Below are 57,671 nucleotides of genomic sequence, written 5' to 3' on the forward strand. Positions count from 1 at the left end.
CTTGATGCGCCCGTTCCGCCGAAAGGCATTGGAGACTATGGTTGTTGGTTGCCTAACTTGACATTGAACTAAAGCTTGATGCGCCCGTTCCGCCGAAAGGCAGACCCTGCAGGTGGCCGTCGATACGCACCTTGGCCGTTTCTTGATGCACACGTTCCGCCGAAAGGCATTGGTGACAGCACCAGAAGGGACAGCATGTAGCCCAGAGCTACATGCTTGATGAGCACGTTCCGCCGAAAGGCATTGGAGACGAAACAGCAGAAGCGTTGTTCTGGAGTTGTGCAGGGTCTTGATGCGCACGTTCCGCCGAGAGGCATTGGTGACGAGATGGCTCGTCGCATCGCCGGACTGGCGAAGACGTGCTTGATGCGCAGGTTCCGCCGGGAGGCATTGGTGACAGGGGCATTGCGGGCAGGAGTGCCCGCATCACTTTTCTTGATGCGCAGGTTCCGCCGAAAGGCATTGGTGACAGGGCCCAGGCTTTACCGCGATGATGGACGCACGCGACTTGATGCGCCAGTTCCGCCGAAAGGCAGTGGAGACGCGGCTTCGATCGTGAGCATCGTCAGCGCCGTCTCTACTTGATGCGCACGGTCCGCCGAAAGGTATTGGAGACCCTGCCGGTCGTAAGGCTGAGCCAGGAACAGCTCCGCTTGATGCGCACGTTTCGCCGAGAGGCATTGGTGACGGATCTGCAATGAAGTCTGCGTAGTTCACGCAGTCGCCTTGATGCGCCCGTTCCGCCGAAAGGCATTGGAGACTAGCTTTTCAGGTTTCATAGCGTTATTCGTCTCGACTCTTGAGGCACGTTCCGCCGAAAGGCATTGGAGACTTAAGAATTGAGGCATGAACGTTCTGGAGATCGTTGCTTGATGCGCCGTTCCGCCGAAAGGCATTGGAGACCTCACGCTCCCGCTGTTCATGTTCAGCTTCCGCCCTTCTTGATGCGCACGTTCCGCCGAAAGGCATTGTGACTTAAGGCGCGCGTTTCTCGCTTGTTCCAGTAGGGACTTGATGAGTATGCAGGCAAACGTGCGGAGTGTTTGAATCAAGTCGCAGAGCGACGACAGAACCCGTGGCCGATCTCTGAAGTTTCTTCGGCAAACGATCGGTTCGGCCGTCGCTCTGCGACTCTTTTCCGAATCACCGAAACCCAAGGTTCGATACCCGGCCTTGAAAGGCCGGGCTAGGATACGTCCGTCGCTCTGCGACTTGGGGTCATGCCTGACGAGTGGCCTCAGACGGCTCGTTGTTTCCAGCCTTCACGGGTCCCTTTATTGGGCGAATGTCAGTCAAAGCGGAAACAGCACGATCCGGAATCCCGTTGGGGTTCGGTTTACCTTGGAGGTGAGTTTGAACCCGGAGGTTTGCGCTTCCTGGCCATCCATGATTTCGCGGGGCTTCGCCAGGGGGCGGGAGCTTTCGCATTCCCGACTTTGGCTTAAAGCTGGGTCGTCGTTGGATCTTGCTGGCTGATTTGATCGTCGCCGGTCCACATCTTTTTGTCGGGGCCTGCGGAGCGGACGGTCATTTCCCAAGCGCTCTCGGGATGGAAGCGGTAAGGGGTGCCGTAGCGGTCTAACAACTCGCCTTGCGGACTGATGGAGGGATGGCTTTTGGGGAGAACGGCAATGCCCAAGGGATTTTCACCCTGAAGGCGACGCACGATCTCGTCATTCAATTCGCCCGTGGGCATGGCCCCAAAAGCGCGGCGGAATTCGTCAAGGAGCGTGCTGACGGTCTGGACATCGTCATACACCGTTTCGTTCTTGGGGATTTCACTGGCCGCGCTGGTGATCACGGTCGCCGTTTTCGAGGAGTCGGGAGGAGCTGGCAGAGCCTGGGTGATCTCCATGACAGGTAAGGGATGGACCACGCCTTTAGGTGTCGTGGCATAGAGATGGATGCCATAGGGGCTATCCATGGGCGGCGGGGGGAGCGGGGCGCGCAGAGGGCCGCAAAAGGTGGACTCGACAGGGCCACGATCCCGGGGCAGGGCGTTGTCTTCACGGGGAGTCCCAGAGGTGTAGGGTTCGGTGTGGCCGGCCATCCACCAAGCCGTGCCCAATGTGGTCGCCAACAGAAAAGCGAAGCCGAGTTTGATGGGGGTATTCATAAGTGGAGGGGGAGCAAAGAGGCCCCCTGAACAACTGGGGATGGGTTCATGGAGGCCAAAGGGGATCGGTTCAACGGAGGGTCAGCTTGGAAATGGCCTTGCCGCCCCTCACCTAACCTCTCCCCAGGGGGGAGAGGGACGATCGTTGGGTCTTCGGGATGGAAGATCATAAGATGTCCTCCCTCTCCCCAGAAACTGGGGAGAGGGGTGGGGTGAGGGGCGGCTGGCGTTTCATGATCGGATCAGATCTTGAGGTGCAGTCGCATTCAATGTTAGGCGGTGAAGTCCACGAAGCCGAGATTGCTGGGGATGGTGCCGATGTTTTGGAAGCGGCCCAGATTCGGGAAGATCGTGTTGATGTCGGTGCCGGTGACTCCGGAGACATAGTTGGTGCCTTCACTCATGAACCACTTGGCTGCGACCGAGGCGTATTGATCCACCGCCGTGGTGGGAATCCAGCGTCCGCGGTTACTGTCCACATCTTGACCCGCAGCACGGGCCAGGTCGGGGAAGGTGCCATAGATGCGCTGACCGATCACAGGGCCACCCATGACGATCTGGTGACCGCCCCACCCGTGGTCTGTCCCAGAGCCGGTCTCGTTGCCATTGGGCTGGAGCGTGCGGGTGAAATCAGAGTGGGTGAAGAGCAGCACATCATCCCAGAGGGAGGGATCGACGGCGGCGATGGCATCTTTAAAGCCTTTGAGAGACTTGTCGAGATTGCCCATGAGGTTGCCATGATCGGTGGGCTGGTTTTGATGAGTATCAAAGCCGTTCATGCTCACAAAGAAGATCTGACGGTTGTTACCCAGCGAGGAACGTCCCTGAATGAGACGAGCGACCATTTTGAGTTGGTTGGCGACATCCGGCAGAGTGGTGACTCCGGGGAAGGCATTGGTGAAGGCGGTGTCAATGGAGGTGGTGGAGCCGCCCAGGGCGCTGCCAACGATGGCTTCGTTGTCTCGGGCGCGTTTCATCACTTCGTTGTAGCCTTCTTCCAGGTGGTGCTGGTAGTGGCTTTCGGTTTCACCTAACTGCATGCGTGTCAGCTTGGTGATGGTGTCCAGCGCTTTCAGGGTCTTCCCAGCATCGTTCGGTGAGTAGGCGACGGGTGACACATCGTAGTTAGCGGCGTGCCCATACGTGCCAGGACCGAAATAAGGACTGCTCGAGCTGTAGCCCGAGAGTCCCACCACACCGCTGGTGCTCACGGCGTATTGAACGACCGAGCTGCCCACCTGGAAGGAGTTTTGTCCGGAAATGGAAATGTTCATCGAGACATTGCTGGCCGGATTCACATTGGCTGCGGTGAGCAGATCGGCGGCGCGGCCACCCCAACCGTTTTGGAAGGGGCGATCCGGCAAGCTGCTCTGCCACTGAAGCTGCTGATCGCTGTGCGAAAAGAGCTGAGGTGGCACGGGCACGGAGCGAGGCACGGCGATGTATTGGGAGCGGGTGATGGGCTGGACCAAGGTGCCGACGTTGGCGACAAAGGCCAGGTCCCCGCTATTGAACATGCTTTGCACATTCCCCATGTTGGGGTGCACGCCGAACTGAGTCGCCGAGCTTTGACCAAAGCCTCCGGAGGGGGCGGTGAGAGGCAAAGCCGCGCCGGTCCCACTCACCGGAATGTGAATGGGGTGGCCGACGGGGCGTGCGCTTTCATAGTTGGTCCGTGCGGAGCCATCCAGAGGAACCAAGGTGTTGTTGGAGTCATTGCCCCCATAGAGGAAGAGGCAGATGATGGCCTTGTAATCCGAGGGAGCACTCTGGGCCATGGCGCTCTGGACGAGGCGTAGGTGAGCCAGGGTATTGACAATGCTGGTGACGCCGAGGGCGCCACAGGCGGAGCGGCAGAGGAAGTTCCGCCGAGTATCGAAGTGATCCTTATGCTTGCTGTTTTTCATAGAGGGCAAGTGGGTTGGTGTTTCTCTGGCGGTGACTTATTTCAGAACGATGTATTCAGGACTGCTGGTGATGAGGTAGATGGCGGCGCGGACGCGGTTGCCAGCATTCCCCAGAGACACAGGTGGTGCGTCCACAGAGACGGTGGCGAGCTGGTCAATGATGATGCTGCGCGGGTCTGTGCCGCCGGTGGTGTAGGTGTATTTGGCCTTCAACGAGCCTGCGCACAGCAGGTCGTCCAGGCGATCCACGAGGTAGGTGGCTGCGGAGAGCTCCGTCGCACCTGCGGTTTCACGCACGGTTTTGTATTCCGCCACCAGGGGGCTGAGGTCGGCACGGATGTTGTCCAGCAGCCCGGTGGTTTCACCCAGGAGGTTGCTGCCACCTTGTCCACTCGGCAGGGTGGCTGCCGGATCGACGATGGAGGAATACTCCAGAGTGCGGTGGTAGTTGATGGCTCGGACCACGAGGTTTTCCGTCATGATCTGGAGCTCGGGAGCCACGAGGCCTGCAGCGGCGACACGGCCACCGGGGGTGTAGTCCGGCAGATACCAGTTGAAGACACTCGGCATGTTGTTAGGCGTCTGGCCCAGGTCATTGACAGTGCTGACATAACGCAGGCGGGTCGGTGACGAGCCGAGGTTATCCAACTGGGTGGAAGGATAACCGTAGCTGCTGAGATCAGACACGTTGAGCTGAGACTTGGAGCCAAAGGCACGCAGCACCTGGATGTAGCGCAGGATCGGCTCCTTCACCTTGCCATGGCTGACGTTCACGGAGGTGACGCTGTTGACCGTTTGGGGGTCCACGTTTTTCAGGGTGCGGGCCTCATAGTCCAGAAGGATGGCATTGACGACCGCCTTCAGGTTGCCACGAACGCCGGAGCCATCGTTCTCAAACTTCTGCACGACACGATAGACATAACCACGGCTTGGATTGCTGGTGACGAAGCGCTGAATGAGCAGGCGGCACAAGAAGGGCGCCATGTTCGGGTGATCGAACAAGGTGTCCATGGTGGCATCCAGCTCGGCCTCGGCATAGGCTTCACGCTCAGCGGTGGTCGGTGTGGTGTCGGTGTAGGCGGGCAGTGCAGCGGTGAGGAAGTTCTTCGCGCTTTCGTCATGATAGGCCACGAAGTTCTTCATGGGGTTCTCATAACCCGGGTGGAAGTATTCCGCGCCGGAACTTCCGAAGAAGCTGCCTTGGGTCAGGGTGGGCACATAGCCGTTGGCGGCGCTGTTTTGCACATAAGCAAAGCTGTAACCGGTGAAGACTTTGGACAGTTCCTTGATGTCATCGTTATCATAAGTCGCGATGGGTTGGCCGTTGTTAGCCAGCTTCAAGGTGCCGTCTGGATGCAGTTCCAGGAGGCCGATGGAGAAGAGCTGCATGATCTCACGCGCATAGTTCTCATCCGGTGAGAGGATCTGGTTACCGCTGGTGTCATACTGAGCCTTCTGGTTCTGCAGATGGCTGAGGTAACGACCCATGATCGGGCTCTTGGTGACGTCTTCCAGAAGCTCACGCACCCGGAAGGCACTGCCATTGGCGGAGCTGTAGCTGCTGTTCGGGGGTTGGAGGCTACGCACGCCATCGGCGGCATCGGCCAGCATGTCGTAGTAGCGGCTGTGACCATAAGCCCGAGCGGCGATGGTGCCATCCCGGTCAGACACCACGAAGATCTGTTCCAGGGCAAAGGCGGTGCGCTGGCGCAATTGATCATGGGCATGATCGGCAATCATCCACCAGCCACGACGACGGTTTTGATTGTCCGGGTCATAGCTTTCTTTGTTCAGGCCGACGGGCACAGCACGATAGCCGGATCCTCCCCAACGCTGCCAATCTGTCGGATTGTTCGGAGGCGGCAGGCCATCGGGAAGATTGGGTTGAGCCCCCCACAGCGCCCATTCTTGAGCATCGGCGGCACGGTTGTATTCGAGCAGGCTGGTTTGATCTCGGCCCCACTGCGTGTTCAGCCACGAGGTGAAGGCGGCGATGCGATTGGAAGCCGTGGTTTTAGGGCTGGCGATGCTGTTGAACAGAGCCGTGATCTCAGCCTCGGTCGGGCCAAAGGTGGCCTGGGTGAGGAAGCGTGCGCATTCACGGCGCACTTCCGTATCATTGGCCAGGTTCTCCAGCGTCGGAGCTGCGGCGGGTGGGGTGAAGATCGGGCTGCCAGTTTGACGTGTCAGATCCGCACGGATTTCACCACTGGCGTAACGAGTGGTGTGAACGTTGATGTAGAGGTTCTCACCCGTGTTCTTGCGGAACAGTGCATCGATGATCTGCTGGCCCTTCAGACCTGCGGAGTCCACGATGGTCCAGGCGTAGTCCACCAGAGGGCCTGGAGGCAGGCCATCCGGATCACCATAAAGGATGGTGCCTGAAGAAACGGTGCCACCACCCACACTGTTGAAGTAGTGCACGTGGCTGCCATCGATCTCAGCCTGCGGTGTGGTCAGGCCGTGGAAGGTGGTGGAGATGCGAGCCTTGTTGTTAGGCCCGTTCAGAATCACGGTCGCGAAGCCGGAGGCGGAAGTCACTGCCGAGCCTTGGGCCATGAAAGGACCGACAAAGAGCTTCTCATTGGCGGGGATGTCTTGCGCATCATTGATGATGACCACGGCATTGGTGGGCGAGGCAATCGTGTAGGTGCTGCCATTGGCGGTGGCGGTCAGGCGCAGCCCTTCGGGATACTCATCCAGGCTATCCACCACAGGGCGGATATACACATCCACACTTTGAGCATTGGCCGGCAGGGCGATGCTGGTGGTCACCTGGGTGCCGCCGGTGGCGGCTGTCCAGGCCGAGTAGTCACCGCTGCTGGCAGGAGCCCGGGTGGTATCGGTGGAGGCCGTGCCCGCCAGGGTGAAGTTCAGCGTCAGAGGAGCGAAGCCGCCGTTACGATTCAACCGCAAGCGTGCATTGGTGGTGGCTGTGGGGCTGGCCGTGACGTCGTTCCGTTCGTAAGCGTTGGTGGTGACGGTGCTGACTGTGATGGTGCCGCCGGTGAAGGTGCTTGGGTTGGTGGAAGTGACCAAATCGATGCGGTTATGGAATTCCTGCTGGTTCGTCAGCAAGTCACCATCGGGATCGAGAGAGCCATCGGCACCGTTGTTGGGGTTAAGACCGACCGTGGTTTCCCAATCATCGGGCGCGCCGTCTTCATCGACATCCTCCGCACCTTGGATCACCAGGAAAGCGACGGTTTCAGCGCTGTGGGTGTTGTTAACGGTGCCTTCGCCAAACTGAGCCGGGTGGGCATCTTCCTGGGCGACGAGGTCCACACGATCGGCAAACAGGTAGCGCCAGCGGAGGGTGGCAGGGTCAGTGTCGTTCTTCGTCTGCATGGAGGCAAAGAGGTAAGGGTCCGCGTGCATGCGACCGAAGGTGCGGGTGCGGAAGGAGCTGTCATGGTTGGTGCCATTGCCTGCCTGGAAGCGCATGCCGCTGCTGAAGAAGTTGCTGGTGCCCTGAGTCATGGCGATCCAGTGGACGGTCTCCGCAGCGTGGGCGGTGGTGTCGATTTCCGACTCGTCCAGCTCGACGGTGAAGCCGCTGGTGCTGATGCCACTGACACGAGATTGCACGGCTTGGGTATCATTGGTGGTCACCACTTGAGAGAAGACCGCCGGGCTGTTGGGGAAGCCGGTCGCCAGGGTCTGAGTCGTGCCAGATTGTGTCACACCGGTGGTGACGCCCGCCTGCCAGCGTGTGCCGCCGACGGCGAAGCTGCCGGACTCCATGACAACGTAGCTGAGCTTTTCAGCGATGTTGTGGGTCTGCGTGCTGTGGTGGTCCCAGCGGTCCACTTGGAATTGGAAGCTGGTGGAGGTGACATTGCGCACGCGGATGGTGAGGGAGGTGCTGCTGCGGTAGGACAGCGGCCCCATGACGACGACGGGGGCGGTGTAGGTATTGCCCAGGGTGACGGTGGTCCACGTGGTCGCATTGGACTGAGTCACGGTGACATCGCCGACTTCGATCTTCGCGGCGACTTCACCGTTCATATCTCCGAGCACGAGATAACCGAGGTCTTCCGCGGCATGGGTCGTTTCGGTATCAGCGGAGGCTTCTTCCTGGAAGCGGAGTTGCACGCTGGTGCTGCTCAGGGAGGCCATCTTGATTTCACCGGGGTCGGCTTCATTGGCGGATTGGGCCTGGGCGAGGAGCACCGGGTTCGTCCGAGTCGCCGGGAAGGTGATGGTGGCAAAGCTGCTGGTGACCGCCGTGCTGGTGCGGACGGCACTGAGGATCTTGCCATCCAGATAACCGGTGCCGGTGGAGACGGCGATGTAGCCGATGCCTTCATTCGACAGGGTGGTGGTATCGGCCTCTTGGGTTTCGATTTTCACCTGGAAGCCGGTGCTGGTCACACTGCTGATGCGGGGTTTGATGGCTTTGACTCCTTTGCCTGTGATGCCGGAGGCATTGGCCGTGGTCTCCACCTGACCGAGCACGACGGGAGCCGCTGTGAAGCCGCTGAGAGTGACGGATGTATTGGTGCGATTCACGGCACTGAGGCGGCCGACCTGCCAGCGCTGAGCTCCGAAGACATGGGTGCCTTCCGTGAGGGCAAAGAAGTGAACGGTTTCGGCGGGATGATAACCGTTGGTGTATTCCCACTCATCGATCTGATATTGAAATCCGGTGGTGGTGACATTGCGGACCCGGATGACGGTGGGCTCGCCATTGGCTTGTGTGGCTGGACCCATGACCACGACGGGGGCGGTGGCAAAGGTGCGGGCGAAGGTGACTGAATTCCATTGATCACCGTTATTTTGAACCGGCGTGGTGAGGGTGCCGGATTCAAAGTTAGCCGGTGCAGCATGAGCGGCACTGACCGAGAGTGCGACAGCCATGACGGCATGACGCAGCAACGAAAGGGCGTTGCGCCCGGGTTTGGTTCTAGGTGGTTGAGTTCCCATAGCGCCGCCATTTCAGCGGGCGCTTACTTTTTTGAGAAGGTGCTCAGTGTCACCAATTTGGGTGACGTCCGTTCTTAGGGTGTGGAGCGATCAGTTGGCTCATGGACGTTTCAGAAGCCCGCGATCCAGCGCCACCATGACCGCTTGCACCCGATCCTCGGCATTCAGCTTATCGAGGATGCGTGCCACAAAGGTTTTGATGGTCTCCGTGGAGACGTTCATGTCCGCAGCGATTAATTTGTTAGGCCAGCCTTTCGCCATGCTTTGCAGCACTTCCAGCTCCCGGGTGGAGAGGGTGACGTGGTTGCGGCGCTCATTCAGCTTGCCCAGCACTTGCTGAGGAAAGAAGCGCTTGCCCGCAGCGACGGTGCGCACGGCATTGACCAGATCCGGCCGGGAGGAGCTCTTGGGCAGGTAACCGCGCACGCCGGCGGAGACGGCTCGGTGGATGTCTTCCTCGGTTTCTTCGACCGAGAAGATGAGGAGTCGGGCGAAATCGAAGCGCTTGACGATTTCACGCGCCACTTCGGTACCATGCATGTCCGGCAGACTGCCATCCAGCACGGCCACATCCGGCTGATGCTGCACGAAGAGATCGATGGCATCTTGACCACAAGCTGCCTCAGCCACCACCCCCATATCCGCTTCCAGGTTCAGGGCCGCACTGACGCCCATGCGGGTAAAAAAATGATCATCCACGACCATGACGCGGATGGTGGGTTCAGGCACAAGCTTCATGTCTTAAAGAGAAAAGGGAATAGCGAACACACACCCGAGTTCCTTTTCCCGGGCGGCTGGTGATGTAGAGCGAGGCACCGATTTTAGACGCCCGTTCTTGAATGCCACTGAGGCCATAGTGCCCTGGCTTGGGCTGGCGGAGCAGGCGGTCTTCAAAGCCGCAACCATCATCTTCAATGACCAATTCCAACTGACTGTGAGAGGTGCGTAAGCTCACGCGGATGTGATGCGCTTCCGCATGAGTGAGGGCATTGGTCACCGCTTCCTGAGCGATGCGCATCAGTTGAAACGGGGATCCTTCAGGCAGATGCGGTTCAGGTCCTTCGGTGTAAAATTCGATGCGCGTCTGGGCGGGCGGCGGCACCCGGTTTTCCACCCAGTCTTTCAGCGCCGTGCGCAGGCTTTCACGCACGGTGGTCTCACTGCGCAGATCCCAGATGCAGTGGCGGGCCTCCATCTGGCAATGGCGCAGCATGGCGGTGGTGTCATCGATGAGGCGCGGCAGCATCTCCGGCGCGGCATCGAGAGCGCCCTTCAGCGTCTCCAGATGCAGGGCTGCACCCGTGAGCTGCTGCTGGAGCGAGTCATGAAACTCTCGTGCAATCCGCAGCCGCTCCTCCTCCGCAGCCGCCTTGCTTTCCATGGCGTGAATGTGGCGGGCCTGCCTCCAGACCTGCCAGCGGAAAACCAAAGCGCCGGGGACGGCGAGGCCTGTGATGCCGAGCAGCCACCACACCGCCAGCGTGAGGCGCTCTTGATTCCACCACGAGGGGCCGGCCAAGACGCGCAGATCTTCCGGGGTCCTGGGCAGGATGCTGAGGCGCAAGCCGGTGCTATCCGTGCCGCCATGCTGGATGTGAAAGAGACCAGTGACCTGCACCTGACTGCCATCCTCCAGCGAGCTGACCTGCTCAGGCCGAAAGAACGGCTCCCAATGCAGGAGACAACTGACGCCACTGGGCAGTTCCAAACTCAGGCGAGGGATGCCGCCTGGGACGGAGTGATTCCGCAGGATGCCCGAGATGCTCACCAATTCGCGCTGACGGCTGGGATGGAAAAAGCCTTGTTCCAGGTGCACAGGCTCGGGCGGCGGGCCCATCCCCAGGCTGCGGCAGACCCCGTCCAGCAGCATCATCCGTCCATCTTCGAGCTGCGGCCAACAGGCGACCGCAAGCTTTTGCCCGGGGACGAAATCACTCATCTGCCGGGTGGAGACTTCGATGCTGCCATCATCGGTGCGCAGGCAGACCCAGGCATTCGGTTTGGCGGCGATGACGGTGCCCACGATGTGCATGCGCTGCTTCACATTGGCGCGTTGGGTGGCCTGGATGGCACTGGCCGCCGTCACCGGCGGACGTTGAAAGACTTCATCCAGAGCTTTGTCCTGGAGACTCCAGTGGGAGCGTGAGGGCACGAGCAGAAGCGCATCGGCATCCTCCGGGAGAAGGGGCGGCTCCGCCCGGCAGACCAGCACCGCCGTGAGCGAGACAGGCTCGTTGAGCCATTGCTGAAGGGTCTCGGGACTTTCACGCCAAGGCAGCCGGGCAATGGCATACCCACTCGGCGAGCTGATCTCCACCAGCATGGGGGAACCCTCGATAGGAGGCACGGAGACACGCCGGATGACGCCGGTGACGCGCGAGAGCAGGCCATCGATGCGCATTTGGGCGGCGAGGTCGAGATCGAAGCGCATCGGGGTCGTCTTCTTCTTCTCTTGAGAGACGATGGTCACCTCGGGGGGGCCAAACTGGATGCGGTCATGCAGCACCATGGCCAGTCCCTGCCGCCGACACAGCATGCCTTCCACCTCCACGGTTTGCCCCGGCTCCGGCAGCGGGTGAGACTGGATGCGTGGATCAAAGCCGATGCCGCCGGAGTCATCCTGCACATAGGCGAGGCCGAGGCGTTGATTGCTAAAGGTCACCACACCGCGCACGCGCACCGGGGTCTGCACTTCACGCCTGGCGAGGCGTGCCTTCGCTTCGGCAATGATCATGATGGGGCTGGCTCCATGCAACGCAGACAGCGCGGCGAGAGTGGCCCAGATCAGCAAGAGACGGGTGGTGGCAGATGGGTGGTGCATCTGAAGTGACAAGTTTGCCAAACTTCCGGGTTTGATGGCAAGACGGTTTTTAGTGGGCCGCGAAGTCTCTTGGCCGGATCGGGGCTATGGCTTGATGCGCGATGCTCGGGGCGATTCCTGCGCAAAGCCCTTTGGCAAACGGCCTGCTCGGGCCATGGTAGGCCCGTTTGGATGCTGATCTCCTTTCTCTAAAAGCCGCTCATGTCCCAGCTTTCTTATCTTCTCGTGGATGGTCATAGCGTCATGCACGCCTGGCCGGAACTGCGGCGTGACCAGCGCAGTGCCAGCCGTCGGCACCTCGCTCAACTCGCGCTGATGCAGCGACTGCGCACTTATCAGGACATGAGTGGCAAGCAGGTGGTGCTGGTCTTTGACGGCACCCACACCCAGCGCAACGAGCAGCGCGAGCCGGGCGGCCTCCAAGTGATCTATGCCGAGGCAACCACCACCGCCGATGCCATCCTGGAGCGTCTGGCCAACCGCTATGCCCGTGAGCATCCCATGCAGGTGGCCTCCGCCGATGGCATGGTGCGGGAGACCATCCTGGCCTGTGGCGCGGACTGGATCAGCCCAGAGATGCTGAAGTCTCTGTGCGAAGATGCAGAAAAACAGGTGCAAGAGTGGATCGGGAAACGACCTCGATAGGACAACGGCGAAGGCCGACCCTGGACCCCATGAAAACCGAAAAAGAAAAGATGCTGGCGGGTGAACTCTATGACCCGCTGGACCCACAGCTCGCTCTCGAACGTCAACGCTGCCGTGATCTCTGTCAGCTCATCAATGCCTCCCGAGAAGATCAGCCGGAGGAACGCCGCCTGCTTTTGGAGGAATTGTTCGGGCAGAAGACGGATGCCTGGATTCAGCCACCGTTTTACTGCGACTATGGAACGAACATTTCGTTAGGCAGAAAGGTGTTTTTCAATTTCAACTGCGTGGTCTTGGATGTGATGCCCGTGACGATTGGTGACTTCACTCTCTTTGGCCCTGCGGTGCAGATTTACACCGCCACCCATCCTCTGGATGCGGAGGAGCGTCGTCGGGGGCTTGAGGCCGCCAAGGCCATTCACATCGGGAGCGATGTGTGGGTCGGCGGTGGCGCGATCATCTGCCCCGGCGTGACCATTGGGGATCGCAGCATCATCGGGGCCGGCAGTGTGGTGACCAAAGACATCCCGGCCGATGTCATCGCCGCCGGAAACCCGTGTCGGGTGATCCGGCCGGTGAAAGAGTGAGTTCATCGGACACCTTGCCGCGCATCATCTGCATGGCATAAAGCTCGCCGCGTTTTTTGGCGGTGATGTAGAAGACCGTAGCCAGCCCATGCCAGGCCACGAAAATTTCAAATCCGCGTTGGTCGCATTCGTCAAGAACGGCCTGGCTCGCGGTGTCGTGAGGCATCCGCTGCTCGATGATGTTCACAGGATGTTGGTATCCAAAAAGACGCGCATTCAGCCTCAGTTTAAACGCCGTCTTTGTTCTTGTAATGAGCCATGCGCACATCTTCCGTTGGCTCGGCTCCTTGCGCTGCTCCTACATACTTACGTGCCCAATCACCCGCCCGTCCCTTTTTGGGTTTTGCGGGTTGGGTGGCAGCCTTCACAATCTGAATCAACAGGGTGGACCCCATTTCTGCCACGACACGTAGGCTGTCCCCCTGATGCAAATCAAGGTTCCGCATCTGTTCAGAGGGAATCTCTTTGGTGATGGTCATGACGTGGATTGTTTGACCGAACATACGTCCCTTTAGCAAGATTCCAACCGTCATTTCTCCGCTTCTGTTCCTACTTCCATACTGCGGCTCTATTCCGGAACGTGACTTGCCAAAGTCAGGGTTTGGGGAATGCCGCGTTCTTCCTGGACACCACATCCCACGGCACTTAGCAAGTGCCGCTCCTTGAGATTAGGCTGTCTGAAAAGTCCCACGCAAGGAGCGTGACTTGCCAAAGTCACGGTTTGGGGGATGCCGCGTTCTTCCTGGACACCACATCCCACGGCACTTGGCAAGTGCCGCTCCTTGAGATTAGGCTGTCTGAAAAGTCCCACGCAAGGAGCGTGACTTGCCAAAGTCACGGCTTGGGAAATGTCACGTTCTTCCTTTACACCGCGTCCCACGGCACTTGGCAAGTGCCGCTCCGACACCACATCCCACGGCACTTGGCAAGTGCCGCTCCTTGAGATTGGGCGTGCTGTTAGACTTTTTTCAGACAGCCTCTGGAGGCAGCCCCGCCAATGGAGCGGATCGAGTCCACCTATTTTAAACCCACCTCCAAGCCCTGACTATTTCCGCCAGAGCCACTTCATGGCTTCGGGGAACAGGGACGCGCCATGCTTGCTGTTATGCTGGCCGTCTCCGAACTCGAAGTGATGATCATACTTCATGAAGGTGAGGGCCTTGTCCATTTGCTGGTTGGCGAGGGGCCAGTTGCCATAGGGATTGTCCAGGTCATTGGCACCATCTTGAAGGTAAATGCGCAGTGGTTTGCGCTCGGTGATGCGGATGAGGGAAGGATAGACATTTCCTCCGGCCAAGTCCACGTAGCTGCCGATGGTGGAGAAGACCTTGCGGAATTTGTCGGGTCGCTCCCAGGCCACGGTGAAGGCGCAGATGGCGCCACTGCTGGCTCCGGCGATGGCCCATTGCTCGGGATTGTCAGAGAGCCGGTAGTCCTTCGTCACTTGCGGGATGATTTCCTCCAGCAGGAAGGTGGCGTAGGTGTTGCCTAACGTATTGTATTCCTTGCCTCGGTTGTTGTTTTTCCAGGCGCTGGCCGGTTTGGGGGCGGTGAGGGCATGCCCGGGATTGATGAAGATGGCGATGGTGGGCGGCATGTCCCCACTGGCGATGAGGTTATCAAAGACCGTGGGCACCCGCCAGGCTCCCTTCAGGCCGACATAGTCGTGACCGTCTTGGAAGACCATGAGGCTGGCGGGCTGCTCGGGCTGATACTGAGCCGGCACGTAGATCCACCAGTCACGCACGGTGCCGGGATAGATCTTGGACTCATGCGCCGACATCGCGATCACTTTGCCCTTGGGCACCTCGGGCTTCTCTTGGGAAAGCGGGCCGAGCTTGTAATCGTCAATCGCTTGAACGGAGGTGCCGATGAAAAGGACGAGAAGGGGAAGGAGCCGAGAGAGCATGAAGGCGCTGGAAAGTTGGAGAGCCTGATACGTTCCGCATCGCGGATAGTTTCACGCTCATGACTCGGCGGTGAACACTTTCGCTGCGAGTTGGAGGGTGTAGTCTCGGATATCCACGGGCCAATCCGCCAGGGCTTGTTCCAAAGCTGGGCGCTGGTGAGCGAAGAGGGCTCGGGATGCGGCTTCGAAGTGAGGCAGGTTCCCCCCCATCGCGGCCATGAAGCGGTAGGTGGCTTCCTCGGCTCGTCGCACCTGATCCCGAGTGTGTGAGGCCCGCTTGGCTTCTTCCACCAGCTTACGCAGGGTCACGGAGGCCCCACCGGGCTGTTCATTCAGCCAAGCCCAGTGCCGGGGCAGGAGGGTGACTTCCCGAGCGGTGACCCCCAGCTTGGGGCGGCCAGGGCCAGTTGGTGCCGTGTTTTCGGGAACCTCTTCATCGTCTGGCAGTGCGGCGAGCACGGGCAGGTGCTGGAGCAGCTGGGGCAATGCGCCTCGCAGATCCACATCCACTTGCTCTCCGGTGGCGTCTCGAAAGATGAGGATCTCCATCTCGCCATCATTCGACTGCGTTTCCAGATGAGCTTTAGCGCTCCGAACCACTTCATCGAGAGGACCGGAAGTCAGTCGGCGGTGATTGGTGAAGGCGGTGCAGAGAAAGGAGGAGGCGGGCGGTGGCTTCGAGGGCATGGTCTTATTTTACCCGGGTAAAAATGAAGTCAAATATTATCCGGGTAAAATAGGGGAAGCCGATTCTGGAATTCCACCGAGTCTTCAGGGGGATTCCCCAACGGCGAACTACTCTTGAGCGATCTCCTCGATGTATTCGACGCGATAGAGAGCGCCTTCCTGGGAGAGGATCACGGGCTCGCCGTCCACGTCAGCGGTCACCAGCGTGGGGTTGAGTTTACTGCCTTCATCGCGGCGATGCAGCACGTGCCTGCGCACGGCGCGTTCACCCTGGGTATCCAGCTCCAATGCCCAAAGGGTGCCGTAGCCCCAATCCGCAAACAGATACATGCCTTGCAACGCGGGCATCTGCTCGCCTCGATACAGGTGACCGCCGACGATGCAAAGGCCCTCCCCCCGCATGCGTGTGTAGGCATGCACCGGCTGGGTGGTGGCCGTATCGGGGATCAGCGGCGTGGGATGAAAAACGGCGGCGTCTGGGCCATCCCGATCACTCCAACCGTAGTTGGCCCCTTTTTTGACGAGGTTGATTTCTTCCCAGAGATCTTGCCCCACATCCGCCAGCCAGAGGTGGCCGGTCTGGGAGTCAAAGCTCAGGCCCCAGGGATTGCGAAAGCCGAGTGCATAGATTTCCGAGCGCACCATCTGGTCCTCGGCAAAAGGGTTATCCTTGGGGATGCCATAGGGCAGGTTCCCGGTGCGGGTATTCACATCCAGGCGCAGCACCTTGCCATGCAGCACCCAGGGGTTTTGGGCGAGGCGATAGGGGTCATTGCGCAGGCCACCATCTCCGAGGGCGAGGTAGAGGTAACCGTCGGGCCCGAAGAGGAGGTGGCCGCCCCAGTGATCCGCCAGAGGTTGGTGGATCTCCAGCAGGATGCGCTCCGTCTCCGGCAGGGCCACCGGCTTATCCCCATCGCTGGCACGCATCTCACTGATGACGGTGCGGCGGGGATCGTTCTGCGTGTAGCTCAGGTAAAAAAGGCGATTCTTTTCAAACTCGGGATGGAAAGCGATGCCATGCACACCTTCCTCAAAGAGGTAGATGCCTTCCATGCGTTTACGGAAGTCGAGAAAGCTGCGCCACTCGCCACTGCCATCCAGCTTCACCGCGCAGAACTCGCCGCGTTGCATGGCGATGACCTGCTCTCCATTTCCCTGCGGGAGGGTGGCCAGCATGACGGGGGAGTCGAACTCCCGGTCAAAGCGGATCCGTTGGAGGCCCACGCCCCCCATGGGACTTTCGGGGATATCGGCCGCAGGCACCGCCGGGATGACGGGGATCTCCACCGTGGGCTGCACTTCATCTGGCACCGCCAGAGCAGGACCGCAGAGGGAAAGAAGGCCAGCGATCACGGCCCGAGGCAGAGGTGAGTTCATGGAGAGATGGGCGGGGTTTCACCCCCGAGCCCATGCACATGTCATGCCACCGCCTTCAGATGCGACAGAAAAATTAATTTATTTTGAAAGAAAATCGCTGCAATGGCGGGGCTAACGAAGCGGCTTGGTCAGCACCTTGGAGTTTCGCCCGCTTTGATTGTATTTCTCCCGGCGTGGGGTGGGCAGGGCGTCGGGAGTGGTGACCAGAAAGCCCATTTTTTCCTCAAAGAAACGAAAAGCCTGGGTGCTCAGAGCCACCAGCACCTCACAGTCGCGCTGCCGGGCCGTCTCCTCGGCAAAAGCCACCAGCTTCTGGCCATGGCCGCGATTCTTATGACTGCGCCGGACAAAGAGGCAGGCCAGCTCACCGGTCTTTTTCCCGCCCTCATCGTAATCATGCACCGCCACGCAGCCGATGGGGTTGCCATCGAGTTCGAGGACGAAGAAGTCATGGATCTTCGACTGGATCTGCTCCCGGGTCCGTGGCACCAGGGCGGCATCATCCATGGACTGCTGCATCATGGACAGCAGGGCAGGGACATCGGAGGACTCCGCCGGGCGGATCTGCTGGTAGTCATCGGCATGGATCATGGTGCCGACCCCTTCATTGCTGAAGAGCTCAGACAGCAGCGCTTCATCCTGATTGCCATCCACGATGTGCACGCGCGGCACACCCTCCTGGCAGGCCAGGGCGGCATAACGCAGCTTGGAGAGCAGGTTGATGTCGTAGCGCGGATCTTTCCGCCGATACATCTCCCGCGCATCCCCCACCGAGATCTGGGCCAGACGTTCCCCTTCCGAGTTGGTCAGGCCGGCTTCGGAGACGAAGATGACCTTGGCGGCCCGAAGCGCGATGGCCACCTCCACGGCGACGGCATCCGAGTTCAGTCGCAGCGTGGTGCCCCGGCTGTCATAGCCCATCGGCGGCACCACGGGGATGATGTCCGCTTTCATCAAGACATTGAGCGTCTCCGTATCCACACGCTCGATGCGGCCGGTGAATTCCTGGTCCACACCGTTGATCACACCGGCGGGGTGCACGGCGAGGGCATTGGCCACGGCCACGGGCATCTCCAGGGCCGTGAGATCCGCCATCAGGGCACTCGTCTGCCGGGTGATGGCATCGATCGCCACCTCCATCGTCGCCGCATCCGTTTGGCCCATGCCGTCGTCATTGCTCAGGGTCACGCCCCTTTTGCCGGCGAGGTAACGCACCTGCGCCCGGGCCCCGAAGATCAGCACCACCTCGATGTTCAGCGATTGCAAAACGGCCACATCCTGGAGCAGACCTGGGAACCCCGGCTGATGCATCAAGGCCCCATCGATGGCGATCACAAAGACGCGCTGGCGAAACTGCGGTACATAGCGGAGCACGCCGCGAAGGTCTTCAAAGCGAGGGGCGGGTTTGGTGGGGTCGTTTTCTGGCACCCGTTAGTTTCGCGCAAAGCGTCCAGTGTGCAAGAGGAGGGAGGAGTCAACGCAAGGGGGGGCAAAGCAGGGTCAAGGCAGGGTCAAGGCAGGGTCAAGGCAGGGCAGGGCAGGGCAGGGGCAAGGCAGGGGAGGGGAGGCCTTTTGAGTTTAGCCGTTGTCGTCTGGCGCTCGTGACCCTTTGACCCTTTGACCCTTTGACCCTTTGACCCTTTGACCCTTTGACCCTTTGACCCTTTGACCCTTTGACCCTTTGACCCTTTGACCCTTTGACCCTTTGACCCCTTGACCCCTTGACCCCTTGACCCCTTGACCCCTTGACCCCTTGACCCCTTGACCCCTTGACCCCTTGACCCCTTCACCTCTACCCCCCTCCCTCAGCCCATCCTTGACTCAACCCCCGCCTGACTGCATTCGTAAGTCTGATCATGGCCTGTAAAATTGACCCCGCGCTGCACACGGAAAAAAAACCCGACTGGATTCGTGTGAAGTTGCCCCGTGACCCGGTTTTCTGGAGCACGAAATCCCTGATTTCCGACCTGAAACTGCACACGGTCTGTGAGGAAGCTCAGTGCCCGAACCGCTGGGAGTGCTGGAGCCAGGGCACCGCCACCTTCATGATCGCCGGGGACCGCTGCACCCGTGCCTGCGGCTTCTGCGCGGTGAAGACGGCCAAACCCTTCGCGCTGGAGGCCGATGAGCCTGAGCGTGTGGCGGCGGCTACCAAACGTCTCGGTTTGAACCATGTCGTCATCACCGCAGTGGCGCGTGACGATGTGAAAGATGGGGGTGCCGAGCACTTTGCCCGCACCATCGAGGCCGTGCGTGAGGCCGTGCCCCACATCACCATTGAGATCCTGGTGCCCGATTTCAATGAGAAGACCGAATCTCTGGCCGTGGTCATGCAGGCCCGCCCGCACATCTTCAATCACAATCTGGAAACCGTGGAGCGCCTGACGCCTCTGGTGCGCAGCCGTGCTCAATACCACCGCAGCCTGAAAGTGCTGAAGCAAGCCAAGCAGCTTTCCGTGGAGATGGGCTTCAAGTGCGCCACCAAGAGCGGCCTCATGCTCGGCCTCGGTGAAACGGAGCCCGAACTCTTTCAGGCCATGGACGATCTGCTGGAGCACGACGTCACCGTGCTGACTCTGGGGCAGTATCTGCGGCCTTCCGCTCAGCACCTGCCAGTGATCGAATACATCCACCCGGATACCTTTGAGAACTACAAGGAGATCGCCCGTAAAAAAGGCTTCCGCCATGTGGCCAGTGCACCGCTCGTGCGCAGCTCCTATCACGCAGCGGATTTCAAACCCGAGCTGGATGTGCAGTAACAGCATCCTTCAGAACCGACCCTGAATTTAGACGGCCCTTGTTTCAGCAAGGGCCGTTTTGTTGGAGGGATCCGCACACTTCGATCGGATGGGAGATCGGACGAGGGCGAGAGGAGCGCGGACACTTTGTCCGCCGTCTTTAAAGCGCGGCGAAGCTGCGAAGAAAAGGGTTGGGGCAGGAGGGAGGGCCCAGGCTCCTGCCGATACGCTCTCTTGATGGCTACCCAATCATTGCCTTGTTTCAGCAAGGGCCGTTTGGTTGGAGGGATCCGCACACTTCGATCGGATGGGGGGATCGGACGAGGGCGAGAGGAGCGCGGACACTTTGTCCGCCGTCTTTAAAGGGCGGCGAAGCTGCGAAGAAAAGGGTGAGGGCAGGAGGGAGGGCCCAGGCTCCTCTCGATACGCTCTCTTGATGGCTGCCCAATCATTGCCTTGTTTCAGCAAGGGCCGTTTGGTTGGAGGGATCCGCACGAGGGCGAGAGGAGCGCGGACACTCTTGTTATAAGGCTGTGCGTTGCAGCCTGTTGCAGCCTGCTGCAACAACTTGCTTATCAAGCGTTTGCAACGGCTGCGCATTTGCGGCCAGTTGCAACTTGTGGGGCTGATTTGCCTGTTTTTGGAGCCGCCTTGTATAAACACTTGTATAATTTTGGGCGGATTTCCGGGCGCGGCTATTGCTCAGTAAGCCTGTTACGGCTCACAGATTGCCGCTATTCTTTGGCCTTTGCCCAGCGCTTTCTCTGAGCTTCGGCGATCTTTTCGCGGGCCTCAGCTGACATGGTGCGCTTTTTCTTTTTCCGACCAGTGGCTGCGCTTTCACTTACCTCGTCATCACCAGCATCATTGGTTTTTGTTCCGGGCTTACGGCCTCTTCTGGCTCCTCCACCTCCAAGGATTGAATTAAGCTCTGCCTGAAGTCTTTCGATCTGCTCGCGGATCTTTACCGCCTGCTTAAGTTGCTCGAGTGAAGGAGTTGTGTTGATTGCCATAGTTCGGGATAGAATCTAATTTATAGAGGAACCTGGATGCCTTTGCCGCAAAAGTTTTCTTTTTGCGGCCCCAGAGCCACCAAGGCTGCCGGAGTAAACCGGAGTTTCCACGGGATACCGTGCAAGCGCCAAGCGTGACCAAATCAAGGGCGGGCCGGGCGGGCCTTCTAGCACTGAGCAAAGCGGGCGGAGCTAGCGGAGCGTCCAGGAATTGAAAACCGCCCCCGCTCAAGTGCGGGGGCGGTTCGCAAAGGCTTCACGGTAAGCGTCTGGAGATTATGCCGCGCACAATGGCCGCAACAGCTTCAAGGGGCTGGCGCATATGGTCACCATTCCTGCCAAGGCTTGGCTGCACGTACCAAAAGCTCACTTTCCGGCTCTTCAAGTTCAAGGCCCGTCAGTCTGGCGGACTCAAGCATTTCTACATCTGTTCCAGTTGAGGCTGCCGCGTTCATGCCTGCACCTCCGGTTGAATGTTCAAGATGTAGTTGGCTGCCTTCTGAGCCTGGGATGCAGCGCGGATGATCCAGGTTCTGGCATCCTTGGATTTGAGGGCATTGATCCAGCTTTGCAGGTAGGCGGCTGAGTTGGCCGCGTCTTCTTCAATGCCTGCATGGGCGCTGAGGAATGCCGCTCCCATTTCTGCAACAAGTTCTTCCTCCGCGTAAACCTGACGGGCGGTGTCTCCATCAGCATTGATACCCTTGTTCTCAATCAAGGACTTGCGGGAAAGTCTGGAGGCGTGGCCAGTGCTGTGGGCCAGCTCATGAAACAGGGTGGAATAGTAAACCGTTTCATTGTCAAAATACCGGCCTTCCGGCATGTTCACGCTATCTGTGCCGGGGCGGTAGCAAGGAACGGCGCTGCCTTCCCTGAAGGCTGGCGGGTTCGGCATGCCTGCAATGATCTCACGGGCGCGAGCGGTCTTTTCCGTCAGGGAAAGCTCCGGCAGGTTTTCAGGCGTTGGGAATTCGATCCCTTCGATCTGCGAGGCGTGAAACACGGTGTAGCCTTTGAGGTAACCGCGCCTTTCCGCCTCTTCCTCACTGCCTGCTGCCGCGCCTGCGTCCTCCTCGTGCTTGGTGTAGGTGCCATATTTGACCACCAAAGAACCTCGTTCTCCTTTGCGGACGTGGCCACCAAGCTCTTTGGCTTGAATGAAGGTCAGAAAATAAGGCGAAGTGAAGCGGCGGCTGGCAAGCAGAAAGACGTTGATCCCCTGATAAGCCTTGCCGCTGGAGAAGTTGCGGGGAAAGCCGACCTTTGAAAAGTAGGGTGATTTCCAGGGGACAATCCCCTGCTCAAGCTGGCTAATAATATTGGTTGTTACCTGTTCATAGATGTCTGTTGTCTTCATTGTTATTCCTCCTGTTTCGGTTTTGCGAAAAGCACGCACGCGCGCGCAAAACCTGCTGACCAACCGCCGGAGGTGAGGACGGGCAGTCATAGGAGGGTTCAAAGGAGGGTGCCCTTGAGGGACAGCCTTTGGATGCCTTGACGGCCAGGCCGCCCGTAGGCATCAAAGCCGCCAAGTGAAGGTATAAATGGGCGGCGGCTTAAACTGCCCTTTGGGCAGGAAGATAAACACGGAGGACCTGACAGCGAATCGAAGGCTTGGTGGAGTGCCGCAGTCGGGAGTTTTCTGTGTTGGTATTGGGCAGGAATGGCGTGGGCTGCATTCCTCGCGGTAGCAGCCTTGGAATGGCTGCCTACGTCATGGGGCGGGAGAGGGCGTTACGGGACCCCTCCCGTTCGAAGGGGTAGTGCCGCACATAGTAGGCACGAGGGGAAGCCTTCCCCGCCGCAATTCACATATATCTACACACGAAAGCTCCTTGGTTTTCTGGTAAGCTAAAAACTTCTCTTCGCATCTTACCTGATCAGTTGGGTATTCATTCAAAATTGATATGCCGACACCAGAAGAGTTGAAGATGTATCACAAGGAATTTTCCAAAACGCTCAGGATCAATGTTTTATAGTTGATTGGAGTTGCAAAGCGTCGCAGTTCAACGCTTCGCAGCACAAACTTTTTTGCAGAGTGTTGCGCCAAATAGTGTGGATTTACGTCTTTTTTAGGCTGACCGTATAACGCTCTATAAGAAAAATCGCCCAATTGATAAGGTCAAAGAAGACTCGAAGTTCAGCGGAGGCAAAAAACTCATGAACGTGGAGCCCGCTACTCCGGTTAGGTCATAGGCCTCTGCAAATCTCCAGCCACGAAAGGCACAATACACTTCTGCGTTAGCCTTGTGGTGGGACGGCCAGTCTTCCTTGGTCTACTTATCGCTTGATATCCGAATCCAGTTTCCTATGCGCCTGGAATGCGAATTATAAAAAGGCTGCGGATGTCATACATTTTGGCTTCTTCGCCGAGGGATTTGACGGCGGCTTCACGAGTGAGGTTGGGAGAGGTGGAGATGAGCTTGATCCGTGGCAGGGAGCCTTCTTTCCCGAGGGCGATCTTCACTTCACGGACGCCTTCCAGCTTGCTCAGCGCGGCTTTGACGTGGCTAGAACATGCACTGCAGACCACGCCTGCAACTTCACCTTCGTAATGGTAGGTTGGTTGAGGTTCACCAGCTCGCAAGGATGCTGTCATGAGGGCCACGATAGTGATGAGGTGTTTCATGGTGTCGTTGTGATGGGTTCGTCGAGGAGGGTGAGAGTGTCGGAGTGCAGGCGCTCGCGCATAAGGTTGGCGATCTCCTGCTGAGGATGAAAGACAGCGTAGTAACCGCGCACCCTCTGCTGGCGATCAACAAGGACGATGCGCAGGTCATGCTCGTAAACTTCCAGAGGGTTGAAGCGCTCGTCCGGCGGAATGGCCTTCGCGGCTTCGAGTTTGAGCACCCCGGTCATGAAAGCTTCCATGGCAGGGCGTTCCGCGCGGAGGAACCACCAGGGGTCGGTCGGCTTCACACCAATGGCCTCGGCATAGTTGCGAAAGAACTCCGGCTGATCGCGTTCCGGCAAGACAGAGACAGAAACGAGCTGAAAATCCGGGCGGCTGCCATGGGTTTCTTTAAGTCGGGACATCTCTCCGACGACGGCGGCGCATCCATGGGGGCAGACGGTATAGAGGTAGGCAAAGGCGCAGACGCTCCCTCGCAGAGAGGCGATGTGCACGGTCTGTCCGCTACGTTCCACGGCGATAAAGTCCTCCTCAATGGTAGTGAAAATGGGCAGAGATCGCTTCGGTACAGAACTGCTGAACCACAGGTTGACCAAGAAGGTGGAGCAAACGGCAACTGTGCCGATGAGCGAAATAAACGGCCAGGGACGCATGGCTTATGGTTTGGCGGCAACTCCTGTGGTGGCTTGCTTTTCCAGGTCGGTCCGCTTTTGCATGGGTTTACCATTGTATTTTTCACGCCAGGCCTTGACCTGGCTGACGGTGACGGGTGAGGCGGTGTTTCCGAAGTTGCTCCGCACATAGGTGAGCATGTCGGCGAGATCCTCATCCTTCATCACGGCACCAAGCGGCGCCATCATACCGAGAAACTTGGCATCTTCTTTGGCTATACCGGTGAAGACAATGGAGGCAAATAGTTCACCATCACCAGAAGCGACTAGTTTGGACCCGCCGAGTGCTGGTGCCATGGGCACAGGAGTGCCGGCACCGATACCCTTGCCATCTGGCCCATGGCACGCCGCACAGAGGGCGTAGGATGCGGCAGGCACCTGAGCGATGAGCGAGGGGGCGATGAATCCCATGATGATAGCGGAGAGAAATGCGGTCTTCATATTGTGCGGGATTATATGAAGATGTCGGCATGCCTTAGTCACTGCGGCAAATCGCCGCACTTGTTGGACAGTAGGGCGTGCTGGAGCACAGTGCAGACATGATTCACCGAGTCACACATTCAGTCCTGCCACCCCAGCCACGGTGGCAGCGCTGGCTGGGGCTCAGCGAGGTATGGGTAGGTGGGGCGCTTTCGGCGCGTGTGTTAATGCTGCTGCGCTGGCTGGCAGCAACTGGTCAAACCATCACTGTACTCTTCGTTTGGTGGATTGGTGTGGAAGTGCCATGGATTCAGTGTGGCATCGCTGTAGCGCTCACTTTGGTGGTCAATGTGCTGCTGGAGTGGTGGCTGCGTCAGATCCAGTGGGAGTTGCGAGAAGGTTTCTTTCACATCCTGCTATGGGATGTACTTACGCTGACATTTCTGTTGCACTGGACGGGTGGCCTACAAAATCCCTTCGCGTTGTTCTATTTGGTGCAGATCACCTTGGCAGCTGTGGCTCTGAGGAACTCGGCCGTGATTGGGTTGGGAGTGCTTGTGACGGTCGCGTTCTTATGGTTATGGCATCATGCGGTGCCGCTACGTTTGGCTAATGGCTCGCAGTTGCCAGACGAAATGCTTATCCAGGGCTTCCTCGTGGCGCTGGTCCTCGCCGGTGCTTTTGTGCTGACGCTGCTGCTGTCGCTGCGTCGACGTTCACATCGACTACAAATGGAGCGCGAACGGTTGCGCTCGGAACTCGAAGCTCGGGAGCGGTTCCTTTCCCTGGCGGTTTTGGCTACGGGCTTTGCGCATGAGCTGGGCACCCCGCTCGGCACCATCACACTCGCTGCTGCGGAGATGCATGCGCATCCTGACGCGGAGACTGCGGCTATCATCGTTCGAGAGGCGGAGCGCTGTCAGAAAGTGCTACAACGCCTTCGTGAACTGGGCCAGGAGGCAACTGGAAGCTCAGCGCAGCCTTTTGCTGTCGCAGGCATTGTGAACGAGGCTCTTGCGGAACTTCCTGAAATGCAACGGACGCGTGTGATGGTTGATTTGAAAGCGTGCTCGGCAGTTGTGGCCTGCGCGGGGCTGCGTGAGGCCTTGCTCGTCCTGTTGCGCAATGCGCTGATGGCCTCTGTGGATCAGTCGATCGTGCAGTTCCGCGTTCATGAGCAGGGTGGCTCTCTGCGCTTTGTGATCGAGGATCGAGGAGCGGGATTCGACGATGAGATACTACGTCATTGGGGCGAACCTTTCCGCACCACGCGTGACCCAGTCAACGGTATGGGGTTGGGGCTATTTTTCGTGCGTCGGCTTGCTGCTTCGATGAACGGTAGCGTGGAAGTCGAAAATCGGGCCGGAGGCGGTGCGCGAGTATCGCTCATCTTGCCTCAACACAACTCCGCTAAGACATGAATGTGCTCCTCATTGAAGATGATGAAGGCTTTCGTGCCACGCTAGCCCTCGCATTAAGGCGTCGCGGCTGTGATGTGTTGCAAGCCGCTGGCAAATATGAGGCACTAAGCCTTGTGGAAGCCGCAGACATCAATGGCATCGTGTTGGATATGCGGCTGGGAGGCGTGGATGGTATGAGCTTGATCTCTGCGCTGCGCCAAAGGCAACCAAGAGCACGTCTGATCGTTCTCACGGGATACGGCAGTATTCCTGGCGCTCTCAAAGCAGTCCGACTTGGTGCGGACGACTACTTGCTGAAGCCTGCGAGCGCCGATCAAGTGCTCGCCGCTCTGCAAGGTAGGGCTGCAACCTCGCCTCGTCCCGCTGCCAATGATACGCCAAGTCTGGCCCGTCTTGAGTGGGAGCACATCCAGCGCGTGCTACACGATTGCAGAGGAAACATCTCCCACGCTGCAGAGGCGCTGGGCATCGACCGCCGCACCCTCCAACGCAAGCTCGGGAAGATGCCACCTGTGGGGTGAGCGCGCTCTGATTGACAGACGAAGTAACTGGTGCGGCACTCTGCCACATTCCCAAACCCCCACGATATGCGAAGTCTTTTACGTCATGGACTTCCCCACGTTTTACATGGATCATCTCGCTGGTGGACGACTCATCATCGGTCTCATCGCAAGCGTACATGTGCTCATTAATCATCCGCTGGCCGTCGGCGCGTATCCGCTATTGGCGTGGATGGAATGGTGGGCACACAAGCACAACCGGCCAGACGTGGACCATCTGGCCTACCGCATTACCTTCATTGTCTTCATTGTGACGACCACCGTAGGCGCAATGACGGGTGTGGGCATCTGGCTTTCCACTTCGCTATTTGCGCCGTTTGCTATCGGCTCGCTGCTGCGTGTTTTCTTCTGGGGCTGGTTCATGGAGTGGCTGGTTTTCATCTCGGAAGTCGCGCTCATCATGTGGTGGTTCCTCACCTGGAAAAAAGCAGACACGCCTGAGAAGAAGCGCAAGCATATCAAAGTTGGTGTCGCGCTCAGCATCATGTCGTGGATCACAATGGCCCTCATCGTGGCCGTCCTGGGCTTCATGATGAAGCCGGGTGAGTGGAATCAGACACGAGCTTTTTGGGACGCCATGACGAACCCGCTCTATGCGCCACAACTCGGCTTCCGAACCTGCTTCGCATTCATGACAGGCGCGGTGTTCTTGTGGTTTGCGTCCTTCTTTTTTACCCGAAACAAAGGCCCCCATTGGGGGGAAGGCACGCGCCTGCGACATTGGATCGTCTATCGCCTGTCACATGTTGTGTTGGTGAGCCTGCTGGGCACTTTTCTCTTTGGCACTTGGTATTGGAACGCCGTCCCGGATACCATGAAGGCCAATAGCTCAGTGGCGCTGCTGACACAAGAGTTCATGAACTGGCATGGGCAGTTCCAGAGTTTGCTTGGATGGACTATCATCGCCTTCCTCGTGGTGGGTATTGGCGGCCTGGGCAATAGCTTCATGGTGCCGCGTTGGGCACTGCTCATCCCTAGTTTCCTGGGCATCTGGCTGCTCGGACACTTTGAGCGGGCGCGTGAGTTCATGCGCAAGCCGTGGGTGATCGGTGAATATATGTATTCCAACGGTGTTCACAAAGACGAGTTGGCTTTCCTGCAAAGCGAGGGCCTCCTCAAACACGCCACCTATGTGAGACATCATGACGTGACCGACGCGAATAAAGTCGAGGCAGGGCAGGACATCTTTATGCTAGCTTGCTCACGCTGCCACAGTACCACGGGGCTGAATGGCATGATCGAAAAGTTCACCGCCATGTATGGCGCGGGCAAGCCGTGGGACACCGCTGGCATGGTCCTCTTCATCAAAGGCATGCACCAAACTCGCACCTTCATGCCACCGTTCCCCGGCAACGACAGGGAGGCAGAAGCGCTCGTCGCCTACATCCAGCAACTGAAAGAGAATCCCGAGAGTCTCCAAGGTGCGCAAAGCGCCGGGATCGTCGTCGCTCCCACTGCTGGAGACCAGCAATGACTGCCAATGCCAACTCCACCCCCTGATTTGCCTGCTATGCCTACCTTTCTCGCCGCTACACCTATCCCGCGTGATCTCCCTCTGCCGCTGCCCGTGCCGGAGTGGGTGTTAGTGGCTTGCCTCGTGATCTTTTTTCTCGTTCATATCCTGTTTGTGAACCTCATGGTTGGCGGTTCGCTAATCGTGGTGGTGCTCGAGTGGCTGGGACTCAAAGACAAACGTTGGGATGCCCTCGCACATGAGATCGCTCAGACGATCACCGTGAACAAAAGCCTCGCCATCGTGATGGGTATCGGCCCGCTTCTATGCATCAATTTGCTTTACACTATGCAGTGGTATTCGGCGAATGCTCTCACTGGCCATGCCTGGCTGCTCATCGTACCTCTAGTCACTATCGCCTTTCTGCTCACCTACCTGCATAAATACAAGTGGGAGGCGTGGTCGGCGAACGGTTGGAAGATGCTACATCAGTTCACAGGTCTGGGCGCGGCCTTGCTGTTCCTTTTCATCCCGCTAATCTTTTTGGCGAATGTGAACCTCATGCTCTTCCCCAGCGAGTGGGACAAGGTGAGAGGCTTTTTCTCTAGTTTAAGCATCGGCAACGTATTGCCGCGTTACCTGCACTTCATGGCTGCGAGCCTTGCCATGACGGGCTTGTTCCTAGCGGGATGGTTCGGGCGAAAAAATGCTGATCTCACACACCTGTATGGCTTTACACGTCCCGAGCTGCGTCGCTTCTTTTATAAGCTGTGCGCCAGCGTCACACTCACTCAGTTCGTACTCGGGCCGCTGCTGCTCTTCACCTTGCCTTCTGTTGGCATCACGACTCAACTCTATGTCATCATTTTCAGTGGGGCCGCAATGGGTTTATTCACCCTGCTGCTGCTCTTTGCCGAGTTGAGACGCGATGATGCAAGCATCGGCTGCCATTACTGGCTCATCGGGGTGCTTTTTTCCATTGTCGTACTCGGTATGGGCAGTGGGCGACATGTGTATCGTGAGGCCGCGCTAGCGGGACACAAAGCGGACATCAAAGAGCGTACTGAGACCTACCATGCTGCGCTAGCAGCGTTCAATAAGACGCAAGCCACAATACCAAAATCTGTGGAGCCGAATGCAGAGCAGCTCTTCATGAACTGCGCCGCCTGCCATGCTCCGGACATCAAGCTCGTTGGCCCGCCGCTTACCGAGATCGCCCAAATCTATGCGGGTAACCCCGATGGCATCGTCACCTGGGCTAAATCTCCCGGCAAAAAACGTCCTGAATTACCACAGATGCCGCCCTTTGCTCACCTTGGAGACAACAGCCTGCGGAAGATCGCCGAGTTGATGCTGGAGAAAGGCAGGCGATAAGGCAAACCCAGACGAGATTACTGTATCAAGAGGGTGATGAAGTTGCTTCAGATATTGTGCCATTAATGCAGATATGGCCAAATTTACGATAGGTGAATTTTTCTGTAATCGCGTGCCTGGACTTCCTTATTTCCTTCGACGCCTTGACGTTAAACATGAAAGACACTCGTTTAGCCATCCCTCAAGCCTCCATGAAAAATGGCGGTGATGTCGTTCGCTCAGGCAAAAGCCTCATGACAATCTCCGTTGTTTGGTTCTTTCTCGGGCTGGCGTTTTTGCTCTCTGCGGCGGATGAAGAGTTGATTCAATTACGGCAGCGTTATCAGGATGCTGTGGAGAGGGCCACGAAACCGCTGGAAGCAACTTACACTGCGGAGCTTCGTAAGCTTCTCGACAAGCAGACGAAGGCAGGAAAACTGGACGAGGCTGTGGCGGTCAGAAAAGAACTGGAGACGCTTAATGTCTCTGTTGTTGAGCCGAAGTCATCTCCATTCCAAGGTGAAAATGCAGCCAAGGCCTTCACTCCAGGTGAGCCCGGAGGCAGGTTAAGCCGAGCACAACTTAAGATCATCGAATCGCGGATCATTGATCGCTATTGGACTTACAAGCAAGACAGGCAGGACGGTTATTACTTTTTCAAAGATGGCCTCGGCATCCGTTACCTGCCTGATAGTGAACGCCCCAGAGTCACCTGGAAAGTGTTGGTGAACGGTGAGGTTTTTATCCAGGGCTCAGGGACTGACAAGTGGATGGTGCCCACTTCAGACATTGAGGGATACATCATCGGCAATGCCATCACCCGAAATAAAGCCCCCATCATTACCGCCCTACCACCCGAGCCACCTGACCTCCACGATAAAGGAAAGAAGTGAGTTCACTTCACCTACTGTGAGAACAGCATCAACCGTCAAGCGACATGGTCGCAATGACCCGCATACGTCTTTTGCATAGCTGAGTTAAGAACGCCCAGCCCCCAAAGAACGGCAAGGCAGGCTAGACATCGACAAATTGCCGAAAAGTTCGAGGCAATGCATTTTTCTGTAATCGCGCTCTCCAATTTCCCTAGTCCCGTCTGACGCTCTCATGACGTCAGACAAAAATGAACTTCCTAGCCCCTCTCATCATACTCTTCATTGGATATTCATCAGCACTCTATGCTGCTGACGAACCCCGAAATGTGCCTGCGGTCACACAAGGAAAGAAGGCAACTCCCACTGAGAAATCTCAACTTAGGAAGACGATCAGCCGGACCTTGTGGGAAGTGAAAGGTGCTCGGGAGTTTTGGCAGTTTGATGCTGGTGGAAGGGGAACGCGGCAAAGTTCTCAAGGTCTCACCACCTTCGGCTGGGAAGTCAACGAACAGGGAAAAATTGCCACCAAGGGTGGCGGAGACCCTCGTCTCATCACCCTTCATAGCGAGACAGCAGGAGAAATGCTCATCCTCCAAACCGTGGGTGGCCATCGGAAGACCGAGATCACTCTTGTTCCAGACGGCAAGGTGCCCTCAGAAGCGCAAAACAGAATGGTGACCCCCGCCGAGAAATCTCAAATCAGGAAGACCATCACCCGGGCATTGTGGGAGGTAAAAGGTGGTAGTAATGGCAGTAGGGATGTTTGGTGGTTTGACGCTGGTGGAAAAGGGACGCGGCAATGCTGGAACGGTATCGTTACCTTCGATTGGGAGGTTAACGACCAAGGGGAAATTGCCACTAAAGGTGGTGGGGATCCTCGTCTCATTATCCTGCGTAGCGAGACAACAGCAGAAATACTGAGCCTGTCTCCAGGAGGTGCAGGAAAGGCTGCATTCACTTTCGTTCCAGATGGCAAGAAGCCCAGGTAACTCATTGTGTATTTTTGTCCCAAAGCAGTTGGTCGGATTGGCTGCAGTGAGACCTTCGGATTTGACCACCGAGTTGCTTGTGAGCTAACGGACGGGGCAATGGTTTCAAGAGATCTGGCCCTATCTAAAATTTACAAGATAAGGCATCGGATGGATTAACTAGATGTATTAAAATCCTTAGTGGCCCATGTCGTTTCTGAGGAGCTGTCATGATTTTCCCGCCCTCTTCAATCACCCAGCTCCCTGTGGGACTGACTCAGGGCTCCGCGCAAGTGCTTCATCTCTGCTCGCACATCTTCCTCAGTGTCCACAGTCTCTCGAACTTGGCTTTCCAGCGCTTTCCGGAAGCTATTGCGCAACCGGTGCAGCGCCACCTTAAGTGCTCCGGAAGACATTCCGAGGTCGCGACTCCACTCTTGGTAAATCTCTTCTGTGGGAATCTCAGTGAGCCCTCGTTGCAGCACGTTGAAGAGAGCGGCTTTCCCTTGCTCCAGAAAATTACCCGCAAGTTCATTGCGGGCATGTCGCACCATCTCCAAAGCCCATTCTCGGTCGAAGTAAGCGTCAGCGTTACTGTCGGCCAAATCGCAGGTATCCAGCCTCGACTCAACTTCGGACGTATCCATTGGCACAAAGAATACCTTCGCTCCCCGTTTTGCAGCATCGGCTTTCCCCCGCTCATTGGAAAGAAAGAACTTGAGATCATGAAGGAGGAATGCCCGGAAGCGGCCCTTTGTCGGGTTCGCGTGTCCCAAATATCGACGCTCAAAAAAACCTTCGAAATAAGCTTGTGTCAGATCCTCTGCGTCATGCAGACAATATCCGCGGCTGCGTACGAAGGTATAGATGGGGCGCCAGTATTTGCGGCCCAATTCGTTCAGTGCCACTTGTCCTGTAGTGCCGTCCCTACACGCCCGAACCACATGGCTCCACCTCGTCGTAGGGAAAAAATCGGCGTGTTCGGCATTAACCAAGCTCATCGTTTCTTTTTAGTCTAGAGTCCTTTGTAATACTGCCTGGAATAACGGCCAATTAAAAAAACGATCAACTCTCCCGCTCCCATGCCTGAAACATCATCCACTTTCGGTGAAAGTAATGACGAAAATCTCAGTGCCTTGGGACGTGCCTTCTTTGACAGCGACTCCGGATCTCACCCGACTGAACCAGTTGCCCAGCCTCCTAGCGCTGGGTGGGAGACGCCCTCTGTTGAGGAATTGCAAAAGCTCTTGCCGCAGTATGAGGTTACCCTGTTGTTAGGCCGCGGCGGCATGGGAGCCGTTTATATGGGCCGACAGATCAGCCTCGACCGGCTAGTGGCCATCAAGATTCTCTCGGCAGATCTTGGAGATACGGACCAAGGGTTCATCGAACGATTCAAGAATGAGGCCCGCTCCATGGCTAAGTTAAACCATCCTGGCATCGTCAATGTCTATGACTTTGGCGAAACCACCTCAGGGTTGCTCTACATCGTGATGGAATTCGTCGAGGGCACAGATGTGCAGAAGATGATTTCAGCCAGCAAACGGTTGCATACGGATCATGCTATGGCCATCACCTGTCATGTTTGTGATGCTCTGGCCTATGCTCACAACCGGGGGATCATCCACCGCGACATCAAGCCTGCCAACATCATGGTCGGTTATGATGGTAGTGTGAAGGTGGCTGACTTCGGCTTGGCAAAGATGACAAAGGGGGCACAGACCGGACTCACCCAGAGCGGCATGGCCATGGGAACACTGCATTATATGGCACCCGAGGCTCTGGTGTTAGGCGTGGCGCTGGACCACCGGGTAGACATCTATGCAGTGGGAGTGATGCTTTACCAGATGCTTACCGGAAAGCTGCCTCAGGGTATGTTTGAAATGCCCAGCCTACAGGTGTCTGGCTTAGACCCGAGGTATGACGATATCATTGCGCAGGCGTTACGGAATGATCGTAACCAGCGATACCAGCAAATGTCAGACCTGAGGCATGAGTTGGATCACATCGTCACACAGCCAGTGGTGAAAGCGGAGGTGCTACAGCCGGGAGCCCAGCCGTCTGCGGCAGCCTTGTTGCCCTCAGAGGCACGTCCGAAGCGGTCCGAATTCAGCCGCCAACAACCTCCACGGCAAGCACAGCCCCAGGTAGTGGCGCGGAAGGAAAGGCTCTGGCTATCGGGGGTGGCGGTGATGCTGCTTATAGCAGGTTTGGGGGGGGCGGCATGGTATGTCAAACCGTTCGACCAAGCTGCGAATGTAACATCTGTACCTGCTGTCAAAGGCCAGTGGAGGAAGGTTTATCCCACCCCTGAAGACATCCCTGACGGACGCTTGAGACCTGATGGTTGGATGAGCCCTAAAGCAGCAGGTTCGAATAATTCCAAAGGAGGTGATCCGCTTTTCCCGTCATCGGTGAAAATTCGCAACGGCGGAGTCCGCGCGCGCTTCAAAAGCGAAGCTGCTGTCTTGGAACCATTTGCCTCTGTTTGTGTCAACACTTTCAATGCGGAGCAACTGACTTACTCACTGAAGAAAAACCCCGATCAGAGTGTCGCTATACTTCTCAAAAGCAGCCGCCTTGCGAATGGTGAAAGCAGATCCTACAACATTGCACCCACGGAACGCGACACCCAGCCTTTAAGGGGTGAATTCGTCCTAGAACTCATTGTCGTCGGCAAGCGACTCATTGGCAAAATCAATGGCCAAATCACCTACATCGCCACCGATGATGAGTACACGCCTGGCAGCAGGAGCATTTTCAGCAGTCTTCCTTTTCGGGATGTTGAATTCCTCGATCTCGACGGCCTGCCAGAGGATGAGGCTTTGCGAATTGTTGGTTTGCCTGTTACAGCAGCCGCAGTTCCTGAACCACAAGAGAAGGCTACCGGCGCGGGTGTGATATCTGCCGTCAAAGGCCAGTGGCGGAAGGTTTTCCCCACCCCTGAAGACATCCCTGACGGACGCTTGAGGCCCGATGGTTGGATCAACCCAAAGACAGCTTCCGGTAATACTAATTTTCACCCGCTGTGGACCCATATCCGCAACGGCGGATTTCGTGTACGCTTCAAAACGGAAGCCGCCCAGGGAGAGTATGCTTCCATTCGCATCCGTTCTTCCGATGAAGTTAGTTATACCCTGAAGAAGGATCCCGGTCAGAGCTTTGCCAAACTTCTGAAAAACCGCCTTTCCGGAGATGTAAACAGTTCCAAACTCCTTTCACCGGAAAACCAACCCTACCGTCTAAAGGGTGACTTTACGCTCGAAGTCATCGCCGTCGGCAACCGCCTAATTGGCAGAGTCAACGGTGAGGTCCTATGCACCGCCACAGATGATGAATTCACGTCCGGCATCATGTCCATCTACAGCAACATGCCCTTCCGCGACATTGAAGTCCTGGAACTCGACGGTTTGCCAGAGGATGAGGCTGCGCGGATCGCCGGTTTGCCGCCTGCCACTGCCAAACAGCTTCCCCAGACTGCGAGTGCGAATAGCACACCTGTCATCAAAGGCCAATGGCGGCAAGTTTACCCTAACTCTGAAGACATTCCTGACGGACGCTTGCGCCCAGACGGATGGATCAGCCCGAGAAAAGCAGCTTCGGGTGATCCCAAGATGACGGACATCCTTTATCCATCATGGGCCAAGATTCGCAACGGCGGCATCCGTGCGCGCTTCAAAACCGAACCCGATCTGGAACAGTTTGCCTCCGTTCGCATCCGTTCTTCCGACGTGAGTTATGCCCTGAAGAAAGACCCGGGTCAGAATTTTGCCAAACTTCTAAAAACGAGCTCTCCCAATGGCATGCCCAGCGCCAAAGCCCTTTTGCCAGAAAACCGGACCCAACGTCTAGGTGATGACTTCACCCTCGAACTCGTCGCTGTCGGCAATCATCTCATCGGCAGAGTCAACGGAGAAGCCATCTATATCGCTACAGATGATGAATACACGTCCGGTGTGATGACCATCCACAGCAGTATTCCATTCCGCGACATTGAAGTCCTGGAACTTGATGGCTTGCCAGAGGATGAGGCTGTGCGGATCGCCGGTTTCCCACCTTTAGCAAAGGCCCGCTAAGGCCACCAAGGATTGTCCTCTCGACTAACAGCCTCGGTTATGAAGTTCATCTCGATAAAGGAGCAGACGTGTTGTTCTGCATTCATGAGACAGGATTTGAAGATTATGCGATATTTGTTCAAGCAACCAACAAGGCGCAAGGGAAAGGGCAAAATCAGCTTCATCATGACTATACTATTACACAGTGCCCCCAGGACTATCCCGTGGTCCGAGTGAGGGGAGATGATGCCCGGGCTTTTTGCGGCTGGCTAAGCCAGAAAGAAGGAAAAGCCAAAGATCCACATCTTGTGCCGATACGGACTATATCAATAGCTACGATGATGGATAGCCGACCACAGCGCTAGTCGTGAGCTTTCAGCCCAATCGGTTTGGCTCTATGATGTGGAGCGTAAGGCAAGGGAATGAATACAGGACTGGTTCAATCAAAAACCATCAAACAAGGAGACTAGGGGTGGCATTTGGCGCTACGAAGCAGAGTTCATTTTCACGGGATGTAGTCCCTTTATGATGGCCGAGGCACCGTCGACGGTTTCCGTACCGTTCTAGTTATCTCCGTCCCTGCGCCTAAAACTGCTACTGGGAGCTCTACCTTGCCCTTAGTGAAGCCCTCGCCATCTTCTTCCACGGCTGAATATATTTAATGGTGTTGCACGCGGATGGATATTTGAAAAGAAATGCTTTACGCTGTTCACAGAGTTTATTTGAGAGCCACTCCGCCCATGGAACGGAGTGTAGCCCAATAATCGGACCAAGTGATGGCCTTTGTTATACGTCCAAGTTCGTTGCAGTTTCTCATTGGTGCCCGAGAAGGTATTCTGGCAAGGCCGTTCCACTGTCGTTAAAACGTAGCAGAAGATAATCGTGATGATCGAGATCCAAATGAGAATCCACTTTCCATAGGGCGGGTTCATCTGATTGGATGAGTTCCAACGCCGACTGCATGGAAAGCAGCAGATGTGCCCCTGGATGCTTATGCATAAAGTCCACAAGCTCCTTTTGATTGGAAGCTTGTAGCGTGTCCTGTCGGTCTGCCAATCTTTGATGAATCACTGAATCGCCAATCACAAAAATATCGGTCCCCTTTTGATGCGCATCTAGCCAAGCGGTCAAAGACTGTATGTGACTGTCATCTCCTCGATGACCTGATAAAAACATAAAAATCGCCGCTATTGCGGCTACGCTCGCCAAACCAAGTCCAACCCAGAGACCACGCCAATGCGGATCTTGTGACGACAGTCGATCCGTTTGGCTTGCCCAAGCTGGAGTGCGACGTGCCTGAATATAGACCTCAGATCCTAGTGAAGGCAAAAGGGCTCCCCAAATTTGGTTGAGCCTCAACCACCAGCGATAATTTTCCAGCTTACTGCCAGTGTAACGGACAAGGTGGCTTCCTGTAATGAATTCGGGAGTCAGCCCAGCGTCTGAGGCCAAGTTTTTCCACCGCTGTGGAGATAGAACGGTAATGTGCCCACCAAACGCAACCAATCCACGGCTAAGTCTGTTCCTGAAATATTTTTCACGCAATCCGGCAAGCCAGCCGGGCATGGTAGGTGAGCCTCCAAGAAAAATGCCTCCGGGGCCAAGCAATCTGCTTATCTCTACAATCGTCGCTCCAGGACGAGGTAGATGTTCAAATACGTGCAAACAAACGACAGCGTCAGCGACTGCTGAAGGCAGCGGCAATGGCATATCAAAATTGGCATGGTGAACTTCATCATACATGGCCAAGGCAATCAGCTCCTGCCGTGGGTTCCAATCCAGACCTATCCAGCGATCAACGACTCCTTCCGGAGTGAAATGTTTCAACCAACCTCGTTCGCATCCGACATCCACCACTGTAAGCGGGCGACCCAAACGGCGAGATTCCTTGGCCAAGGCTTGGCCAGCCCACCAATACCTCACAAGGCGAATTGAATAGGTAGCATTTTTGAGGTGCTGCCGAAGCCGGGTACCCGATTCCGGTGGGAGCTTAGCTAAAACTTCGGTAAACGAGTGAAGCGGAAAGGTGAGGAAAGGAAATCGGGAGAACATGAACCTGGGGTTTAATGGGTGATCGACATCTCGGGGAGGGGGAAATGCCAGCCCTCAGTGGCTTCTCGGCGAGTTGTGTTCAATATTAGCAAAAAAAACCGCAATGCTTATTGGAGCTGCCAACGAACAGATGTTTTTGATTTATTTACCTTCTTGTTAGGCATATCACATGGTGTTATATGCTGTGCTATTGAACGATGCCTCACTGAACATGTGCAGCTTGCAGCCGAGCGCTTCCCGCCGCCGTCATTAAATTACGCCAGTCACTCTTCTGCTTTAGTGTCGGGACGGTCTTTGCTATGAATCTTGTTCGTCTTTCCTCTGAGCAGAGCAATCGCCATGGCGATTTTTGAAACGGGTCCATGCGGGTAGATGATGCGCCGCCAGAAGGCTGAAAATGATCAAGGCTCCCAAAGTCCCAAGGGTGTACATGCCATAGGAAATGGCTAGGCCTACCGAAGCCGTGGCCCATAATGTGGCAGCGGTAGTAAGGCCATGGATGCGCCCTTGATCACGCAAAATGACCCCAGCGCCGAGAAATCCCACGCCTGTGACGACCTGTGCAGCGATGCGGCCAGGGTCTCCGGTTGTACTGGCATGAGAAGAGATGAGTCCAAAGATGCATGCGCCCAATGAAACGGCAGCATAGGTACGTATGCCTGCCTCGCGGCCATGACGTTCCCGCTCCCATCCGACAAAACCGCCTAAAACTGCCGCCATAATGGCCCGGAAAGCCAGCAATAATTCAAATTTCCAGTCCATAGCGGGAGATGGGGATCAAAAGACAACAAAGCAATATGTTTTGAAATCTTTTCTCACGCAACATCTACAGTGAAATGATGCGAAGCATCTTTTGGGCCGGATGGAGGTCACACTCCTCGCTATCCGAAAGCCAGCGAAAGTCGCCATGTCGCAGAAAAGGCGACGGGCGAACTGAATAGTAATATCCGATGCACATCAAATCGATCAGCCCGGTCATGCATGAAGTGATCTTGCATCTGTTACCGCATGTTCGTAACCCTTGTTGGTATAAGAACTTTTACATTCCTTTGCTTTCATCACCACATTTGCCCAGCTCACCAGCCTGTTAATCTATCAAGAACAACGCCTCATGCTGGCATGCCTGCCTTGGCATGACTGCAGGACCGCAACATCAAAGAAACATTGCCGTGCGCATGCTACGGTCAAATGAATGGTCGTCCTCTGGCCTGGAGGAGACATCTTATGCAGTCACGTTTCACCGGCCCAAAGACATGTCCGATGGCTATGGTATTTTGGTGATAGATCCACCTCATTCAAATTGCTGAAAAATTTGTTTGAACAATTCCCTTCATTAGGAATCAGTAGCACACATGCAGTCCTTTGCGCGTAGCACCCTTCTCACGCTTGCCTTTTTGGCAGTCGCGTGCGCTCAGGTGTTCGGGACGCAGCGAGGCTATCTCTGTGACCACGGGAAGGTAGCCCTTGAGACAGTGGTGGATCACTGCCATAAGGCATCTTCTGACGAAGGTTCTGAGGCTGTTCCTTGTGAGGAAAGCGACTCTGTCGCCTGTGAATCGAAAGGTGAGAAGAAGACCCACCAGCCATTGCAGGTGGACCTTCAAGTGACTCCCGCGACATTGGTCTCGGTGACAGTACCCGCTTTCGTCGCAGTGCTGATGGATGACTTCTTCAGCTTTGACCGAGCTCTTTCGGTCGTGTTGGTCGAAGAACAACGGATAAGCGGACTGTCGTTCGAGGATGAACGACCGTATTTGCCTAGCGCTGCCGTAGAGGTAGCGAGTTGCATAGTTATTTTGGTTTGAGGATGCTCTGATGCGCATTCGCCCACGAATGGCGATTTAGACGCGCATCTCTGCTTTGCACACAGGTTTGGCATGTCCACGCCTGCAACCTCAACCCATTCATTTCATGTTCCGTTTCACACTCATTTTTGCTGCTGTTTTCAGCCTCTCCCTAACTCAGGCGTCAGCTCTCAATATCACCTTGAGAGACATTGCCAACCGTGTTCGCAATAACCATCCTGCTCTTAAGGCAGCCCGTCTTACCATAGACGAGGCCCGGGGCCGTCGCCTTGGAGCAGGACGGCTGTCAAACCCTACTTTTGGTTATGAATTCCAGAACCAAAGTAACGTTAGTCCCCAGTCTAATGTCTTCTCAATTGATCAAGCCTTCCCGATCACTCGGCGTTTGAGCTTGGAGAAAAAGCTCACCACTCAACTTATTGGTGCTGCCGAATTGGAGATCAGAGATGCAGAACGAAAGCTGATCGCCGAAGCTCAGCAGCAGGTCGTGCAGCTGCTGACTTTAGCCCAGCAACGGGAACTGAGACAGCGGCAGACCGACCTTGCCTCAAATCTGGCACAATTCGCCGAAGGCAGGGCCAAGGCAGGAGAGGTGTCCCCTCTGGATGCCAAGCAGGTGGATCTGGACGCCCAGCGTCTGCGGGTGGAAGCTAGGCTACTCGAAGCGCAAAGCGTGAGCCTGCTAGGCCAGCTCAAGCCCATGCTGGGACTTCGGGCCGAGGATTCACTGACAGTGTCTGGCAATCTCCCAGACATGTCAGTTCCTGGTGCTTCATCTTGGGCACAGCGGCCTGACTACCAATTGGCTCAGACAAAAATCCAGGCAGCCAGAACGGACCAAGACCTAGCCAGGGCCAAGCGCTTTGAAGACATTAGTGCTGGAATTTTCGCGGGCCGGGAGATGCAGGATGTCACTCCTAGTCAGCGCGAACGCACAGGCTTCATCGGCTTCCGCATCTCCATACCACTTCCTCTATGGAATAGGAATCAGGGTGAAATTGCTGAAAAAGCGGCGTCCGCTGAGCGCGCACGTCTGGAGAGTGAAGCGCTGGCTGTTCAGATCAACGGAGAGGCAGGAACCGCTCGGCGGGAAATGGAAACAAACGCCTCCATCGTTCGCGAGACTCGTGAGAAGTTGCTGCCGTTGGCCAACGAACAAATGGAAGCCATGCAGAAAGCTTACGAATCTGGGCAGGCGGATCTTCTGGCCGTTCTGCGAGCCCGCGATCAGCGGCTGCAACTTGAAGCTGCTGTTCTGGACGCAGCCCGAGACTTCCATCTGGCACGCATCCGTTATGAAGCGGCCACAGGCAAGTACGCGCCTGCGCCTGTCTCAGTCCCCACCGTAACTCGGTCCGCCAAATCCCCGCAGTAAACTTCAACGCTTGTCATGAATCGTCATTTAGTTCCCTTGTTTATATCCACTTTAACCTTTGCCAGCCTGAGTAACGCTGCGGAGGATAACAAAAGATCATCCAGTACCATTGTGCTGGATGAAAATGGAGTGAAGAACCTTCGGATTGAAACCACCGAGGTTGAAGAAACTGATTTCGAATCCACCATCTTTTCCCTGGGTCGGATTCAAGCCATTCCCAACAATGTCGGTGCGGTAAGCAGCCGAATCTCTGGACGTATCGTCGAGCTGAAAGTGGCTCCTGGCGATGTGGTGCAAAAGGGTGATGTGGTGGTCAGCGTGGAAAGCCGTCAACCAGGAGATCCTCCACCAGTCATACCTCTGACCGCACCACTGAGCGGTCTTGTAACGCGGGTGGAGCTACGCCTTGGAGATCCGATTGAACCTGACCGACCTGTGCTGGAAATCACCGACCTCAGTGAAGTCTATGCGGTCGCTCGGGTTCCCGAACATCAGGCCGGATTAATGAAACCTGGAACCATTGCCCACATCAAAGTAGCCGCATTGCCTGATGAAAAGTTTGATGGAGAGTTGCTGCGTTTCGGCACCAGCGCTGACAAGCAAAGCGGAACTCTGGACGCCATCTTTCGCCTTCCTAATACAGGCGGTAAACTGCGTGCGGATATGCGGGCTCAGTTCAGCATCGTGATGAGCAAGCGCGAAGGCATTGTTGCAGTTCCCAGAGCGGCCCTTCAGGGCGAGGGCGGCAATCGATTTGTCTATGTGAAGGACTTCGACTTGGCCAATGCCTTTGTCAAAACCCCGGTCACCGTGGGTGAAATCAATGACCGTTTTGTTGAAATTCTGACGGGGCTTCTTCCTGCGGACGAGGTAGTTACGCGTGGAGCCTACTCGCTCTCATTTGCCGGAGCCAGCTCCGTTTCCCTGAAAGAGGCGTTGGATGCTGCCCATGGACATGAGCATGCGGCAGACGGGGGTGAATTGACTCCTGAAAAAAAGGCCGAGATGGTCGCTGCTAAAAATGGAGCGGCTAGTGGATCAGTTGGAAGTGGCAAAGGTGGAAGCCCAATCTGGATGTACGTGAGCGGAGTTCTTTTTGTGCTGCTGCTGATTTCACTCCTTACCAAAAAACGCGGTCCGGTGGAAGACGAGTCCGTTCCTACAAAATCCCACGACAAGGAGGTTGCGTAAGCCATGCTCAATAAAATGATCCAATGGGCGCTGCATAACCGCGCCTTCATCATCGGTGCCTCGCTCATCCTGATGATTATGGGTCTGAAGACCGCCACTGAACTGCCAGTGGAAGTGCTTCCAGACCTTACCAAGCCTACAGTCATCGTCTTAACAGAGTCTCCAGGGCTCGCACCTGAAGAAGTGGAAATGCGTGTGACACAGCCGATCGAAAGCGCTCTGATGGGTGTGGCAGGTTTGACTCGCCTACGCTCTAACTCTGACGTGTCTCTTTCTCTGGTCTATGCCGAGTTCGGATGGGACACAGACATCTACAGAGCGCGTATGCTGGTGCAGGAACGACTGCAAGGGGCGCGAGGCAGTCTGCCTGAAGGCGCAGAACCTTTCATGACGCCTGTAGCGTCACTGATGGGAGAGATTCTTCTGGTCGGTGTCCGTAGTACGATCAAAGAGGGAGAGGAGGGATACATCCCACCGCGTGAAGTCAGATCCCTTGCAGACTGGACTGTCAAAAGACGATTACAGAGCGTGTCCGGCATCGCCGAGATCCTGAACATGGGCGGAGGTGTTAAACAGATCGAGATCCAACCCGATCCCTTCAAGATGCTGGCCAACGAGGTGACCTATGACGAACTAGAGAAAGCCGTCACGGAAGCAGCTAACACCACGACAGGAGGCTTCATCAACAGCGGTCCAACCGAAATCATGGTTCGCAATTTGGCCATGACGGTTGAGCTGAATGACATCGCGAAGACGATTATCAAGAAGGTGAATGACAGACCAATCGCTATTAGTGACGTCGCCAAAGTCGAATGGGGTGTAGAACCCATGCGTGGTGATGCCACCGTGAGCCAGTCTCCAGAAAAATCTCCAACTTATGGAGTGATCATGAGTGTGACCAAGGCCCCCGGCTTTGATACGCGCAAACTCACAGAAGAAATCAAGACTGCGCTGACTGAGTTGAAATCTACTTTCCCTCCAGGTGTGGAAACGACACTTCTTTTCCAGCAGAAAGACTTCATTGATAATGCCATTGGCAATCTCAACAATGCCATCATTGAGGGCGCAGTGATGGTGACTGTGGTGCTGTTCCTTTTCCTCCTGAACTTCCGTACCACCTTTATCACATTGATGGCGATGCCATTGTCCTTCGGGATTACCATGCTGGTATTCCTGTGGCTAGGAATCAGTGTGAACAGCATGACTCTTGGTGGTCTGGCTGTGGCCATCGGGATGGTCGTTGACGATGCGATTGTCGATGTGGAGAACGTCTTCCGAAGGCTGCGTGAGAATGCGGAGACTGAGCAGCCCAAACCGCGACTTCAGGTTATCGCTCAGGCCTCTGGTGAAGTTCGAAACTCGATCCTTTATGCCACAGTCCTGATCATTCTGGTATTCATGCCATTGCTTGGTTTGAGCGGGGTGGAAGGCAAGCTGTTTGCACCTATTGCCATTGCTACGATCATTTCCATGATCGCTTCCTTTGTCGTGTCTCTGACGGCAATTCCGGTGCTGTGCTCCCTGCTGTTGAGGCCCAAGGAAGGCCATGAACACAATGACGGTCTGATCACCCGTCTGATGAAGGGTCTCTTGAGAAAGACTTTGCTCCGCCTTGCTCTCAGCCAGCCTGCGCTGGTGCTGGCAGTAGCTGCTGCCTTGCTGGTGGCGTCGTTCTCCCTGTATCCCCTAATGAACAAAGACTTCCTGCCGAAGTTCCAGGAGGAAACTGCTCTGGTCGCCGCAACTGCCGCTCCTGGCACCTCTCTGGAGGAGATGAACAAGATCTCTGATGTCCTTGAGCAGCAGATTCTCAGCGTGCCCGAAGTGCGCAAGGTAGGGCGTCGTCTGGGACGTGCAGAGAGAGGGGACCACGTCGTTCCGGTAAGCACGGCTGAGTTTGATGTGGATTTTCGTAATCCAGAAGAAGAGGCGAACGGCAATGCGGGCGAAAGTCGAACTCGCAAAGAAGTCCTGGCAGACCTCAATGCAAAAATCAAAAGCGTTCCGGGGGTGTTTGCTGTTATCAGCGGCCCTCTCTCAGACCGCATCGGTCACATGATGAGCGGCGTGGCAGCGCCAGTCGCAGTTAAAGTATTCGGACCAGACCTTGAAAAGCTGCGGGAGATCGGAGTTGAGATCCAAAAAATTTCCAAAGCCATCCCAGGCTTCGAGGACACCAAATTGGACCAGACTTCCAGTATTCCCCAGCTCCGCATTGAAGCAGACCGGGACCGTGCCAAGGCTTATGGTATTGCCCCTGGCAGGCTTAATGAAATGCTTTCCGCACTCATTGGCGGAAAAGAGCTCGCGGAGCTGCGTGAAGGGCAACGTGCGGTGAACTTGGTGCTCCGCCTGCCTTTGGAATGGCGCGACTCTCCTGACAAGATAGCCACCCTGCCCATTGAGACGGAAGAAGGACAGCGTATACCATTGGACCAGATTGCGGACGTAAGAGAGGCTAAAGGGCCTAACGTCATCTTCAGGGAAGCCAGTCAGCGCCGCTTTGCCCTGGCCATTAAACCTACCGTGCCGGACGTAACCAACCTGGTAGAACGCCTTCGGAAGGAAGTGACGGAGAAGGTCAAGCTACCTGAGGGATACTTCATCACCTTTGAAGGGGAGTTTCAGGCGCAGAAAGAGGCGACTCAACGAATCGCTTTGTTCTCTGCGGTGGTGTTCCTAGCCGTGTTCTTGATGCTTTACGGCTACTTCCGTAGCGCATCGCTTGCGCTTCAGGTTTTGGTAAACATCCCGCTTGCCTTGATGGGGGGGCTTGCCTTTACCTATCTCAAGCTGAATAACATCAGCATCGCCACATTGGTTGGCTTCATTGCCGTCGGTGGCGTGGCTGCCAGAAACGGCATCATGATGATCAGCCATTATCTGCATCTCATGAGGCATGAGGGTGAAGGGTTCACACGCCAGATGATTGAGCGTGGAACCTTAGAGCGTCTTGTTCCCGTCCTTATGACGGCCCTCGCGGCTGGAATCGGCCTGATTCCTCTCGTTCTGGCAGCTGATGAGCCTGGCAAAGAGATCCTGCATCCGGTGGCGGTCGTCATAGTAGGCGGCCTCGTCTCTTCCACCTTTCTCGATATGGCCGTCACCCCAGCCATGTTCTGGCTCCTGGGGCGCAAGGCCGCGCGGCAGGCAATCGAACAAGATGCCGCCGCATCCCATTAACCCAATTTCCGTTGTGGTTAGGCTTCGCCTTCGCAACGGCAAAACACACTAACACAAACCAACGAACCCAAGCATACCATGAAATCCAAACTCTTCACCGCCCTCTTGACTTTGGCTTTGGCCTTCTCAGTCAATGCAGCCGACAAGCACGATCACAAAAACGAGGCCAAGGCTGGTCCTAATGGCGGCAAGCTCATCACCGAAGTCGAGCCACATGTCGAATTCTTCGTCAATGCCGACAAGAAAATCGAAATCCGTTTTGTGGATGACGACAACAAGGTGGTAGCACCAGCCGAGCAGGTCATTGCCGTCACCTTGGGCGACCGCAGCGCCCCCACCAAGCTAGCGTTCACCAAAGACGGTGACAAGCTGGTCAGTGACAAGACCATCCCCGAAGGCTCGGACATTCCAACTGTGGTTCAGATCCGAGCCAAAGAAGGAGCCAAGGCTGTCACTGAGAAATTCAACCTCAACCTTGCCCAGTGTCCTACCTGCAAAAACAAGGAGTATGCCTGCACTTGTGCCCACGGTGAATAAGCCAGAGCTGATCTAATCCCACACCTGCCAGCAGCGTCGTCCATCTTTTAGACGGCGCTGTTGGCAAGGACTCTAACTACCATGAATGCCCGCATCAAAATCCTTATTGCAGCGGTATCCACCCTTTTTCTAGGACCATCTGTAGCGAATGCCAAGAGACCTTCAGGTACACCGATGAACGGAGTAGTCCAGAGTGTGGACCACTCAACTCGCCAGATCGTCTTTCTTCAGGATGACGGTTCTCAGCACCGCTTCAGCTACCCCCGGTGGGCAACGATGACCTATCGCAACACCGAGGTTTCACCTGCTGCTATCAAGGCTGGTATGCGCCTCCGACTCAACCTTCGTCACCCGCTTTTCGGTGACGAATTCGCGACCCGCATCCTCTGCATTTCAGAAGACCGACAGCCCCAAAACCCATGATTCATTTGATTACCTGCACATCCAAACCTTTGCGTCTCATGGCCAAGATCGTCTTCCTGCTCTGTATCACAGCGGGTACAGGACTGGCGGATAACACTGTGAAGCTTCAAGTCGCAGCAAAAAGCGACCACGACGATCCCAAAGACACAACTGTCCCCACGGAAGTCCAAAAGCGCTGGCTGGAGATTTCCGCTAACGCTTTTCATCTAGAAAAGCCCTCCGCAGTTCGCCTGGAATGGACACTCTTTGGTGACAGCCTGGATGCCGATAAAGTAGTAAAGCAGGATAGCGGCGAAACGGTGTTTGATATGAAGCAGGGTGCCGTTGTGGATACTCGGACCAAACAGGTCACCTTCACTTTTTCACGCCGTCATTCAGTGCCGGAAGGAAGTGGCAAGCGTCATCGTTACAAAGTCGTGGAAGCGACAGGAGTGCGTTACCACGGCTGGAGTGTTCGGGCCTACATTGATGGCAAAATCGCCGGTGAAACTTACAGTTCACCTAACCTGAAAAAACATCTGAATAATCCATGAGTACTCAGCGGGCTCTCAGACAAAGCCCCTCTTCTGGAGCCCGCTTCTTCTGCACCCTCCAACAACCTCTCAATGACGCTCACGACCTCCAAAATCCATGTGGAATCCAGGGGTGCTAATGTGCCCCCCCTGACCCGATCCATGTCCGCGACTATTACTACGGCGACCGTCAGAACGGCAATGGTGACTGAGTGTGCGGTAACCATAAACTGGATGCCCATGACGATCATATCCAGTGATCGCACGCTCACGATACACAGCGGAACCGCAGAATCGGCAGGAATGAGAAACGCTGCGAGCGGCAGAGTGATGATTGTCTCGGGCCTGAGACATAGTTGGAGTCAGGACTGTAAAAGCAGTCGTGACAGCAATCAGGAAAAACAATTTTTTCATAATCAGGAATTTAAGTTTTGAAGGTCTTAGCGGCTGCAATGAACAGCACAGTCATGAGACGAAAGCCCGCTTCCGTTATTCAGAGTGACCGAACATTTTCATTCGAGTGCATGGAGCTTCGAATCGGCTTCTCACTCTTTTCCCTGAAACGATAGCAAGCATCGTTTCACATAAGCCTAACAATATGAACAACAACGAACAGGATCATGATCACGAAAAAGAATCCGGCTCTTGTGAGCACGGTCACGACAACACTTCGCTGCCACGCAACGCCCTTGTTATCATATCCGGGCTCGCTCTCGGCGTGGGCATGCTGGTAAACAATCCTCAGGCGAAAGACATCTTCTTTGCTGTTTCCTCTATCTCTGGAGGCTTGTTAGTGATCCCTGCGGCTTGGTCTGCGATTACCAAGAGACGCCTGGATATGAATGTCCTCATGACTGTCGCCGTCACAGGGGCATGGCTTATCGGTGAAGGTAATGAAGCTGCGGCGGTCGTCTTTTTGTTTGCCTTGTCTGAACTACTGGAGTCTTGGAGCGTCGGCAGGGCACGGCGTGCCATCGCCTCTCTGCTCAAGCTCGCCCCTGAGACCGCTCTAGTTCGTGATGCGGATGGAGACTATGAAGAAGTTCCGGTTTCTGAAGTGACCGTGGGTTCAGAAATCAGTATCCGTAGCGGAGCCCGCATTCCACTAGACGGCAAGGTCTCCAGCGGAAATTCGAGCGTCAACCAGGCTCCTATTACGGGTGAATCCATCCCCGTGGAGAAAGCAGCAGGTGACCCGGTTTTTGCAGGGACTATCAATGGTGAAGGTTCTTTGGTCGTCGAGGTAACCAAGGGGGCAAGCGATTCCAAACTGGCCCGCATCATCAAACTGGTGGAAGAAGCTGAATCTCAGAAAGCGCCAACTCAGCGCTTCGTGGATAAGTTTGCCAGTATTTACACACCTGTGGTGTTTGTTGTTGCCATCTTGGTCGCCATCCTGCCCCCACTTCTTTCGGGGGCTGTCTGGTCTGAGTGGACCTATCGGGCTCTTGTTCTCTTAGTCATTGCCTGTCCATGTGCCCTCGTTATTGCCACCCCTGTTTCCATCGTTTCTGGACTTACCGCTCTCGCTCGAAACGGCGTCTTAATCAAAGGTGGAGCTTATCTTGAGGCTGTTGGCAAACTCCGAGCTTTGGCCGTGGATAAAACCGGCACGATCACTCAGGGAAAACCTCAAGTTAGTGAAGTCATCACGATGACCTGGCTTGCAGAAGAAGAGATTCTTCGACGCGCTGCATCTATCGATGCACATTCCACACACCCGCTTGCAAAGGCCGTCGTGGATACGGCTAAAAAACAGGAGATCGAATGGCAAACTTCATCAGACTATAAATCGATCACGGGTCGTGGTGCTACGGCTAAAATTGATGGGCATCCTTATTTTATTGGGAATCACAAGCTAGCTCATGAATATGGGGTTTGCTCACCTGAGGTTGAATCCAAATTGGCTGAAGTGGAAGCCAGAGGGGAATCTGTGGCAATTGTCGGTCATCTTCCGCACAACTCCAACTCATGCCCTGGTGAAATTTTGGGAATCATTGGCATTGGCGATTCTCTTCGCTCTGAGGCGAAAGAAGCTCTCCGACTTCTTCATGACGCCGGAATCCAAAAGGTGGTTATGCTCAGTGGTGATAATCAAAGAACGGTGGATGCTATTGCTAAAAAAGCGGGGATAGATGAGGCGCTTGGGGACCTCATGCCGGAGCAAAAGATTGAGCATTTGCGTCGTCTGATGGATGAACACCGGTTTGTTGGCATGATCGGCGATGGAGTTAATGATGCTCCGGCCTTGGCCCTCGCCAGTGTTGGTATTGCAATGGGCGCTATTGGTAGCGATACTGCTATCGAAACCGCCGATATGGCGCTTATGCAGGATGATCTAACCAAGGTTGCTCAAGCAATCATTTTGGGCCGGAGGACATTACGAATCATTCAATTCAACGTCACTTTTGCATTAGCGGTTAAAGCCGTGTTTTTAATTCTTGCCTTTACGGGCCATACCAGCCTTTGGCTCGCCATTCTTGCAGACACTGGAGCTACGCTTCTTGTTATTCTCAACGCGTTACGACTGCTGCGGCACTGATAATTTCTGCGGCTATGAAGAAAAAACGTCCATTTAAATCTGGAGCCGACCCTAAGGTGGAGACCAAGAGTTTTGCATTTACATGGCGGGAGAGGTTGCTGATCGTCGGCTTGATCCTGGCTGGCTTTGTCGTGCCCGCCTACTGGATGCATTCCAGATATATCAGTCTGCAAGCAAAATCTATCCAGAAGACCGTGCAGGAATGGCAACATCTCTACAATCTCAACGAGATCCAGGTGAAGTATATTCAGGATATCGAACTTCAGTTTCACGGTAGTGGTAGCCCATTCTCAGGCCGTCCCTATCGAACACCCTCAGACATTGATCTTCATTATCAAGAGATCGCCGAGCTCATGACAGCAGAGAATGGGCAACGGTTTATGCAAGCGATGTCCGGAAATAACGGACATCATTAATGCTGTTTGTGTAGCAACGTTAATAGAACAGAATAAATTGCTAACGCAAAGCCCAGAGAGCTTCTCAACAGGTGGGGGTGTTTTTGGGGGTGCTAGGCAAAAACCAAAGCTATATTAGCTTTTATATTCTGTTTGTTAGGCGGAATCTTCGAGCCCTGCTCGCGGAGCCATTTACCCCATTTCACCGAGTCCCACGAGACTTGAAATTTCCCCTCAAACCCGCTATATTAGCTAAAGACAGCATCTCAGTCTGCCTTGGCAAGTCTTACCCAAGCCGGACCATTCTGGGGGTGTTGATGGGGGTGTCAACAGTGGTGAGGGACAATGGCATTAACGGAAAAAGAAATTCAGGCGGCACAGCCGCGAAGCAAAGCCTATAAATTGTACGATGGAAATGGTTTGCTGCTTCGGATAAAGCCGAACGGATCAAAGATTTGGGAATTCAAGTATAGAGCGTTCAAGGATGGCAAGAAAGTTGAGAAGATGCTTTCTCTGGGCGTTTGGGGTGAGGTCAGCCTAAAAGAAGCAAGAGCAAAAAGCGCGGAGGCCAAGAAGGTCGTTGCTGAGAGTAAAGACCCCGGCGCTTTAAAAAAGCAGCAAAAAATTTTAGCCAGAGTCAACTCAGACAACTCCTTCGAAGCGGTCGCCCGTGACTGGCACAAACTCAATATTGCCAAATGGACTCCACGGCATGCCGTGAAGTTGCTGAGAAGGCTAGAACTTCATATCTTCCCATGGATTGGAACCAAGCCAGTAGCAGACATTACCGCTCTTGAAGTTGTCGATCTACTTCGCCGACTGGAGAAGGATGAGAAGACCGAGACTACTCACAAGCTGTTGCAGGATTGCAGAGCAGTTTTCCAACATGCCTTTCTCCATCAGAAGATTCAGTTCAACCCGCTCAGTGATATGCGCGGATTGTTGAAGCCACATTTGACCACAAACCATCCCACATTATCCGCCAATCAAATTCCAGACTTTTTGATCAGATTAGAAGCGGTTCAGACAACTCAACTGAACAGAATTGCGGTCAAGCTCTTGATGCACACGTTTGTTCGGCAGGGGGAGCTGCGCAAAGCAAAGTGGGCTAGCGTGGATTGGAAACAAGCAGAATGGCGTATCCCGCCTGAGAACATGAAAATGAAGCAAGAGCACGTTGTTCCGCTTTCAACTCAGGCGCTTGGAATACTCAGCGATCTGCAAAAGGTTTCAGGTGATAGCCTTTATCTATTCCCGTCACAAAATCGCCAGAAAAATCCTTTCATGAGCGAGAACACAATCAACAAGGTCATTCATGAGATGGGATACAAGGGCCAACTAGTGGGCCATGGCTTTCGGGCGATGGCATCAACGATCCTGAATGAGAATGGCTTCGCTCCTGATGTCATTGAAAGGCAGTTGGCACACGCGCCCCGCAACAAAGTTCGGGCTGCATACAACCGCGCTCAATACCTCGAAGAACGAAGAAAGCTGATGCAATGGTGGAGCGACTACCTAGAGCGGGCCTGGAGAAAGGGCGCGGCCTAGAGCTTCAGGTAACCTGAGAATACTGTTGTAATAATTAACGATAGCGTCAGGGCGTTTAGTCGGAGATGGCCTCCACATTGCAGCTGCAAACTGGCTTTGACCTTGTGTGTTGCTGCGCCCCATATACTCGATACCCCTTATGATATCCCATAGTGATGTGCGTTATTTTGGATTCTTGTGGCCTTTAAGAGACATAGCATAACACTGCAAAGACGGTACCGAATATGAAGTAGCTTATGGCGGAAAGTAAAAAATTTCGACTAAATTAGATAAAAGTTTCCGTTGCAAAACCATTGGCTTTGAGATGCACCTCTATACATGGCACCTGTCCAGGAATTCGTAAATGCTTTCTCCCAGCTAATTGCCGCCTCGAGTAAATGTGCAGTAACTGCTGACGCTCCATGTCCATCATATAACTTTTTTAGTTCATGACGAATACCACTGAGTTCGTTTGCTGCATTATTGCCATAGTGAAACTTTAGGTTGAAAGCTTCCATATGAGCCTCTAATCGTTGCCCATATAATGGAGGCCAATGTGCAGGTGGATTAATGTAGTATTCAAATGTTGGTGGGGTCGTTTGAATCACTCTTGCGCACAACCACGTTTCAGATTCGAAGAACGAATCAAAGTAAGGATGCAGCGTTTGCTGATCTTGTGTAGCAGCTGTATCGGCCCGTTTCTCCATCTGACATGGCCAGCAAGAAGGGACTAGGTTATTTGGGGTGACCGATAGTACAGTATGTGCTGACTTAGGTAGGTAATGATCAAGGGTCCCAACCGATCCATTGTCACACAATGGACAGCGTCCCAACTTGGGAGCTGCGAGAATCTTATCATAGATCCTACGAGCTGGGTGCTTAATTTTTGAAAGGCGTTCAGAATAAATTGATTTCAATTCTTTTCCTGTAACATTTCCAACTTGGTCAGAGCGTGGTGTCGCATATAAATTTGCCGCATTGCCAGCAATATTATATAAATTCGCAGCATTAACTATATCAGGACGGATTGCCTCTAACCTTTGTACCAGATCTGCATCAGATATAGAACTAATGCAAAGATCAAAAACATCACCAGCCGCATATTGGTTTCCAGTTTCGTCAGTTGGTATAGGGAGTGATTTCATATTACTGACCTTGCAAATCAAGATAAATGGATCGTAAGATTACTCGAGCTTCGGTACCCAACTGATTGTTGAGGCCGGCTATGGCCTGATCATATGAAGGATATTTTGATGCGATATCCTTGAGAATTTGCATGTAACCAGACTGCTTGACATCTAAACCGAAAACTTCTCGTGTCAGGCTGCCGACGTTTTCTCCAAAGGTTTCTATGCCTGGTTTCTCAGCTCGCATTTCATGCCTCACTCGCCTTAAAACCCACACACAGCTCCTTGGCACTTCTTGCAACACAACAGGAGAGTGGGTGGCCACTATAGCGACACCATTTCTATCCACCAAGAGTTCAGACAGAGCCCGAACAAAAGCGGACAGCAAAGGCGGATGGAGGTAGGACTCAGGTTCATCCATCAATACTAGAGTCTGTTCTTCCACGGTTTGCACTAACCGTGTAAGAGTCAAAAGAATGATCTTGTGGCCTGAACTCAAAAGGTCAAATATCTTTAATACTCTCTCGCGGGTGTCTTCCGACGAAAGGTTCGTATCTATTAAATTTGTTATTCCTGCTGTATTGGCAACGAGATCATATTCAAGATGCTTCATTGCATTTTTCCAACGAGTCAGTTTACTGCCTACTTGGCATTCTTTCAGGCTGCGCACAAATTCGTCGGCAAGTTCATCATTTGTTTTAGGTGCTCCTAACGGAGATGGCTGTAGCGGATTTGTTGTGGTGCCATGTTGGGTGTCTTGACGTAATCCCACATAGGAATAACTTATCCTACTTTGATCCAATTCATCTCGTGAAACTAGATCCGATGAATCGAAGGCACTAAAAGATACCAAAACAACATTAGAAAAACGCCCAACTTCTCTCGACAATGAAGGGCCCATCACGGTGTGATCCCATGTGAACTCACCAAACTGTTCTCTTTCCGCTTCAGTCCCTAAAACAGCTTTTGTCATATTAGACAATAAGCGTGTTTTACCAACTCCATTTCGGCCTATGATAACCTGGACATTCGTCGGTGGAACTGAATCAGGTATCACCGAAAAGCTCAGTGAATCGCTGGTTCCTTCTACATCTAGAGGTGGGGCGTACGAAAAATGGTAAGGCGTAAGATTTACCCCACCATGAGCAATTCTGCGATATTGACCTTCCACCATCGTTGTGGATACAGATCGGAGAAGAGATTCTCCCATAACATCTTCATGTTTGGCCCACTCGAAACGTGCAGCATCGAATGCTACGTCTCGCAAGTTGCCTAAAACCCATTTTCGAACATCGGGGCCCAACTCTCTGAGATTTGCATAATATTCATTTTCTTGTCCTAGGGAAAAGAACTGCTCGTCAAGAGCATGAAAAGCTTCAGGTATGTCGGGTCTACGATAGCCTGGTTGAAGGTCGGCCCCGCCTCCAGATGGCAATAATCCTCTCTGGCCAATTTTAAGGTTTCCAATGCTATGTTTGGTGCCTGCTGGATCTACCAGAGTAAGGTAAAACTGAGTGCAATATTTTCCCCAGTCATCCCATCGGTCTTTGTTCAAGTAAGCTAACCAGCTCCCTGTGATCGATGGTACGCTTTCATTCTGTCTGATTACACGAAATGGAGGCGGGTTTGGCATAGGTGAAAAATATTGGTTGTGAAGATATGTACGAGCTTATTTCTTCATCAGATCTGATGGCACAATAATCTGTTGTAGTAAATATATTGCAACGTAATTTGCGCGGTTGATATTATATGGATCTTATATCAGATGTCGATAATCATATGAGCTCGAGGGCATTCCCGAAAGATAGTCTCCGTACCGCGCTATTGAGTTTGCTGAATCGATGGTGGAAGGAAGACGTGAATAATAATCAAAAGAATTCCAGTTCATTTTTGTTAATCCAAGTATTTCAGTAGCGACTTGTGTAACATCAGAATGACCTCGGTAGCGTCTGATAAGGAGAGGCGCTGGGATTCTTCGTTTGCCTTGGTAATACTTGAACCTCGGGTTCTGGGTGTTTGGCGTCACTCCATGCACCCATAGGAGTGCAGTGTTTTTATCGAGTGAAACCAACGCGCCGCGTGGAATTGGAAAAGTATCAATCTGTAATTGCCCATTATTAACTTTCGATGCCAAATATCGAATGGACTCTGAGACACAGATTTCAATAAGTTCCACGTTCGCAACGCCTTCTAACCCCTGCAATAGCCCCTGCTGTTCCTCTTCCGTGAATTGCGTACGCTTGTGTATCACCACGCGTGACGGGAGTTTCATTTTCGCATCATAGAACAGCTGCCGGATGGTTTCTCCCATTCTTCTTGAATCATCTAAAGACATGAATGGATTGCCCTTTCGGAAAACTGGGTTTTCAATCCTCCCGAGGCGAAATTGCAGGCCTTCACCGCGAGCATTGTAGAGATGGCTACAGCCTAGGAGAATGTGGTTTCCAAGTGATGCTGCTGAATCTACACTATATCCAAGCCCCACGAATGCAGTTTCATCATCAAGGCAATCGAGCCGCCATGGTGTTCGTTGCGCCTTGGCGTATAAAGCGAGCGACAGCCACCATCGGGTCCGGCAAGCTTGGCTCCCTAAAGTAGTTTTTTCTCTGATGAATTGCGTGCTCTGACCGTGTCGGGCTGCATAGGCTTTGACGAAGTTGTGTAGATCAAATCTTTCGCCGTCTGAGTCTATTCTTTCGTATGGTTCCCATCTGAACGGAACAAATATGGCGACAACGGCGGCAGGCCTCAGCGACCTGATAACGTCAAGCGAACGGCAGATTCTTTGTGCCAAATCTTTGGCTGCATTAATGGGCTCTCCAATCAGGTTGTCATCAAGCCCAAGCCAAAGCTCGTCTCCTGGTACAGGCGACTTCAGCGGCAATGCGAATGCAGATGTGAACCCAGGAAAGTCTCTCAGATAGTCAGACTCTTTGCTGTCGGCTTTTGATGTCTCATGGAATTGATTGAGAAACCGTCGGAGCTTATGGGCATCGCTTTGAGGGCAGATTGCACCCATTTCCACTTCTGGGCATAGTGCTGAAGAGGTCAGCTTGTAGTCCCATGGTTTGTTCAGAACAAGACCTCTCAATGGATTGCTATCCTTGACTTCAGACTTGCCATTGGAAGATGTAAAAACAAGTGGAGCATCTGGTATGATCCAACCCTTTTGGTGAGCAAAGCGAAGGACTTCTCGGGGAAGCGGTGCTTGGCCTGCCTGGATTAGCCCTGCGCAGGATGGTGATGCAGGAATTTTAAAGTAAGCGCCGGATGGATCTAGAATTTCTTTGCCGCAAATCTTGGCGGTCCAATTTTTGATCTCAGTATCAAAGACGGCGTTGTACTGACTGGCGTATACTTTTGATCTGACAATTTTTGTTATGTCTTTCTCGGCTAGCTCCCCAGATGGTGTAAACACCATGATCTCAGGCATGAGTGTAACAAATAGCTTTCCACCCACTGGTTCTATCCTCAACGCCAGTGCTTTGTGTAGGTTATAATTGATACCGTTAAAGAAGTGGGTGTCATAACTGACCGGTTCCCAGATCCTCCTGCTCATATCTGACTTTAACCTCAGCTTATTAGCCAAGTTTGTAACTAACGCACGTCGGTATAACGATAGTATTCTGCCGTCATTCAATACATCGGCCTGAGAAACGGCAGTAGCGACGGGACTGTTTACTAATTCTGAACCAAATGCTTCCATTAGCGTCTGGCCATCAGCTAATGCCAAGACGCCGCCATCAACTGAAACAATAGTTCCGGGTCTAGCCCCCCATTTGTCATTCAGCCAATGCCGGGGCTTAATTCCTGGTGGGATTGTAAGGGTGCCCTTTAGGGCAGTGTGCGGGATAATCAGCGGGTAAGCATTACTTTTTATCAGAGAAGTTGGTGTCTGCTCCGGGCTCAAGAATGGCGCGGGGCCAGAGATGCCAGAGCTGAAGTCGCTCATCATTTGTTGGACTTCCTTCAGGGAGCTGCTGTCCATCAATCTGAGGGCAAATCTGGAGATCACATCGTCAAAGCCTTCAGTGGGGACGTAAAACGCTTCGCGTCCTGCGCTTCCGGCTTTATTCAACAACTGCTCAACTTCGGAAGGAATGGAACTGCCAAAGCCGCACCAAAAAAGTCGGCAATCTCCGGCTTTTGAATAAGTCTCTTCCAGGAGGCTCATGACAGAAGCGTCTCGTCCGCTGTAGCCAAGTACGATAAGATCGTAATCCTGTAATTCGTGGAGAAACTCATCGCGCAACAGGCCTTCCTGCTCCTGCAACTCCGAGGCGGTGTTTTTGAGTTTATCGTATCGATAGTCGCCATGTAGTGAGACCACTCTTAGCTCCCCGGCTTTTGCAGGCCTGTTAGCACGGAAAGCGGTATCGATGCCGACCTCAATGCAGGTCACATCGAATTTAGCTGCTGCGTTACAAGCTAGACCATCAAAATTGGTCGTCCAGATTGTTTGAATGACCCCAATTTTTGCCAGTTTGGCAATGAGTCGGTACCCAATGTGCGGTTGGGCTTTGGAGACATAAGACTGAAAGAACGCTCTCCTGTCCTGGCTGGTAGGATAGCACTTTGCCGCGTAAAAAGAATATTCTTCCGGGTCGTCCAAAGGTGGATACTCAGCCCGTTGATCGAGCCATTGCTGAATCCTTTGTCGAGTGCCAGGAAGGGACAGCTCGCTCACCGATTCTCTCAAGAGAGGGTTGTTCGTAATGAATATATCCTGTTTCCATTCCCAGATACATCTCTGTCCCGATGGCATACCGGAAGATATTGATGCACCGGCCCCGAGAAAGAGACAAATAGGACGGTCGCGGTTGACTGCAACGGATCTAACCAGCTCATCAATTTGAAGAATTTTCGTAATTTCTTTCAGCGGCATCATCCAGCATTACCAGCCTTGAAATTCTATGTCAAATGACTGATCAGTATGTCCCACAATGCCTGGAAGATGTTGGGATTATTCGGATTATTCGGATTATTAATGTGATTTTTATCGGTCTGAGAATGCCCAGTCACAGCCAATCTGAGCTCTTAATTTAACAACCAGTGGTTGTGGTGGTATGATGTCTTCAAGCGCATACAGTGTGCGTGACTTGGAGATAAGAAAATGTGGAAGAAAGAAACATTGCCTAGTGAGGGCTTTGTGAGGTTGCCGTTAATTTTAAAACTGATTCCAGTGGGGCGTTCGACTTGGTGGGCCGGAGTCAAAAGCGGACGGTTTCCTAAGGGTATCAAGCTTGGCAAAAACACGACTGCCTGGAGGGCGGAAGACATCAGACGGTTGATGGAGAGTTTTCAATGATGCGCCATTCACCATACTCGTTGCCGTTTAACTTTGGCTTTGCGGATGGGAGCGGGGAGGTCGGCTTGCGATGTGTTGCCAGAGCCAAATCCTTCTTCGGCATCGTTCATTGCGTCGCGGTAGCGTTTGCGTTGACGAATCTGCAGCCAGTAGTTGATCCCTTCTTTGAGGAACATGGCAAAGGCTGTGTAAATCAGCCATGATGAGAGGTTGTTCACTGCCTGACCGCCCAAACGCAGTATCAGGGCCGCTGAGAGAACGAGGGCGGGTTCAACCACCATCACCACCAAGTTGCGAAGCTCAGATGTCGTTTCCGTTTTTAACCAACTCAGAAGGCGGAGAATGTGCGGGGTGCCGGAATCATTGTCATGCGTGGCGGTGTCGCGTACTTCGGTCACGTAAACGCTGATGAGATGAAACATGTAAAGGGTGGCAGAGGTGCAGCCAAACAAGCATAACCCTTTGTTGGTTCGCCAGACGGCTGGCTCGTTCCAGGCATAAATGCTAAAAAGAATAAATGCCCACGAGCCAGCCAGAAAAATGCTTTTGGGTCGAAGAAA

General features: G+C 54.7%; 43 protein-coding genes (1 of these 43 running past the window's edge). 20 read left to right on the forward strand and 23 right to left on the reverse strand.

Annotation, left to right across the window (positions count from 1 at the left end; translation table 11 throughout):
- Positions 1–1,441 precede the first annotated feature (1,441 nt).
- The 5 genes from B5D61_RS17010 to B5D61_RS17030 form a co-directional block, all read right to left on the reverse strand.
- Positions 1,442–2,116, reverse strand: coding sequence for a hypothetical protein (locus B5D61_RS17010; protein ID WP_078814629.1), 675 nt, complete (start codon positions 2,114–2,116; stop codon positions 1,442–1,444).
- A 272-nt stretch (positions 2,117–2,388) separates the two neighbouring features.
- Positions 2,389–4,023, reverse strand: coding sequence for a DUF1501 domain-containing protein (locus tag B5D61_RS17015; RefSeq protein WP_078814630.1), 1,635 nt, complete (start codon positions 4,021–4,023; stop codon positions 2,389–2,391).
- A 36-nt stretch (positions 4,024–4,059) separates the two neighbouring features.
- The gene (locus B5D61_RS17020) at positions 4,060–8,883 is read right to left on the reverse strand and encodes a DUF1800 family protein (RefSeq protein WP_176159491.1); all 4,824 of its coding nucleotides are present in this window, start codon (positions 8,881–8,883) and stop codon (positions 4,060–4,062) included.
- A gap of 165 nt (positions 8,884–9,048) precedes the next feature.
- A complete protein-coding gene (locus B5D61_RS17025) occupies positions 9,049–9,687 on the reverse strand; it encodes a response regulator (RefSeq protein ID WP_078814632.1) in 639 nt (212 codons plus the stop codon).
- Complete coding sequence (locus tag B5D61_RS17030) at positions 9,671–11,770, reverse strand: sensor histidine kinase (RefSeq protein ID WP_078814633.1); 2,100 nt, start codon at positions 11,768–11,770, stop codon at positions 9,671–9,673. The genes B5D61_RS17025 and B5D61_RS17030 overlap by 17 nt, the downstream gene beginning before the upstream one ends.
- Positions 11,771–11,971: 201 nt before the next feature.
- On the opposite strand from B5D61_RS17030, the gene B5D61_RS17035 reads away from it, so the two are divergent.
- Complete coding sequence (locus B5D61_RS17035) at positions 11,972–12,415, forward strand: NYN domain-containing protein (RefSeq protein WP_078814634.1); 444 nt, start codon at positions 11,972–11,974, stop codon at positions 12,413–12,415.
- Between the two features lie 29 nt (positions 12,416–12,444).
- A complete protein-coding gene (locus tag B5D61_RS17040) occupies positions 12,445–13,002 on the forward strand; it encodes a sugar O-acetyltransferase (protein ID WP_078814635.1) in 558 nt (185 codons plus the stop codon).
- On the opposite strand, the gene B5D61_RS25815 is transcribed toward B5D61_RS17040, so the two are convergent.
- The 6 genes from B5D61_RS25815 to argA all read right to left on the reverse strand — a co-directional run bounded on the left by B5D61_RS25815 (position 12,953) and on the right by argA (position 18,406).
- Positions 12,953–13,189, reverse strand: a complete 237-nt coding sequence (locus B5D61_RS25815) for a hypothetical protein (protein ID WP_139373317.1) — start codon at positions 13,187–13,189, stop codon at positions 12,953–12,955. The two genes, B5D61_RS17040 and B5D61_RS25815, sit on opposite strands and share 50 nt — an antisense overlap.
- A 40-nt stretch (positions 13,190–13,229) precedes the next feature.
- Entirely contained in the window at positions 13,230–13,481 is a 252-nt protein-coding gene (locus B5D61_RS17045) for a hypothetical protein (RefSeq protein WP_078814636.1), read from the reverse strand.
- A gap of 566 nt (positions 13,482–14,047) precedes the next feature.
- Positions 14,048–14,911 carry an alpha/beta hydrolase gene (locus B5D61_RS17050; protein WP_078814637.1) on the reverse strand — a complete coding sequence of 288 codons (864 nt, stop codon included), beginning with the start codon at positions 14,909–14,911 and terminating at the stop codon, positions 14,048–14,050.
- Positions 14,912–14,968: 57 nt separating this feature from the next.
- Positions 14,969–15,598, reverse strand: coding sequence for a DUF2239 family protein (locus tag B5D61_RS17055; protein ID WP_078814638.1), 630 nt, complete (start codon positions 15,596–15,598; stop codon positions 14,969–14,971).
- A 108-nt stretch (positions 15,599–15,706) separates the two neighbouring features.
- Positions 15,707–16,978: a PQQ-dependent sugar dehydrogenase gene (locus tag B5D61_RS17060; protein WP_078814639.1), complete on the reverse strand. Its 1,272-nt coding sequence runs from the start codon at positions 16,976–16,978 to the stop codon at positions 15,707–15,709.
- A 111-nt stretch (positions 16,979–17,089) separates the two neighbouring features.
- Positions 17,090–18,406 (reverse strand): amino-acid N-acetyltransferase, encoded by a 1,317-nt coding sequence (gene argA / locus B5D61_RS17065; RefSeq protein ID WP_078814640.1) that lies wholly within the window; start codon positions 18,404–18,406, stop codon positions 17,090–17,092.
- A 428-nt stretch (positions 18,407–18,834) separates the two neighbouring features.
- Between argA and lipA the strand changes: the two genes are divergently transcribed.
- Entirely contained in the window at positions 18,835–19,737 is a 903-nt protein-coding gene (gene lipA / locus B5D61_RS17070) for a lipoyl synthase (protein ID WP_078814641.1), read from the forward strand.
- 713 nt (positions 19,738–20,450) lie between these two features.
- On the opposite strand, the gene B5D61_RS17075 is transcribed toward lipA, so the two are convergent.
- The 5 genes from B5D61_RS17075 to B5D61_RS17095 form a co-directional block, all read right to left on the reverse strand.
- A complete protein-coding gene (locus B5D61_RS17075) occupies positions 20,451–20,729 on the reverse strand; it encodes a hypothetical protein (protein ID WP_078814642.1) in 279 nt (92 codons plus the stop codon).
- 451 nt (positions 20,730–21,180) lie between these two features.
- On the reverse strand, positions 21,181–22,086 hold the full coding sequence (locus B5D61_RS17080) for an ArdC family protein (protein WP_176159492.1): 906 nt from the start codon (positions 22,084–22,086) through the stop codon (positions 21,181–21,183).
- A gap of 951 nt (positions 22,087–23,037) precedes the next feature.
- The gene (locus B5D61_RS17085; RefSeq protein ID WP_078814644.1) at positions 23,038–23,358 is read right to left on the reverse strand and encodes a heavy-metal-associated domain-containing protein; all 321 of its coding nucleotides are present in this window, start codon (positions 23,356–23,358) and stop codon (positions 23,038–23,040) included.
- Positions 23,355–24,014 carry an SCO family protein gene (locus B5D61_RS17090; protein WP_078814645.1) on the reverse strand — a complete coding sequence of 220 codons (660 nt, stop codon included), beginning with the start codon at positions 24,012–24,014 and terminating at the stop codon, positions 23,355–23,357. The genes B5D61_RS17085 and B5D61_RS17090 overlap by 4 nt, the downstream gene beginning before the upstream one ends.
- Before the next feature lie 3 nt (positions 24,015–24,017).
- Positions 24,018–24,473 (reverse strand): c-type cytochrome, encoded by a 456-nt coding sequence (locus B5D61_RS17095; protein ID WP_078814646.1) that lies wholly within the window; start codon positions 24,471–24,473, stop codon positions 24,018–24,020.
- A 98-nt stretch (positions 24,474–24,571) separates the two neighbouring features.
- On the opposite strand from B5D61_RS17095, the gene B5D61_RS17100 reads away from it, so the two are divergent.
- The 6 genes from B5D61_RS17100 (at position 24,572) to B5D61_RS17125 (ending at position 31,100) form a co-directional block, all read left to right on the forward strand.
- Positions 24,572–25,873, forward strand: a complete 1,302-nt coding sequence (locus tag B5D61_RS17100; RefSeq protein WP_139373318.1) for an ATP-binding protein — start codon at positions 24,572–24,574, stop codon at positions 25,871–25,873.
- Positions 25,870–26,394, forward strand: a complete 525-nt coding sequence (locus tag B5D61_RS17105) for a response regulator transcription factor (RefSeq protein ID WP_078814648.1) — start codon at positions 25,870–25,872, stop codon at positions 26,392–26,394. Before B5D61_RS17100 ends, B5D61_RS17105 begins: the two co-directional genes overlap by 4 nt.
- A gap of 85 nt (positions 26,395–26,479) precedes the next feature.
- On the forward strand, positions 26,480–27,907 hold the full coding sequence (locus B5D61_RS17110; protein WP_078814649.1) for a c-type cytochrome: 1,428 nt from the start codon (positions 26,480–26,482) through the stop codon (positions 27,905–27,907).
- 36 nt (positions 27,908–27,943) lie between these two features.
- A complete protein-coding gene (locus tag B5D61_RS17115) occupies positions 27,944–29,260 on the forward strand; it encodes a c-type cytochrome (RefSeq protein WP_078814650.1) in 1,317 nt (438 codons plus the stop codon).
- Between the two features lie 155 nt (positions 29,261–29,415).
- A complete protein-coding gene (locus B5D61_RS17120) occupies positions 29,416–30,132 on the forward strand; it encodes a hypothetical protein (protein WP_078814651.1) in 717 nt (238 codons plus the stop codon).
- A gap of 227 nt (positions 30,133–30,359) precedes the next feature.
- Entirely contained in the window at positions 30,360–31,100 is a 741-nt protein-coding gene (locus tag B5D61_RS17125; protein WP_078814652.1) for a hypothetical protein, read from the forward strand.
- Between the two features lie 227 nt (positions 31,101–31,327).
- On the opposite strand, the gene B5D61_RS17130 is transcribed toward B5D61_RS17125, so the two are convergent.
- On the reverse strand, positions 31,328–31,987 hold the full coding sequence (locus B5D61_RS17130) for a sigma-70 RNA polymerase sigma factor region 4 domain-containing protein (protein ID WP_139373319.1): 660 nt from the start codon (positions 31,985–31,987) through the stop codon (positions 31,328–31,330).
- Positions 31,988–32,161: 174 nt separating this feature from the next.
- Between B5D61_RS17130 and B5D61_RS17135 the strand changes: the two genes are divergently transcribed.
- Positions 32,162–35,155, forward strand: a complete 2,994-nt coding sequence (locus B5D61_RS17135) for a serine/threonine-protein kinase (RefSeq protein ID WP_078814654.1) — start codon at positions 32,162–32,164, stop codon at positions 35,153–35,155.
- 792 nt (positions 35,156–35,947) lie between these two features.
- Here the strand turns inward: B5D61_RS17135 and B5D61_RS17140 are convergent.
- Together B5D61_RS17140 and B5D61_RS17145 are read right to left on the reverse strand one after the other, a co-directional pair.
- On the reverse strand, positions 35,948–37,186 hold the full coding sequence (locus B5D61_RS17140) for a class I SAM-dependent methyltransferase (RefSeq protein WP_078814655.1): 1,239 nt from the start codon (positions 37,184–37,186) through the stop codon (positions 35,948–35,950).
- A gap of 297 nt (positions 37,187–37,483) precedes the next feature.
- Positions 37,484–37,948, reverse strand: coding sequence for an MgtC/SapB family protein (locus B5D61_RS17145; protein WP_078814656.1), 465 nt, complete (start codon positions 37,946–37,948; stop codon positions 37,484–37,486).
- A gap of 1,149 nt (positions 37,949–39,097) precedes the next feature.
- Between B5D61_RS17145 and B5D61_RS17155 the strand changes: the two genes are divergently transcribed.
- From B5D61_RS17155 to B5D61_RS17200, 9 genes are all read left to right on the forward strand, one after another.
- Positions 39,098–40,366 (forward strand): TolC family protein, encoded by a 1,269-nt coding sequence (locus B5D61_RS17155; RefSeq protein ID WP_078814658.1) that lies wholly within the window; start codon positions 39,098–39,100, stop codon positions 40,364–40,366.
- Between the two features lie 15 nt (positions 40,367–40,381).
- Positions 40,382–41,557, forward strand: a complete 1,176-nt coding sequence (locus B5D61_RS17160; RefSeq protein WP_078814659.1) for an efflux RND transporter periplasmic adaptor subunit — start codon at positions 40,382–40,384, stop codon at positions 41,555–41,557.
- 15 nt (positions 41,558–41,572) lie between these two features.
- A complete protein-coding gene (locus B5D61_RS17165) occupies positions 41,573–44,740 on the forward strand; it encodes an efflux RND transporter permease subunit (protein WP_245846556.1) in 3,168 nt (1,055 codons plus the stop codon).
- A 78-nt stretch (positions 44,741–44,818) separates the two neighbouring features.
- On the forward strand, positions 44,819–45,277 hold the full coding sequence (locus B5D61_RS17170) for a hypothetical protein (protein WP_078814661.1): 459 nt from the start codon (positions 44,819–44,821) through the stop codon (positions 45,275–45,277).
- Positions 45,278–45,358: 81 nt separating this feature from the next.
- Positions 45,359–45,700 carry a hypothetical protein gene (locus tag B5D61_RS17175; RefSeq protein WP_139373320.1) on the forward strand — a complete coding sequence of 114 codons (342 nt, stop codon included), beginning with the start codon at positions 45,359–45,361 and terminating at the stop codon, positions 45,698–45,700.
- On the forward strand, positions 45,697–46,233 hold the full coding sequence (locus tag B5D61_RS17180) for a hypothetical protein (RefSeq protein ID WP_078814663.1): 537 nt from the start codon (positions 45,697–45,699) through the stop codon (positions 46,231–46,233). The genes B5D61_RS17175 and B5D61_RS17180 overlap by 4 nt, the downstream gene beginning before the upstream one ends.
- Before the next feature lie 577 nt (positions 46,234–46,810).
- Positions 46,811–48,754 (forward strand): heavy metal translocating P-type ATPase, encoded by a 1,944-nt coding sequence (locus tag B5D61_RS17190; RefSeq protein ID WP_078814665.1) that lies wholly within the window; start codon positions 46,811–46,813, stop codon positions 48,752–48,754.
- Between the two features lie 14 nt (positions 48,755–48,768).
- Positions 48,769–49,170 carry a hypothetical protein gene (locus tag B5D61_RS17195; RefSeq protein ID WP_078814666.1) on the forward strand — a complete coding sequence of 134 codons (402 nt, stop codon included), beginning with the start codon at positions 48,769–48,771 and terminating at the stop codon, positions 49,168–49,170.
- A gap of 324 nt (positions 49,171–49,494) precedes the next feature.
- Positions 49,495–50,697, forward strand: coding sequence for a tyrosine-type recombinase/integrase (locus B5D61_RS17200; protein ID WP_078814667.1), 1,203 nt, complete (start codon positions 49,495–49,497; stop codon positions 50,695–50,697).
- Between the two features lie 260 nt (positions 50,698–50,957).
- On the opposite strand, the gene B5D61_RS25825 is transcribed toward B5D61_RS17200, so the two are convergent.
- The 3 genes from B5D61_RS25825 to B5D61_RS17210 all read right to left on the reverse strand — a co-directional run bounded on the left by B5D61_RS25825 (position 50,958) and on the right by B5D61_RS17210 (position 56,691).
- Complete coding sequence (locus tag B5D61_RS25825; protein ID WP_139373321.1) at positions 50,958–51,821, reverse strand: hypothetical protein; 864 nt, start codon at positions 51,819–51,821, stop codon at positions 50,958–50,960.
- 1 nt (position 51,822) lies between these two features.
- Positions 51,823–53,436, reverse strand: coding sequence for an ATP-binding protein (locus tag B5D61_RS17205; RefSeq protein ID WP_078814668.1), 1,614 nt, complete (start codon positions 53,434–53,436; stop codon positions 51,823–51,825).
- A 123-nt stretch (positions 53,437–53,559) separates the two neighbouring features.
- A complete protein-coding gene (locus B5D61_RS17210; RefSeq protein WP_078814669.1) occupies positions 53,560–56,691 on the reverse strand; it encodes an SIR2 family protein in 3,132 nt (1,043 codons plus the stop codon).
- Positions 56,692–56,916: 225 nt separating this feature from the next.
- Here B5D61_RS17210 and B5D61_RS27095 point away from each other — a divergent pair, with 225 nt between their 5' ends.
- Complete coding sequence (locus B5D61_RS27095) at positions 56,917–57,111, forward strand: AlpA family phage regulatory protein (RefSeq protein WP_078814670.1); 195 nt, start codon at positions 56,917–56,919, stop codon at positions 57,109–57,111.
- A gap of 8 nt (positions 57,112–57,119) precedes the next feature.
- Here B5D61_RS27095 and B5D61_RS17220 read toward each other — a convergent pair whose 3' ends face one another.
- Positions 57,120–57,671 carry the 3' portion of a hypothetical protein gene (locus B5D61_RS17220; RefSeq protein ID WP_176159494.1) on the reverse strand. 48 nt of this gene lie beyond the right edge of the window, so 552 of the gene's 600 nt are visible here — the last part of the coding sequence; the start codon falls outside the window, past its right edge — the gene reads right to left on this strand; the stop codon is at positions 57,120–57,122.

The sequence above is a fragment of the Prosthecobacter debontii genome (genome assembly GCF_900167535.1).
Taxonomy (GTDB): domain Bacteria; phylum Verrucomicrobiota; class Verrucomicrobiia; order Verrucomicrobiales; family Verrucomicrobiaceae; genus Prosthecobacter; species Prosthecobacter debontii.

Bases quoted from the DNA above. Each gene is read 5' to 3' on its own strand.
- B5D61_RS17010 (WP_078814629.1), bottom strand. From the start codon at position 2,116: ATGAATACCCCCATCAAACTCGGCTTCGCTTTTCTGTTGGCGACCACA.
- B5D61_RS17015 (WP_078814630.1), bottom strand. From the start codon at position 4,023: ATGAAAAACAGCAAGCATAAGGATCACTTCGATACTCGGCGGAACTTC.
- B5D61_RS17020 (WP_176159491.1), bottom strand. From the start codon at position 8,883: ATGGCTGTCGCACTCTCGGTCAGTGCCGCTCATGCTGCACCGGCTAAC.
- B5D61_RS17025 (WP_078814632.1), bottom strand. From the start codon at position 9,687: ATGAAGCTTGTGCCTGAACCCACCATCCGCGTCATGGTCGTGGATGAT.
- B5D61_RS17030 (WP_078814633.1), bottom strand. From the start codon at position 11,770: ATGCACCACCCATCTGCCACCACCCGTCTCTTGCTGATCTGGGCCACT.
- B5D61_RS17035 (WP_078814634.1), top strand. From the start codon at position 11,972: ATGTCCCAGCTTTCTTATCTTCTCGTGGATGGTCATAGCGTCATGCAC.
- B5D61_RS17040 (WP_078814635.1), top strand. From the start codon at position 12,445: ATGAAAACCGAAAAAGAAAAGATGCTGGCGGGTGAACTCTATGACCCG.
- B5D61_RS17045 (WP_078814636.1), bottom strand. From the start codon at position 13,481: ATGACCATCACCAAAGAGATTCCCTCTGAACAGATGCGGAACCTTGAT.
- B5D61_RS17050 (WP_078814637.1), bottom strand. From the start codon at position 14,911: ATGCTCTCTCGGCTCCTTCCCCTTCTCGTCCTTTTCATCGGCACCTCC.
- B5D61_RS17055 (WP_078814638.1), bottom strand. From the start codon at position 15,598: ATGCCCTCGAAGCCACCGCCCGCCTCCTCCTTTCTCTGCACCGCCTTC.
- B5D61_RS17060 (WP_078814639.1), bottom strand. From the start codon at position 16,978: ATGAACTCACCTCTGCCTCGGGCCGTGATCGCTGGCCTTCTTTCCCTC.
- lipA (WP_078814641.1), top strand. From the start codon at position 18,835: ATGGCCTGTAAAATTGACCCCGCGCTGCACACGGAAAAAAAACCCGAC.
- B5D61_RS17075 (WP_078814642.1), bottom strand. From the start codon at position 20,729: ATGGCAATCAACACAACTCCTTCACTCGAGCAACTTAAGCAGGCGGTA.
- B5D61_RS17080 (WP_176159492.1), bottom strand. From the start codon at position 22,086: ATGAAGACAACAGACATCTATGAACAGGTAACAACCAATATTATTAGC.
- B5D61_RS17085 (WP_078814644.1), bottom strand. From the start codon at position 23,358: ATGAAACACCTCATCACTATCGTGGCCCTCATGACAGCATCCTTGCGA.
- B5D61_RS17090 (WP_078814645.1), bottom strand. From the start codon at position 24,014: ATGCGTCCCTGGCCGTTTATTTCGCTCATCGGCACAGTTGCCGTTTGC.
- B5D61_RS17095 (WP_078814646.1), bottom strand. From the start codon at position 24,473: ATGAAGACCGCATTTCTCTCCGCTATCATCATGGGATTCATCGCCCCC.
- B5D61_RS17100 (WP_139373318.1), top strand. From the start codon at position 24,572: ATGATTCACCGAGTCACACATTCAGTCCTGCCACCCCAGCCACGGTGG.
- B5D61_RS17105 (WP_078814648.1), top strand. From the start codon at position 25,870: ATGAATGTGCTCCTCATTGAAGATGATGAAGGCTTTCGTGCCACGCTA.
- B5D61_RS17110 (WP_078814649.1), top strand. From the start codon at position 26,480: ATGGACTTCCCCACGTTTTACATGGATCATCTCGCTGGTGGACGACTC.
- B5D61_RS17115 (WP_078814650.1), top strand. From the start codon at position 27,944: ATGCCTACCTTTCTCGCCGCTACACCTATCCCGCGTGATCTCCCTCTG.
- B5D61_RS17120 (WP_078814651.1), top strand. From the start codon at position 29,416: ATGAAAGACACTCGTTTAGCCATCCCTCAAGCCTCCATGAAAAATGGC.
- B5D61_RS17125 (WP_078814652.1), top strand. From the start codon at position 30,360: ATGAACTTCCTAGCCCCTCTCATCATACTCTTCATTGGATATTCATCA.
- B5D61_RS17135 (WP_078814654.1), top strand. From the start codon at position 32,162: ATGCCTGAAACATCATCCACTTTCGGTGAAAGTAATGACGAAAATCTC.
- B5D61_RS17140 (WP_078814655.1), bottom strand. From the start codon at position 37,186: ATGTTCTCCCGATTTCCTTTCCTCACCTTTCCGCTTCACTCGTTTACC.
- B5D61_RS17145 (WP_078814656.1), bottom strand. From the start codon at position 37,948: ATGGACTGGAAATTTGAATTATTGCTGGCTTTCCGGGCCATTATGGCG.
- B5D61_RS17155 (WP_078814658.1), top strand. From the start codon at position 39,098: ATGTTCCGTTTCACACTCATTTTTGCTGCTGTTTTCAGCCTCTCCCTA.
- B5D61_RS17160 (WP_078814659.1), top strand. From the start codon at position 40,382: ATGAATCGTCATTTAGTTCCCTTGTTTATATCCACTTTAACCTTTGCC.
- B5D61_RS17165 (WP_245846556.1), top strand. From the start codon at position 41,573: ATGATCCAATGGGCGCTGCATAACCGCGCCTTCATCATCGGTGCCTCG.
- B5D61_RS17170 (WP_078814661.1), top strand. From the start codon at position 44,819: ATGAAATCCAAACTCTTCACCGCCCTCTTGACTTTGGCTTTGGCCTTC.
- B5D61_RS17175 (WP_139373320.1), top strand. From the start codon at position 45,359: ATGAATGCCCGCATCAAAATCCTTATTGCAGCGGTATCCACCCTTTTT.
- B5D61_RS17180 (WP_078814663.1), top strand. From the start codon at position 45,697: ATGATTCATTTGATTACCTGCACATCCAAACCTTTGCGTCTCATGGCC.
- B5D61_RS17190 (WP_078814665.1), top strand. From the start codon at position 46,811: ATGAACAACAACGAACAGGATCATGATCACGAAAAAGAATCCGGCTCT.
- B5D61_RS17195 (WP_078814666.1), top strand. From the start codon at position 48,769: ATGAAGAAAAAACGTCCATTTAAATCTGGAGCCGACCCTAAGGTGGAG.
- B5D61_RS17200 (WP_078814667.1), top strand. From the start codon at position 49,495: ATGGCATTAACGGAAAAAGAAATTCAGGCGGCACAGCCGCGAAGCAAA.
- B5D61_RS25825 (WP_139373321.1), bottom strand. From the start codon at position 51,821: ATGAAATCACTCCCTATACCAACTGACGAAACTGGAAACCAATATGCG.
- B5D61_RS17205 (WP_078814668.1), bottom strand. From the start codon at position 53,436: ATGCCAAACCCGCCTCCATTTCGTGTAATCAGACAGAATGAAAGCGTA.
- B5D61_RS17210 (WP_078814669.1), bottom strand. From the start codon at position 56,691: ATGATGCCGCTGAAAGAAATTACGAAAATTCTTCAAATTGATGAGCTG.
- B5D61_RS27095 (WP_078814670.1), top strand. From the start codon at position 56,917: ATGTGGAAGAAAGAAACATTGCCTAGTGAGGGCTTTGTGAGGTTGCCG.